Origin of the sequence: Micromonospora sp. NBC_00389, from assembly GCF_036059255.1 — a bacterium.
Lineage (GTDB): Bacteria > Actinomycetota > Actinomycetes > Mycobacteriales > Micromonosporaceae > Micromonospora.
Map to the genome: position 1 here is coordinate 7,695,677 of NZ_CP107947.1, position 57,671 is coordinate 7,753,347.

Sequence of the window (57,671 nt, forward strand, 5' to 3'; positions counted from 1 at the left end):
GGATGCCCGAAACGCCTGCTCGTGGGCCGGGGACTGGTCACAGGTCGTGCCCGCTCGTGCTCATTCGGGGTACCGGCTACTGGCACGTGGCTGGCACGTCACCCTGATCCGGAAGAACGGACGGCGTGATCCCGGTAGCTGTTCACCTCGCGCTGTGGACGAGTCGCTGTTTCTGGTAGGGATAGCCGCTGCGCGTGCTGCTGGCTCTGACTGGGGTCAGGTGACCCATGGATGCATGATGGGACGATGGAGAGCCAGAACCTCAGCCGCGAGGATTACCAATCTGCCTTACGCGTAGGGGAAGTGCTGCGCGAACGGGGTTGGCGAAGGGCCTTCAGCCTTCCGCAGATGGTGGAAGGGTGGTCCGGACTGATCGAGGAAATCCGTGAAGGCTATGACTGGTGTACCGACGAGTACAGGAACGACCTGGTCTGCCGCGAATGGCTTGATCAGGCGCTGCCCTTGCTCACCGAGCCCGTGCGGGCGAACTGGCAAGTCATTGTGGATCAACTGGACGAGAAGTTCCGCGAGGTAACCGTCGACGACGGTGCGGCCTTTTGGCCGTTCGGCGTGACTGACCCATGGTGGCTGCGGCGCCGGCCCAAGGTGCTGATCGGCGAACTTGCCCGCGACCTGGGCTGCAATGGAGGCGATGGGACCAGCGCCGCCGGTGGCTAGCCGCCGTTTGAAAGGGCAGCCTCGGTCAGTCGGTGACCACGTGGCGCCGCCGGTAAAAGGCGTTGGCGGGCGGCAGGGCGAGCAGGACGAGGGCGACCAGCAGCGAGGGCGACGCCACGAACCCCGTAACGGTGGCTACGGGCTCAACCCACGCGGGTATCAGCTGACCGGCGACCGCTTTGACGCTGTCCCACTCGGTCACCTCCGGGACCTCTCCTGAAGGGGCCGGGATGAGGGCCAGGGCCCGCCAGCACCCCGCCACCGCCAGCGTCACGCCGCCGATGATCCAGGTGACGATCCGGGTCCAGTTCCTGCCGACGAGGTTGACCAACGCCAGCAGCAGGATGGCGAGTGCGACCAGCGACACGACCAGGCCGACGCCGATGAGGAACATCATCGGCAGGGCGGCGAACGTACTCGGCGCGCCTACCCGCTCGTGCGCCGTCACGTACGCGTCCTGGTTGACCGCCTCCGCGGCCACCTGCCCCAGCCGTGCCAGGCCGCTCAGCGCTAGCAGCAGGCTGGACCCGACGACGACGAGGGTGGGCATTCGTCGCCGGGTCACCTCCGTCGTGGAATTCCCCGTAGTCATGAGAACGGATGCTAGTGCGTGGCCCGTCGATTCCATGAGAGCGGATCTCCTGGGCGAGCTGGCGGCGGCAGCAGAGCCGCATGGGCTGATCATCCGGGTGCTCGCCTACACGGGGCTTCGCTGCGGTGAGCTGGCGGCGCTGCGGGTGCGGCGCGTGGACCTGGTGAAGCGTCGGCCGCTGGTGGCGGAGTCGGTGACCGAGGTCAACGGTCGGGCGGTGTTCGATACGCCGAAGACGCATCAACGCCGGTCGGTGCCGCTCCCCCGGTGCCTGGTAGAGCCGATGTCCGCGCAGGTCGCCGGCCGCAATGGCGACGAGCTGGTGTTCACGTCCCCGGCTGGCGAGGTGTTGCGGAACAACAACTTCCGTCGCCGGGTCTTCGATCGGGCTGCGGAGTCGATCGGGCTCGCCAGCCTGACACCACACGAGCTGCGGCATACTGCGGCCAGTCTGGCGGTGGCTGAGGGCGCCAACGTGAAGGCGGTGCAGCGGATGCTCGGGCACGCCTCGGCGGCGATGACGCTGGACGTGTACGCGGACCTGTTCGAGGACGACCTGGACCAGGTGGCGGACCGCCTCGACCGGGCGGCGGGTCGTGCTACTGCGGACTCAGTGCGGACTGAGGGCCTCGGTCCGGATCTTGATGCGGTTCGTCCGGGTCGTCGGCAGGATGGCTGACCAGGGATTTTGCTTGGTGGACCAGATGTGGCAGAACCCGAACCGCATTCACCCTGTTCAGGGCCCGATCGTGACGCTAGCGGCCGTACGCCGACGCATGCCCTGACCGGTTTGGCTGGTCACCCGGCGCAGCGCCGTCAGACTGATCCGATCCGCGTACAGCATCGGCGCGGCGGCCCCGGTCACCTAACCACCACTCGTGGATCATGATGGCCTGGCGGTGACCGCCTGCCGTCGCTGCTCCGCCAACATCGGTGGTGCTGCCCTCGGTTCTCGCACCGCCACGGAGGGGTTTACGGCGCTTCGCTCCAGATATCCGATCATGGCCGGAATGCGTACCTGGCCTGTCGTTCGGCGAGGTCCGCATCGCAGGTGGCTCACGCATGTTCAGTGCTGAGCAGGTTCCCACCACACCAGGTTGGCGGCCACCTGAGCGACGGGCTCGATGATCTCCCACCCCTCGACGATCAGCCCGTCGCCGATCCGCCAGATGTCGACGACCGCGATCTCCGGTCCCGCGTCGGGAAGCCACCGCCGCGAGTACACCACGACGTGATCACCGTCGGCCAGCACCTGATGAATCTCGACCTGCATGCCGGCGAGCGGCACCAGCGCGGCGTCGACAGCGGCGAGCCACTCCGACTTGGTCGAGGTGGTCGTGCCCGGTCGGTGGTGGATGAAGTCGTCGCTGAGGAACGGTGCGAGCGCGTCGACGTCGCCGGTCTCGATCAGTCCTGCCAGCGCCCGTTGGACGATGCTCTTGTTCTCGGTGGTCATGAACGCAGTGTTTCCGCGGCCGCTTCGGTTGTCGATGACATCGGACTTCATGGCGTCCGGCTCGACGATGAGTACGCTCCATGATCGTGTACACGGTGGGGGAACTCCTGCGGCAGTGGCGTCAGCGCCGGGGGCTCAGCCAACTTGACCTCGCGATTGCCGCGGACGTCTCGGCTCGTCACGTCAGCCTGGTCGAGACCGGCAAGTCCAGGCCGAGCGCCGATATGATCCTCCGGCTCGCGGAGCAGCTCCACGTGCCGCTGCGTGATCGCAACCGGCTCCTGCTCGCCGCCGGCTTCGCACCTCGGCACGATGAGCGTCCACTCGACGACGACGCACTGTCGGCGGCCTTCGACGCGGTCCGGCGGGTGCTTCGCGCGCACGAGCCGTACCCGGCGCTGGTATTCGATCGCCGGTGGAACATCGTGATGACCAATCGCGCCGTCGACCCGTTCTTCGCGCGGGTTGCGCCCGACCTGTTACGGCCGCCGGTCAACCTGGTGCGGCTGGGACTGGATCCGCGCGGGTTCGCGCCCATGGTCGTCAACCTGGCCGACGTGCGAGCGGTGTTCCGCAACCGGATCACGCGCCAGCTCGCCATCGCACCCGACCCCGAACTCACGGCGCTCTACGAAGAACTGCTCGCGCCCGAACCCGCGGGTCCGTCGAGCGAGCGGATCGAGTCAGACGTCGTGATCCCGATGATCCTTCGCATCGGCGGACGGGAGCTGCGGCTGTTCTCGACCATCACCACGTTCGGCACCCCGATGGACATCACGCTGGACGAGGTCGCGATCGAGTCCTACTACCCGGCGGACGCGGAGAGCGCCGCCTACTTCACGGAATAGCGCACTGTCCTGCCGCAGATAAAAGCGCGGTGGTGACGGCCAGCCTGCTCACGAGGCACTTACCCCAGCGGTTCGGGCACCGCTACATCCGGTTTTACGTTCCCCAACTCAGCGCTATTGGTGGGCCGGAGGTACCACTATGCGAACCCCGCCGTCACCATCGCCGGTGACCCGATGCCGCTACGTTTGCCCAGCCTACGGATGTCGAGCGATACCGCATGAACCTGACCCGGCTTGATCTTCATGACCATGCGGACTCAGCACCCCGGGGCAAGATCGCGAAGCAGGTCACCGAGCAACCGTTCCTCCATGACGGAGCGCCCGGCCTCCCGCATCGCCGTGGCCAGGTGCGGATCCCACGGCGTGTCCGCCGGGCTGCCGATCAGCGTCTTCCCCGACGCACCCGCGGCGAGGTAGTCGGAGGCAGCCATCCGCCAGCCGACGGCGGTTGGATAACGCGCGAGAGCGGCAGCCGTGAGGCGTACGCCGGTCCAGTCGAAGTCGTTGCGCCAGTGGATCCGCGTGCCGGGCCGGGCAGCCCGGAGGAATGCGTGGAGGGCGGCGGACGGCACACCTTCGGCACACACCAGCGGGTGCGACGGTCGCGCGGTAGCGGCCCGCAGCACAGCGGGGTTCTCGCAGACGAAGATGTCGTCGCAGTCGAGGATCAAAGGGGTACGGCGAAGCTGGTGCAGAGTGACCCGGAACGGCACCCCGGCAGCCGCGGCGGACGTCAACCACTCACCCAGCACGCCCCCGGTCGCCGGGACACCGAGGACCAGCACCTGGCTGGCCAGGTCGTCGGGGACCACTCCGACGAGTTCCCAGAGCGCCCGTTCTTGTTCCGCGTCGGAGGGTATGCGGACCCCGTGCCATTCGGCGACAGCGCGCAGCACGAGACCCCGGACGAACCCTTCGCTCAGCGACTTGGTGTCGCCGAGGATCCGCTCGGCGAAGGCGGGCAGGGGCTCGTCGGCTGCGGGCAGCGCGTCGAGCACCGTCACCACCTCGCCGAACGGCAGACCGCCGCGGACGATCCGGGTCAACGAACCGTCCCGGCGCAGGCCGTCGAGCCATCCCTCGTGCCAGCCGGCGCCGGCGTACCGACCGTCGGCTGCGATCGACAGCACCGCGTCCCGCCCGACGGCTTCCCGGCTGCGTTCACCCGCCCGGTTGCGGATCGGGCCGAGCACCGCGGCGAGACCGTCGCCGTACGCGGCCCGCAGGTGCTCGTCGAGCTGCGCGAGCCGCACGGTGAGGCGACCCACGCCCACCGGGCGGTGTACGCCGGTGACGCCGATGACGACCAGGCGTTCGGCGTCGGTCGGCGCGCTCACCGACACCGCACCATCGATGCTCCCGCCGGTGCGTTCGAGGCTGCGCCGGGCCGCACTGAGCAGTCGCCGCCATCCCGGATCGGCGAGCAGGTCAACCATTGGCGAGCGCTGGTGCCCGCCGGGTCTCCGGCGACCCGAGGGCTCGGGCGAGGGTGCCGTCGAAGTCGGCGGTATTCATCCCCCCGTCCCAGACGAGCAGCACCGTTGAGACGGTGTGGTCGACGGCGGAGTGGGACAGGTCGTAGTGCGCGGCCCCGGTCACGGCCGGATGGGTGGCCCAGAGGTCGTAGCCGGTCATGAACAGGTCCAGGTCGAACTGCTTGGCGAGCGACATCAGCTCACCGCGCCCGGTGTCGTCGACCCCCGCGAACGCCTCGTCGAGACCGAGCAGCCGGGGCGCGTCGGGTCGGGCGGAGCCGAAGAGCGCGTTCGCGGCGGCGAACAGCGGCAGGTGCAGCGACACCGACTGCTCTCCGCCGGAGAGCTGGCTGTGCCGGGCTCGGGTGAGCGGCTCAGTCGTGCCGCCGGGCCGATGCAGGGTGAAAGCGAACACCCGCCACTGCCGGTAGTCGAGCACGTCGGCCAGCAGCTCCCGGTACGGCTTCTCCGGTGCGACGGACCGCGCCGCCTTGATCCGGTGCGCGAAGTGCCGCCGTAGCGTGGTGAGCTGTGTCGGACCGAGCCGGGCGGGGTCCTTCTCCAGCAGCTTGCAGACTTCGCGCTGTTCGGCGTCGAGGTCGTCGGCGAGCCGCCAGCCGACGCCGACGGTGAGCCCCGACGACATGCGCCGAGCTCGCATCTGGGTGTCCATGCCGTCGACGAGGTCACGGGCCTCGATGGTGCGGTGGTGGATCTGCCGGGCGAGCTGCCCCAGCAGTGCGTCCTCGAAGACCCGCTGTTCGGCGTCGGTGAGCAACTGTTCCTGGTCCCGGCGTTCCCGGGCGATCCGCTCCGCGAAATGGGCGACGGGGGTGAGACCCTGCTCGTCGGCGACGCGCACCACGATGACGCCGTCGTCGGTGTCCCACTCGGGACGATGATCCAGGCCAGCGGCGGGCAGTTGCGCCTGCAATTCGCCGAGCGCGGTGGTGAGCCGGGTGGCGCTCTGCTTGAGCGACGTCTCCGTCGGGTTCAGTTCGCGGGTGGCGGTGAGGATCGCCTCGTGCAGCTCGATCACTGCGGCGCCAAGCTCCTCGCTGTCCTCCGCGGGCCAGCGCAGGCCGGTCGGGCAGCGCATCAGCCCGAGCAGGTCGGCATGCGCGTACGGGCGCAACCGCTGCGCCTCGCGCCGGACCTCCCGCAGAGCGGCGGTGACCGCCTCGACCCCGAGGTCCACGCGGGTCGTGGCACCGGCGCGCTCCTGCAACGCGGTGCTGTGCGCGGCTCGGGCGGCGTGCAGCGTCGCCTCGGCTGCCGCGATCTCGTCGGTCGTGCGACTGACATCGGCCAGCACCTGCTGCGCCTCGGCGCCGATCGCCTCGGTGAGGGTGCGCAACTCCTCGGCCTTCTCCCGGTGCCGGCCGTGTGCGGCGCGCGCCTCGGCGCGGGCCGCGTCGAGCCGTTCCTGGGACTCGCCGTGTCGTTCCTCCGCTTGGGCGGTGGCGCTGTCGGCTGCGTCGACGGCCCGGTAAGCGGCCTCGAGGCGGACCCCGAGGCGGTCGAAACGATCCACGGCGGCGCCTACGGCGTCGAGCCGGTCGACGGGGAGGCTGCGGGCGGCGATCACCCGACGCAGGGCGGTCCCGGCGGCGGACTGTTCGGCCACGGCGGCGTCCAGTCGGATGGCCGCCTCGGTCGCCGCCTCCTGGCGGACCCGCAGGGTGGCTGCGGTGCGGTCGACGTCACGCAGGGCGGCATGCAGGCCGGTGACCGGCGGCAACGCGTTCGCCGCGGCGTTGACCTGCTCGATCACGGAGTGCAGTGCGGCCCGTTCAGCGGCGACGGCGGCGATGGCGGCGTCCAGGCCCGCGATGCGGCGGTCGCACTCGGCGATGCGGGCCGCCCGGCGAGCCGCCCGCGCCGTCGCACCGATGTACTCGCACCGGTCCTTGGCGAACCGGCCCACGCCGACGCCCTGCCCCCACCGACCCGACGGTGCGACACCGGCAAGCTCGTCGAGGGCGATGGAGGCCAGGACCGCCACGATCCGGTCCGCCGCGACCAGATCCTGTGCTTCCGGCGCCAGCACGTCGGCGAGGCTCGCGCCGGCGGCCGGCGGACCTGGCCGCAGGTAGGCGTCCTGCTCTCCGGCGGCCAGAGCGGCGAGCGTGTCGTCGCCGGACGGGTGCAGCCAGGCATCGAGCAGCCCGGCGGCGTGTAGGGCGGCCTCGATCCCGGCCGCGTCGGCGGCGGCGACACCGTCGGTGAACCGCACCAGCTGCCAGAGCGGGGCACCGGCCCGGCCCGTCCGAAGGGCCGGACGGGTCGGTGCCGACGGCGGCGCGTCATCGTGTTCCGCTGCGATGCTGTCGCGCTCGACGACCAGCGCGGAGCGGTCCGCCTCCAGCGCGGCGGATCGGGCGGTCAGGGTGGCGATCGTGTCACGCCGGGTGGCCACCGGGACGGCGACCGCGTCCGCGTACACCTCGCGTAGTGGCGGCCCGTCGACGGTCGCGGCCAGGGCATCGGGCAGCTCGGGCAGGTCCAGCTGGGTAAGCAGGTCGACGCGGTCGGCGGCCCATCGGCGTACCCCGTCGACGATCTGCTCGCGCGCGGCGTGCACCGCCTGCTCGGCGGCGACTTCGGCGGCGGTCGCGTCCTCGACCGCAGCCGCCGCCGAGCGGGCGGCCTCGGCGGCCCGGACGTGTTCGGCTTCGGCCTGGCCGAGCCGGTCGGCGTGCATCCGGACCGCCGTCACGTCGTCGCGTCGAGCGGCCGCCCGCGCGGACACCCGAGTGCCGAGGCCGTCGGCGGCGGCATCGCCGGTTGCCCAGTCGATACCTCCGGCCTCCGCGTCCCCGGCCAGCTCAGCGGCGAGACGGCCGACCTGCGCTCGCATGTCCCGGGCAACAACCAGGTCGCGTTCCCAGTCGGAACGCCGACGCGCCGCGGTGCCGTCCTCCTGGGTGACCACGCTCTCGGCCCGCCGGAGGGCCGCGGACAGATCCTCGGTGTGGCGCTCCAGATCGGCGAGCTGCTCGTGGGACCGGTAGGCGACCGAACTCTTCAACGCGTCCAGGTGGGCGCGCAGCCGGCCGGGCTCCCCCTCGGCGGCGCGCAACCGCTCCTCTGCCGCGTCGGCCGCCGCGTCGGCTGCCGTCACGGCTGCCCGCGCCGTCTGGAGTCCCCGCGCGCGGTCGTCGGCGTCCGCGCGGCGCGCGCTGAGCGCGTCGGCGGCAGCGCGCGCGTGGGTACGCAGGTACGTCGCGTAGACGCCGAGGAACGCGGCGGTGGCGCCGTCCGCCGCGACCAGACCTTCGAGGGTACGGGCGACCGCCTCCATGTCGTCGAAGGAGCGCGCGGCCTCCACCAGCAGGGTGTCCTCGATCGGCCGCAGCCCGCGTTGCAGCGTCCGGGACAACTCGACCGGGTTGAGGTCCTTCGCCAACTGCGGCTTGCGCAGCGTCAGTACGAGGTCGAGTAGCTGCTCGTAACGCGCCGGTCCCAAGCCGAACAGGGCCGCGTCGACGAGGTGCCGATACTCTTCCGCCGAGTCGCGCACCGCCTCGGCGCCGAGCGCCTCGACGAGATCCTTACGGGCCAGCGGCCGGTCGTCGGCGTCCAGCAGGGACAACTCGACGCCGACGCGGCCCTCCGCGACGAAGTGCCAGCGCGCGACGCGGTCGTTGTGCTTGTGCGCACGCAGCCCGATTCCGATGGTCACGTGTCGCGTCCCGTCACCGAATTCCATCCACACGTACGCGTGCGCGGATTCCTGGCCACGGTAGAGCAGGTTGGACTTCATGGTGCGGTCCTCGCCCGCGAACGGGTTCAGCCGTCGCGGTTCGATCCGTCCGTCGAGAACGTACGGAAAGAGCACTTCGAGGGCCTTGGTCTTGCCGGATCCGTTGGGACCGCGCAGCACGAGCCAGCCGTCGACGAAGAGGAACTCCTCGTCGCGGTAGTCCCAGAGGTTGATGATTCCAGCCCTAATGGGCGCGAAGCGTGACACGTGTCGTCCTTAGAACAGTGCTCGTTGACGGACTTGGGCGACGGTGTTGCGGTAGCGGCCCACCAGCGGGCGCACCAGCACCCCTCCGGGCACGCTGACGACCGCGCCGAAACGGACGAGCAACGCCACCGCCTCGCTGCGCAGCCGCTCCGGGTCGGCGTGCCAGGTCGCACCGAACGCGGTCCCGTACCGATCGAGGATGTCGGCGACGGCGTCCGACAGGAAGCTGTGGGTGATGAACGGAAGACGGCTGTCGTCGTCACCGGCCTCGTCGTCACCGGCCTCGTCGTCACCGGCCTCGTCGTCGTGGGCCTCGGCCCCTTCGTCGATCCCGACCCGGGTGGCGCGGGGCAGACCGGCGTCGACCTGACCGACGAGGGCAGCCCGCGCCGCACCCGGGTCGGGCGCGGCCATCCGCCGGACCCGGCGCCCGTCCGGGTCTGCGGCCCGGTCGGCCATCGCCGTCGCGAGCAGCACCGCCGCTTGGGCCACCGACCCAGTGCCGGGGAACTGCTCCGCCGACAGCCGCACCGTGTCGACCAACAGCACACCCTCGGCACGCCGCTCGACCCGTAACCCGGTCAGCCGGTACAGGTCGGCCGGCAGCGCGGAACCGCGCAGGTGGTTGGCCACTTCGGTGGTCACGTCGGCGTAGTAGACGACGGGCCGGTCCGCGACGGCGCGGCGGGCAGCCTGCGCGGCGGCGCGGCGGTCGGCGTTGCCGCTGCGGCTCATCGAGCGTTCCAGCAGCGCCGCCACCGAATCGACGTGCTGGAGCACCCGCGGCGGCCGGAACAGGGCGAAAACCACATCACGGGCGATGTCGTACAGCGCCTCTCCGGCACCCGGGTCGCCGGCCCAGGACGCGCTGGATCCGTCGGCGAGGCGCAGCACACCACGCTCCTCCAGCCAACCGGCCGCATCGACCAGCGCCCGTCGATCCGGCCCGGCGTCCGGGTCGAAGCCCAGGCCGGTGATGCGGTTCGCGTCGCTGGCAACCGCATCGGCCAACTCACCCAACGTCACCTGGATGCCGGCTCGACCCAGCGCCGCCAGGGCCAACGACAGGTACGCGTACCGCTGCCGGTCGAACGGGCGGCCGGTGCGGGTGACGGCCGGCCGATCGGGATCAAGGGCGTCGGCGGTACGGACGAGCCGTGCCGTTGCGCCGTGCAGCTCCAGCCGGTATCCGAATGCGTCGGCCAGGTCACGGCGCAGCTCGGCGGAGAACCGTCGGACCCGTGGCAACGCCCGCTCGTCCGGCCAGGATGACGTGATCAGCGGATGCCGCAGCAGCAGGCGGACCGCCCGCTGGTAGTCGGCCAACTCTAGGTCCGAGACCTTCGCGGCGAGCCTCATGCCGCCGCCCTGGTGTGTGCCGCAGCCGTGACCGTGAGGGCATACCCGTCGAGATGCAACCGACCCGCCTTGGTGGACACGGTGGTGAACCGGCCCGGCGTCGGTGTCAACGTCAGGCGCACACCGAAGGCGGCAGCCGCGAGCCGGACATCGGCGCGACCCGCGGTACGCGCCGCCAGGGCGACGTCGAGCAGCCTCCGCAACACCGCCGCCTGCTCGTCGTCGAGAGCAACGCCGTCACCGGCATCGACTGAGGCGAGTGCCGCAGCCGCCTCGACGTGCCGGCGTTCGTCGGCGAGTTGGCGCTCGCGCAGGTGTTGCCGCGCCAGGTCGGATCGCTCCATGCGGGCCGGTCGCCCGTTGCCCGCGCCGGGCGCCCGGCCGGACTGCACCAGGGTGCGCGACAGCTCGACAGCCGGGGCATCCCACCAGGACAGCCGGGTTGCGATCGCCTCCGGGTCGTCATGGGCGACCCCGACATGCCGCGGGCCGCCCAGCGAGAACACGGCATCGAACAGGGCATGCGCCGCCTCCTCCGACCCGACGTCGGTGAACCAGGCGGCCAGATGCCGCAACTGCGACTCCCGGCTCACGCCACCGCGGCGCGCCTCGGTGACCCGGCGCAGCAGGGCGAGGACGTCACCGATCGCCGCCATGGTGGCCCCGGCCAACCGGTCGGCTTCGCTCAGCGCGTCGATGCTCGGCGGAGCCAACCACGACCGCAACCCGACCCACCGGCGCCGCCAGTCCTCCAGCCGCTCGATCGGGGTGGCGAACAATCGCTCGTCGGCCGCGGCCGCCGCCTCGACGAGGCGATCGAGGCCGGTGGCCTCCACCTCGTGTACGGCCTCACGCAGCCGTGGCGTGTACCGCTGAAGCTCGTCGTGAAAATCCCGCAGATGGGCGAGCAGAGTGTCCTTGTGCGCCAGGAAAACTTCGGGGCGCACATCGTGCGTGCGACCGAGGTCGCTGAGCATGTGGTAGAACCGGGCGGCCCGCTCCGCCACATCAGCCAAGGCCCGATCGAGGCGGTTCAGCTTGCGGTACACCTCCTCGGCATCGCCGGCGGAGTTCGCGGCGGCGAGAGCCTTGAGGTCGGCTAGCAGGTCCGCGAACACCAACCTGGACAGCGTGCTGTCATCGAGACCGGCCGCGAGGACGCTCTCCACGGCGCGGTGCGCGCGGTAGCCGGCCTCGGTGAACTGGTACACGGAGTGGCGGTTGCGGTATTCGGCGAGGGTGGTGGCGCGGGCGCCGTCCTGACCGCGGTCGAGCACACCCCAGTCGACCAGGGCATCCAGCAGGCGGGGCAGCTCCAGGTGGGTCGGGTCGGGGCAGTCCGGGTGCGTGGCTGCGAGGTCGGCGAGGGCCGTCGTCACGTCGGAGGTGTGCAGGACCACGTGGTAACTGGCGCGGGCGGCGTCGAACGCGCGCAGCACCCACAGGTAGGCAAGGCGGTTCTCCGCGGTGACGTAGCCGAACAGCCTCATTCGGTCGTCGAGCCCGAAATCGTCGAGCCCGAACGATGGCGTGCCGGACTGCCCCATACGACCTCCCTGCCCCTCGGAGGTTCCACCGTAGCGACTACGTCCGCCACGCTGCGCCCAGGCACGCCCACCGTGACTACCATGTGGTCGAACGTCGATGCATTCATGGCCTGGATTCGACTCGAATATCTTCGTCACGAATCGCACCACATCTACGACGCTTGATCGCTAGCTCACTTGCCGGCGTTTCCGTGGACCCGCCCTGGCGAGGGGGCAGACCTGGTATGGAAGGCGATCCTGCCAGAGGCGGGCTGAGTTGGTCGCCTGAGCGAGCCGGTTTGCCGCGCGGCGCCCAACTCCAGCCGGTGTACGTCCGAGCGCGTCCGCGCCCCCGTCTGGCCGCGGTCGCCCCCGTTCAGACTGATCGAGGTAAGGCACAGGCAGCCGCCGACGAGTGGCCCAGCCCCAACCGCGCACACGGGCTGGTCGGCCGGTGCCATTCCAAACAACGCCGGTTGTTCGAGCTCCGACATACCGGCCGTGACCTGCAACTTCGCGGGTCTTGAACCCTCCGTTTGGGGTATCCGTTTCGGTGGGGCGGGCGGGACTCGAACCCGCGACCGAGGGATTATGAGTCCCCTGCTCTAACCGGCTGAGCTACCGCCCCGACACCGCGCCGGATCTTATCCCGCCCGGCGGTCAGCGGCCAGCACCGAGCCGGCCGGTGCCCACGCCTCAACCGCACGATGGGCAACAGGAATATAACAGCGCGCTGCCGCCCATCCGGGACCGCCGGGCAGCGGCCGGTCACCCGGCGCGCAGCTCCGCCAGCACCGCTCCGGCGGTACGCCAGCCGCTGGCGAGAGCGCCCTGGATGGACGGGCTGTCCCGGTGGTCACCGGCCACGAACAGGCCCTCGCCCAGCGCCACCGGCTTGCGCAGCCGCCCCTGCGGTGGGAGCGCGGCGGGTAGCGCGTCCGGAACGGCCACGGTGGTGAGGTGCGTCCAGTCGGCGGTGGACCGGCCGTACAGGCGGGTCAACTCGGCCCGTACGGTCGGCTCGGGCGGGGCACTCGGGCCGACCACGGAGGTGGCCACCAGGTGCCGTCCGGTCGGCGCGTACGTCGGGGCGGCGTTGCTGAGCACCACGGTGTTGGTGACGATCTCCCGCCGGTCGCCGTCGACGAGCAGGATCGGTTCGGTCAGCGGTGGCTCGGGCGTGCTGTGGTAGTAGGTGGTGTAGCTGTGCATCCGTACCGTCGCCAGGGTCGGCAGCAGCGCGGACGCGGCGGCCGGGTCGACGGCGACCACGACGGCCCGGCAGCGGATGTCGCCGGCCTGGGTGCGGACCCGGCGGGGTGCGACCTCGGTGACGGGGCTGTCCAGGTCGATCAGGTCGGCCGGCAGCGGATCGGCGACGGCACGGGGCAGTGCGGCCATCCCCTCGGCGGGCAGGCCGATCCGGCCGCGGGCGAAGGAGCGCAGCACCATCGCCAGCACGTGGCTGGAGGTGGCCAGCTCCCGGTCGATGAACACTCCCGACAGGAACGGCCGCAGCAGCTCCTCGATGATCGCGTCGGAGAGGCCGGCCCGGCGCAGCGCCGTCTCGGCGCTGGTCTCCGGCGCGGTGAGCAGCCGGGATGCGGGCAGGGTGGCGCAGCCGGCGGCGAGCGTGGCGAAGCGCACCCGGTCGAGCAGGGAGCCGATGCCGGCCAACGCGGTGCGCGGCACGCCGGTCGGTTCGCGCAGCGGGTTGACCAGCCGCAGCAGGTTGTCGCCCTTGCGCACCAGCACCCCGGAGGTGAAGTACCCGAGGTTGAGCCGGTCGGTGTCCAGCAGCGTGCCGAGCCGGGGGTAGGCGGTGTTGAGCACCTGGAAGCCGCGGTCGATCAGGTAGCCGTCGACGACGTCGGTGGCGACCCGGCCGCCGAGTCGGCCGCCGGCCTCCAGCAGCCGCCAGGGCACGCCGGCGCGGTGCAGGCGGCGGGCGGTGGCGAGGCCGGCCAGACCGCCGCCGACGATGACGACGTCGGTCTCAGCCAGCATCGCGCGCCTCCCGCTCACCGTTGGCCCGGGACAACCGGCCCGGCCACCAGACCTTCGGCCCGATGTCGTACGCGAGCGCGGGCACCAGCAGCGACCGGACGATGATGGTGTCGATCAGCACCCCGACGGCGACCGCGGTGCCCAGCTCGACCAGTACCACCAGCGGCAGGACGGCCAGCGCGGAGAAGGTGGCGGCGAGCACGATGCCGGCGGAGGTGATCACCCCGCCGGTGACCGCGAGGCCGGCCAGCACCCCGGCCCGGGTGCCGCGTCTGACCGATTCCTCCCGCACCCGGCTCATCAGGAAGATGTTGTAGTCGATGCCGAGGGCGACCAGGAAGACGAACGCGAAGAGCGGGAAGGACGTGTCCACCCCGGGGAAGTCGAAGGCGTAGCGGAACAGCAGCGCGCAGAGGCCGAGGGTGGCCGCGAAGCTGAGCAGCACGGTGGCGATCAGCAGCAGCGGGGCGAGGAGCGCGCGCAACAGCAGGGCCAGGATGACCGCGATGACCACCAGCACCACCGGGATGATGACGCTCTGGTCGCGCTTGGCGGCGTCGGAGGTGTCCACGTTGATCGCGGTGAAGCCGCCGACCACCGCGTCCGCCCCGGGCACCTGGTGTACGGCCGCCCGCAGCTCGCGGATGGTCCGCTCGGCGCCGTCGCTGTCGGGCGGATCGGCCAGGGTCGCCTCCAGTTGGACCCGCCCGTCGACGACCTTCGGTGCGGCGGTCGGGTCGGGCGGCCCGGTCTGCTCGCTGGCGCTGACCGGGCGGACCGCGGCGACGCCGGGCACGCCCTGCGCCACCTGGGCCACCTGCCGGGCGGTCTGCTCGGTGGCGAAGATGGTGGCCGGGCTGCCGGTGCCGGCCGGGTAGTGCCGGGAGATCACCTCCTGGCCGTCCACCGAGTCGGTGCGCTGGGTGAACAGGTCGGACTGGCCGAGGGTGGTGGCGCCGAGCTGGGTGAGGCCGAGCGTGAGGAGGGCCAGTACGGCGGCGGTGATCAGCCAGACCGGTCGGGCGTGCCGTGCGACGAAGCCGGCGATCCGGCTCCAGATGCCGTGCTCGGCCCGCGGGTCGGCCTGGTCGGCCCGGGGCCGCCGGGGCCAGAACGCCCATCGGCCGCCGAGCACCAGCAACGCGGGCAGGAAGGTGAGCATCACCAGCAGGGTGGCGGCGATGCCGATGGCGGCGACCGGGCCGAGCGCCCGGTTGGAGTTGAGGCTGGACAGCAGCAGGCAGAGCAGGCTGACGATGACCGTTCCGCCGGAGGCGATGATGGCCGGCGCGGCGCCCTTCCACGCCGTACGCATGGCCTCCCAAGGGTGGTCGTGCCGGTGCAACTCCTCCCGGTAGCGGGCGATCAGCAGCAGCGCGTAGTCGGTGCCGGCGCCGAAGACCAGCACGGTGAGGATGCCCTGGGCCTGCCCGTTGAGCTTGACCACGTCGGCGTCGGCGAGCAGGTAGACGAAGACCGAGGCCAGCGCGTACGACATGCCGGCGGCCAGCAGCGGGAAGATCCAGAGCACCGGGCTGCGATAGACGATCAGCAGGATGATCAGCACCACGACCAGGGTGACCAGCAGCAGTGGCCCGTCGATGGCGGAGAACACCTCGATCAGGTCGGCGAGCAGGCCGGCCGGTCCGGCGACGTCCACGGTGAGCCCGTCCCGGTCACCACCGGTGATGTCGCGCAGCCGCTCGACGACGGTTTCGATCTCCTCGCCCGCGGCGTCGTCCACCGGCACGACGACCTGGAGTGCCTGGCCGTCCTCGCTGGGGATCGGTGGGGACAGCGGGGTGACCACGCCGGGCACCTGGGCGAAGAGGGCGGCGTCGGCGCTCACCCGCTGCCGGTCCGCGTCGGTGATGCCGGAGGTCCGCTCGTACACGACCAGCGCCGGGACGGTCTGCCGGTCGACGAACTCGCCGCCGAGGTCCTGGGCGCGGGTCGCCTCGGCGTCGGTGGGCAGGAAGGCGGCGTTGTCGTTGGTGGCGACCTCGCTGAGGCGCCCGGAGTACGGCCCGGCCACGCCGCCGATCACCAGCCAGGCCAGCACGACCGCCACCGCGATCAGCGTGACCCGACCGAAGCCCCCTCGTCCGGACATCCGCACCCATCCAAGAATCGACGCATCAATCGACGCAGCGGGATTCTAGGTCGACATCGACCATCCTGCCGGGCGAAACCGTCACAGGAGGGCGAAACCGGACCGAACAGGGACCCGCCGTGCCGGCGGGAGCGCTGAGTACGAACACGAAGACGCCCGTCGGCGTACTGCCGACGGGCGCTGAGTGGAGAAGCTCCCCCGATTGGACTCGAACCAATAACCTGCCGGTTAACAGCCGGCTGCTCTGCCAATTGAGCTACAGGGGACCGAACACCGCCCGACCCCGGATCTCTCCGACGCCGTGCGACGGGACAAGAGTACAGGACATCCCCCGGTGGTGGGCCAGCGGGTTCCGCCCCCGCCCACCCCTGATCAAGGCGTCCAGGTCAGCGTCGCGAGCCATCGACAATTCGGGTAAATCGTCATCCCGGCACAAGCAGGCTTGAGCGGAGAGCAGGATGGGTAGTTAGCTGCGGACAGAGGACGCAGGCGCGAATTCGTCGCTCCCGACGGGGCAACTCGCTGGGGCGACAGCGCGTCAGGTACGGAAGGAGCCGCCATGCGCGGAAAGATCATGTTCCTTGGCGGGCTGGCTGCGGGATTCGTCCTGGGCGCTCGTGCCGGCCGGGAGAAGTACGAAGAGCTCGTGGTCCAGGGCCGCAAGGTGCTCGACCACCCGACCGTCCAGGAGGCGGCCGGGGTCGCGCAGGCCCAGGCCAACCGGCTCTACAGCGAGGGCAAGGACAAGCTCGGCCAGACGAAGCTGGGCGAGAAGCTGGGCACGGGCAACGGCAGCACCGGCAAGCAGGAGCTGACCGCCGCCGACGACGCGTTCGCCGGCACGCCCGCCACCGTGGGCGCCAAGGCGGGCTCCGGCTCGTCGGGCACCAGCAGCACGGTCGGCACGACCTCCGGGTCGCCGTCGGCCACCACCCCCCGCACGAAGCCGTCCGGCTCGGGCACCAACGCCAGCACGCTCTGACCACCGCACGTCAACGGGCCGGTCGCCGCAGGGCGACCGGCCCGTGGTCTGTCCGGGTGCGGGTGACCGCCTACCCGGGGAGCGGTCAGTCCTTGCTGCTGAACGCCGCGTCGAAGGCGGCCGTCGGGGCGTCGAAGGCGAGCCGACGGACGAACTGCAACGCCTCCGGGGCACCGACCAGTCGGTCCATCCCGGCGTCTTCCCACTCGATGGAGATCGGGCCGGTGTAGCCGATCGCGTTCAACGCCCGGAAGCAGTCCTCCCAGGGCACGTCGCCGTGCCCGGTGGAGACGAAGTCCCAGCCGCGGCGCAGGTCCGCCCAGGGCAGGTGGGAGGCGAGTCGGCCACGCCGGCCGTCCCCCGTGCGCACCTTGGCGTCCTTGCAGTCGACGTGGTAGATCCGGTCGGCGAAGTCGAAGATGAAGTTCACCGGGTCCAGCTCCTGCCAGACGAAGTGCGACGGGTCCCAGTTCAGCCCGAACGCGGGCCGGTTGCCGATCGCCTCCAGGGCCCGCTTGGTCGTCCAGTAGTCGTACGCGATCTCGCTGGGGTGCACCTCGTGCGCGAACCGCACCCCCACCTCGTCGAACACGTCGAGGATCGGGTTCCACCGGTCGGCGAAGTCCTGGTAGCCGCGCTCGATCATCGACGGCGGCACCGGCGGGAACATCGCCAGGGTGTGCCAGATCGACGAGCCGGTGAAGCCGACGACCGTCTTCACCCCGAGCTTCGCCGCCGCTCGCGCGGTGTCCTTGATTTCCTCGGCGGCCCGCTGGCGGACCCCCTCGGGCTCCCCGTCGCCCCAGATCCGGCCGGGCAGGATGTCCTGGTGCCGCTCGTCGATCGGGTGGTCGCAGACCGCCTGACCGACCAGGTGGTTGGAGATCGCGAAGACCTCAAGGTTGTGCTTGGCAAGGGTCTCCCGCTTGCGCTCGACGTACGAGTCGTCGGCGAGCGCCTTGTCGACCTCGAAGTGGTCGCCCCAGCAGGCGATCTCCAGACCGTTGTAGCCCCACTCGGAGGCGAGCCGGCAGACCTCCTCGAACGGCAGGTCGGCCCACTGGCCGGTGAAGAGCGTGATGGGTCGCGCCATTGTCCTTCTCCCCTGTTGTGATGGGGATTCCATGTGCGGACCGGGGCGAGGATGACCGGTCAGACCGGTACGCGGCAGCGGGACGGAACACCGGTGGATGCGGAACGCACCTGGGCCCGGCGGGTTGCGCCTCCCACCGGGTCACCGGCCACCGTCACGGTCGCCGCCCCCACCCTATTTCCGCCGCCCCCATCGCGAAAGCCCACCGCCCGGGGTAGTTCGGGCGGGTTCCGGCGGACGCGCCGCGTCGCGGTGATGCTCGTCGATCCGGGTCAGGACCAGCGCGGGCCGCGCCGGACCGGCGGGCGGCTGCGGCGCCACCGGTTCATCACTCCGCTACCTCTTCGGGCGCGGGCAGGACCGCACGGACGGTGAAGCCGCCGCCGGGGCGCGGGCCGGCGGAGAAGGTGCCGCCGATCCGCTCGGCGCGCCTGCGAATACCGAGCAGGCCGCGGCCGGGTTCGGAGGTGTCACCGCCCACCGGTCCGGGTCCGGCGCCGTCGTCGCGTACCTCGATGGTGATGCCCTTGGCGTCGTAGCGCAGCCGGACCGCTACCGGCCCGCCCGGGGCGTGCCGGCGCGCGTTGGTCAGCGCCTCCTCGATGATCCGGTACGCCGCCACGTCGACCGCGTCGGGGAGCGGCCGGGGCGGCCCGGCCAGAGTCCAGCGCACCGGCTGACCTGCAGCGAAACCCTCCACCAGCGCGTCGAGGCGGTTCAGGCTGGGTGCCGGCCCGCCTGACTCGTCGGGCTCCTCAGCCCGGCGCAGCGCTCCGCGCAGCCGGTGCCCCTGCACCCGCGCCATCCGGCGCCACCGCGCGAAACGCCCCATGCCGGTCAAGGTACGGCAGCCGGTTGTGAGCCGGCCCGCGGAGTCCGTGGCCGCGCCCGGCGCGGAGTCCGTGGCCGCGCCCGGCGCGGAGTCCGTGGCCGCGCCCGGCGCGGAGTCCGTGGCCGCGCCCGGCGCGGAGTCCGTGGCCGCGCCCGGCGCGGAGTCCGTGGCCGCGCCCGGCGCGGAGTCCGTGGCCGCGCCCGGCGCGGAGTCCGTGGCCGCGCCCGGCGCGGAGTCCGCCGGCCCGACCCTCGGGGATCGCCGGTCAGGTTCGCCGGTCGCGGCTCGCCGGTCGGGTGACCACCCCCGCAGCGGCACGAGCGCGATACCTCAGGGGCATATTGATGCCTCAGAGGTATCGCGCTCACGGCCGAGACCGACCGGCCGGGCGGGACACGCCCGGCGGTATCGCGCTCGCGGCGGTGACCGGCCCGCCGGGCGGGGCACGCCCGGCGGGCCGGATCAGCGGGGTCGGATCAGCGAGGGATCAGGGCAGGGTCCACTTCTGGTTGGCCGCGCCGTTGCAGGTCCAGAGGTGCACGATCGTGCTGTCCGCGGAGTTGTTTCCGGAGACGTCGAGGCACTTGGCCGACGACGCGTTGCGCAGGCTGCCATCGGCCTGGGCGGCCCAGTTCTGCGCGCCGGTGCCGTTGCAGGTCCAGAGCTGGATCTTGGTGCCGTCGGCGGTGCCGCTGCCGGACACGTCGAGGCACTTGCCCAACGCCTTGATCGTCGAGTTCGGCGTCACCGTCCAGGTCTGCGCCGTACTGCCGTTGCAGGTGTAGATCTGGATCTGGGTGCCGTCGGCGGTGCCGCCGGAACGCACGTCCAGACACTTGCCGCCCAGGCCCTTGATCGGGCCGACCCCGGGGGTGCCGCCACCGCCGCCCCTGACCAGGGTGAAGTCGTCCACGTCGAAGAGCCCCGTGCCACTACCGGTGAAGGTGAGGTAGAGGCTCTGGGCGCCGGACGGGACGCCGGACAGTGCGGTGGTGACGTTCGCGAAGGTGGTCCAGCTGCCGGTGTTCGGCACCGCGACCGAGCCGAGCACCGGACCGGTGGCCGAGCCGGTACGCACCTGGATGGTGCCGCCCGCGCCGCCGGAGACGACCCGGGACGTGAACGAGGTGACGCCGGTCAGGTTCACACCGTTGTACGCGGACCAGTCGCCCGGGTCGATGTAGCCGATGGTCTGGCCGCCGTTGGCGCCCGCCTTGGTGAACGGGGTGACCCCGTTGGCCGAGCTGAACGCCTCGGCCTGGATGGTGGTGTTCCCGGTCGGCGGTGGCGTGGTGCCCAACTCCTTGATCCGGATGTTGCGGAACGAGGCGTCGTCGCCGGTGCCGTGGTTCTGGATGCCGATGTGGCCGGCCAGCGAACGGACCGGGTTGGTGTTGGTGAAATCGTTGATCTTCACGCCGTTGAGGAAGATCTGCAGCCGCTCGCCCTCGACCAGCAGCTCGTAGGTGTTCCACTCCCCCGCCGCGTTGAGCGCCGCGTCACGGGCCGCGATGTCCGCGGACTTGAAGGTGTAGACCGACCCGGTGGTGCGGTCGGCCGCGTCGGTGGCGTCGATCTGGATCTCGTAGCCGTTGTCCACTGCCGACCACGGGTCACTGGACGGTGGGAAGCCGATGAACACGCCCGAGTTGTCGTCGCCGGCCAGCTTCCAGTCCAGCTTCAGCGAGTAGTTGGTGAACTGCTTGGCGTTGTACCAGAGCATCCCCATGCCACCCACCGAGGTGAGGGTGGCGTCGGAGTTGGTGAAGTTGCCCGGGCCGGCCTGCGACCAGCCGCTGGTCGAGCCGTTGTAGAGCGGGGTGTAGCCGGTCTCGGGCCGGCAGTCGGCCTTGCTCCGACCGGCCGCGTACCGGATGCCGCCGAGCAGGTGTGCCCGGAACGCGGGCTCCGCGTACGACGACTGGGTGTGCCCGCCGCCGGTGTAGAAGGACCGGCCACCGTTGTAGCTCTTGCACCAGGAGTGCGGGTGGTCGGCGCCCATCCCGCCACCGGAGTACGACGACTCGTCCAGGGTGGCCAGCACGTGGGCGGTGGACCGGGCGTTGGTCCGGTAGTTGTACCACTCGTCGGTGCGGGTCCAGGTCTGCGGCAGGTGCGCGGTGGCCGCGTGCCCCCGGTCCTCCACCTTGACGTTGGCCTGCTGGATGGCCGGGTGCGAGGCGAACCACGCGCCGACCAGGTTGCCGTAGAACGGCCAGTCGTACTCGGTGTCGGCGGCGGCGTGCACACCCACGTACCCGCGACCCGATCCGATGTACGACTCGAAGACGGTCTGCTGGCTGGCGTTGAGCACGTCGCCGGTGGTGTTGAGGAAGACCACCGCCTCGTACTGGTTGAGGTTGGCGGTGGTGAACGCCGCGGCGTCCTCAGTGGCGGTGACGGTGAAGTTGTTCGCCGCGCCCAGGTCCCGGATGGTCTGGATGCCGACCGGGATCGCGTCGTGGCGGAAGCCGGCGGTCTTGGAGAAGACCAGCACGTCGTAGGGGGCGTCGGCGGCGCTGGCCGGGGCGGCCGGGGTGGTACAGGCGATGACGGCGAGGACGACGGTGGCCGCGCCGAGGACGGGTCGCAGGAGTCTGCGCATGTCGCTCTCCTAAGAACGGTTAGGAGGGGTCCCTTGCACCACACTAGGCGTTGACAAGGGGCCCCTCCTGTCAACTCAGGGCAGGGTCCACTTCTGGTTCGCGGCGGCGGTGCAGGTCCAGAGGTGCACGGCGGTGCTGTCCGCCGAGTTGTTTCCGGAGACGTCGAGGCACTTGCCGGACTGCGTGTTGCGCACCGTGCCGTCGGCCTGCGCGGCCCAGTTCTGCGCACCGGTCCCGTTGCAGGTCCAGAGCTGGATCTTGGTGCCGTCGGCCGAACCGCCGCCCGAGACGTCGAGGCACTTGCCCAATGCCTTGATCGTCGAGTTCGGCGTGACCGTCCAGGTCTGCGCCGTACTGCCGTTGCAGGTGTAGATCTGGATCTGGGTGCCGTCGGCGGTGGCGCCGGAGCGCACGTCCAGGCACTTGCCGGCCAGGCCCTTGATCGGACCGGCCCCGCCGGCGGGCGGTGCCCCGGTGGTGAAGGTGAACGCGTCCACGTCATAGAGCGCGCCGGTGCCCGACCCGGCGAACGTCAGGTAGAGCGTGGTGGTGCCGGTCGGCGGGTTGGTGATCGCCCCCGTCACCGTGGTGAAGGTTTCCCAGCCCCCGGTGACCGGGACGGTGGCCGAGCCGAGCACCGTGCCGGTGGCCGAGCCGGCCCGGACCTGGAGTGTGCCGCCGGCACCCGCCGAGGAGACCCGGGCGCTGAACGAGGTCACGTTGCCAAGCCGGTACGGCTGGAACGCGATCCAGTCGCCGTTGTTGATGTCGCCGACGGTCTTGCCGCCCTCGGCCGGGGTCTTGCTGAACACGTTGATGCCGGACGAGGTGCCGAAGAACTCGGCCTGCCGGTGCCGCGGCGGCAGCGTGTGCTGGGTGTGCGTGGTCAGCCCGCCGGCGTCGGTGTACTCGGCGTCGAAGATGGCGAAGATGTTCGCCGCGTCGTCGTGCTCACCGTCGACCGGGATGGTGATCGTGCCGGAGCAGCCGGTCTTGGAGGTGATCTGGTGCCCGTGCTGGTCGTGCCCGAGCACGTAGGTCATCTTGACCTTCGTGCAGTCGATCGTGCCGTCCTCCGGGTCGGTGACCGTGATGCTGAACGGCACCGTGTCGCCGAAGCTGAACAGTTGCCCGTTGCCGGGGCTGTTGATGGTCACCGTGGGCGCGGTGTTGCCGACGTTGATCACCACGCTGGCGCTGCCGGTGGCGCCCTGCGGGTCCCGCACGGTCAGCGTCGCGGTGTAGGTGCCGTTGGTGGTGTACGTCTTCGACGGGTTGGCCGCCGTGGAGGTGGTGCCGTCACCGAAGTTCCACGAGTACGTCAGCGCGCCGCCCTCGGGGTCGGACGAGCCGGCCGAGGAGAACGTCACCGCCAGCGGTGCGGCACCGGAGGTCCTGTTCGCGCTGGCCGTGGCGTTGGGCGCCCGGTTGCCGCCCCCGACGTAATCGAAGCGGTAGAGCGCGGAGTTGGCGTCACCGTTGAAGTAGCCGGTGCCGTAGTCGAGCACGTAGTACGCCCCGTCCGGGCCGAACGCCGAGTCCATCACCTGCTTGCCGACCCAGGGGAAGGCGTCGATGGTGCCGCGGGAGCCGTCGGCGTTGACGTGGATCGGCTTGATCCAGCCGCGGCCGAACTCGCTGGCGAAGAACTGCCCGTCGAACGACTGCGGGAACTTCGTCGTCGAGGTCGACGAGGCGTTGTACCGGTAGACCGGGCCGCCCATCGGCGACTCGGAGCCGCCGCCGAACTCTGGCGGGGTGCCGGCGTCGCCGGCGTACCGGATCCAGGCCGGCTTGGCCGCCGGCAGGGTGCCCAGCCCGGTGTTGCGGAACGAGTTGTTGGTCGGCCCGCCGGTGCAGTTGTACTTCGCCCCGCCGGTGTTGGCCGCGAAGTCCCACTCGTTGTACGTCTCGGTGCTGGTGTTGGTGCCGGTGCAGTACGGCCAGCCGTAGTTGCCCGCCGCGTCGACCCGGTTGAACTCCACCTGGCCGGACGGCCCGCGGGTGGCGCTGGTGGTGCCGGCGTCCGGCCCGTAGTCACCGACGTAGACGACGCCGGTGGCCTTGTCCACGCTGATCCGGAACGGGTTGCGGAAGCCCATCGCGTAGATCTCCGACCGGGTCCTGGCCGTGCCGGGCGCGAACAGGTTGCCCGCCGGGATGGAGTACGTGCCGTTGGCGTTCACCTTGATCCGCAGGATCTTGCCGCGCAGGTCGTTGGTGTTGCCGGCGCTGCGCTGCGCGTCGTACGCCGGGTTGCGGTTGGTCCGCTCGTCGATCGGGGAGTAGCCGGCCGAGTCGAACGGGTTGCTGTCGTCGCCGGTGGAGAGGTAGAGGTTGCCGGCGGCGTCGAAGTCGATGTCCCCGCCGACGTGGCAGCACATCCCGCGATCGGCCGGCACGTCGAGCACGTCGACCTTGCTGGCCTGGTTGATCGTGAAGTCGGCGTTGAGGGTGAACCGGGAGAGCCGGTTGACGCCCTGCCAGGCCGAGAAGTCGGTGCCGGTGGCCGGCGCGTCGCCGGCGGGCGTGGCGAGCGGCGGGGCGTAGTAGAGGAAGATCTGCCGGTTGCTGGCGAAGTTCGGGTCGACCCCGACGCCCTGCAGCCCCTCCTCGTCGTGGTTGTAGACCGGCAGGGTGCCGATCACGGCGGTGGTGCCGTTGGCGTCGGTGCGGCGCAGTGTGCCGTTGCGGGCGGTGTGCAGGACCGAGCGGTCCGGCAGCACGGCCAGCGACATCGGTTCGCCCATCTCGGCCACGCCGCGGGCGAGCTCGACCTGCTGGAAGTCGGTGGCGTTGATCGGGTGCGCCTGGGTGGGGGTGGGGCCGCCGAGCGCGGCCGGGCCGGCGCCGAGTGCGACCGTGCCGGCCGCGGCCACCAGCAGCAGGGCCGATCCGGCGGAGAACCATCGTCGGGATCGGTGGGTGGGAGCATCCTTCATGGACATCGTTGTGCTGTCCCTTCCTGACGAATGACTGCCAGGCCGGGCGCGCGCCGTCGCGCCGGATGCCGTAGCGGTGGTGGGGTGGGGTCGATGGGTTACCGCGCCGCCGGTTCACCTCGACGAAACATTGTCGTGTTGGCCACGACACTAAGTTACGAGTGTCGATGTGTCTATACCTTCCGGCGAACCGGCGTGAACTTTCGTCGATTCGGCTGAAAGTCACCAGGCAGCGCCGTTCCCCAAAGACGGCGGACGATGTCCGGGGGGCGAGGCCGACGAACGCCGGCGAATCAGGCGCGGCGGTCGATCGCCTGTGCGGCCAGCGCGACCAGCGCGGCGCGGGCCTCGTCGGCCACCGTCGCGGTCTCCAGCGCGACCAGCGCGGCCTCGGTACGGACCCGGATCATCTGCTCGATCCGTTCCCGGGCGCCGGTCGCCTCGATGATCCCGCGCAGCTCCGCCGCGCCGTCAGCGTCCAGCGCTGGATTGCCGAACAGCTCCCGCAGCCTGGCGGTCTGCGGCCGGTCGGCGGCGCTACGGGCCAGTGCCATCATCACCGTCGGCTTGCCCTCGCGCAGGTCGTCCAGGACGGACTTGCCGGTGACCGCCGGGTCACCGAAGACGCCCAGCACGTCGTCGCGGAGTTGAAACGCGTCACCCAGCGGGTCACCGAACTCGCCCAGCGCGGCGATCAGCTCCGGCCCCGCGCCGGCCAGGGCCGCGCCGATCTGCAACGGCCGGGTCACCGTGTACCGGGCCGCCTTCATCCGGATCACGGTCAGCGCGCTGGCCACCGAGCCGTCGCCCACCCCGGAGACCAGGTCCAGGTACTCCCCCGCGATCACCTCGGTACGCATCAGCGCGAACATCCCGTACCCCCGGTGCACCTGCTCGGTGCTCAGGCCGCACTCGTGGAACATCTGGTCCGACCAGGCCGCGCAGAGATCCCCGCAGAGCAGCGCGGTGTTGCGTCCGTACGCCTCGGGGTCGCCACGCCACGACGAGCGGGCGTGCAGGTCGGCGAAGAGCCGGTGCACGGACGGCTCACCCCGGCGGCGGTCGCTGCCGTCCAGGATGTCGTCGTGGATCAGCGCGAACGCGTGGAACAGCTCCAGTGCCGCCGCGGCCACGACGATCGGGGTGCCGTCGGCCGCCCCGGCACCGCGCCAGCCCCAGTAGCAGAAGAGCGGTCGCAGCCGCTTGCCGCCGGCCAGCACGAACCGGTACAGCGCGGTGAACACGCCGCGCGGCGCGCCGTCCGGCCAGTCCGGGCCCTGCCGGTCGAGGAAACCGGCCAACTCCGCGTCGAAGCGAGCCCGCAGCCCGCTGGCGTCGGTGGGCGCGACGGTGACCGTCATGACCCCTCCCCCGGCCGGCCCGCCTCCGCGCCGCCCCCGGAGGTCAGCCCGGCCAGCTCCAGCAGCAGTGCCTTGACCTCGGTGGCGGCGATCCGCTCCCGGGCGGCGGTCGGGTCGGAGCAGAGCAGCACCGGAGCGTCCGCCGGGTCGGTCGGCAGTCGCCCGTGCGAGCCGCGTACCGCCCGCGCCCCGGCGTCCAGGCCGACCGCGCTCATCAGGTAGCGCATGCCCAGCTTCTTGCGGGCCAGCGCCACCCCGGCGCGACGCTTGGCCGCACCTGGCGCGGCCGGATCGAAGAACAGCTCGGCCGGGTCGTAACCCGGCTTCCGATGGATCTCCACCAGCCGGGCGAAGTCCGGTGCGCGGGCGTCGTCCAGCCAGTAGTAGTAGGTGAACCACGCGTCCGGCTCGGCCACCAGCACCAGCTCCCCGGCGCGTGGATGATCCAGCCCGTGCGCGGCCTTGCCCTCGGCGTCGAGCACCTCGGCCACGCCGGGCAGCCCGGCGCAGAGCTTCGCCACCGCCGGCACGTCGGCCGGGTCCCGGACGTAGACGTGCGCGACCTGGTGGTCGGCGACCGCGAACGCCCGGGACGTCCACGGGTCGAGGTACTCCATGCCGGCCTGGGTGTGCACCCGCAGCAGCCCCTCGGCGCGCAGCAGCCGGTTGACGTCCACCGGCCGGGACACGTCGGTGATGCCGTACTCCGAGAGCACCACCACCGTGGCGTCGCGGGCCCGGGCGGCGTCCAGCAGCGGCCCGAGCACCGTGTCCAACTCGGCCGCCGCGGCCGCGGCCTGGGCCGAGGACGGGCCGTACCGTTGCAGGTCGTAGTCCAGGTGCGGGACGTAGACCAGGGTCAGGTCGGGCGACACGTCGGCCAGGATCTGTTCAGCCGCCTGGCAGATCCACCGTGACGAGGGCAGCCCGGCCGTCGGCCCCCAGTAGGTGAACAGCGGGAAGGTGCCCAGCCGCCCGGTGAGCGCGTCGTGCAGCTCCGGCGGGTCGGTGTAGCAGTCCGGCTCCTTGCGGCCGTCGGCGTAGTAGACCGGTCGCGGGGTGACCGTCCAGTCGACGTCCGCGCCCATGGCGTACCACCAGCAGACGTTGGCGACGGTGTAGCCGGGCTCGGCCCGACGGGCCGCCTGCCAGAGCTTCTCCCCGCCGACCAGCGCGTTGTGCTGCCGCCACAGCAGCACCTCACCCAGCTCCCGGAAATACCACCCGTTGCCGACGATCCCGTGCCCGCTCGGCGGCTCGCCGGTGAGGAAGGTGGACTGCACCGAGCAGGTCACCGCGGGCAGCACGGTGCCCAGCTCGGCCCGGAAGCCGCCGTCGGCGACCCCCCGCAGCCGAGGCATGTGCGCCAGCAGTCGCGGGGTCAGCCCGACCACATCGAGCACCACCAGTCGCCGGCTCATCGCGGCACCGCCGCGCAGGGCGTCGTGGTCAGCTCCGGGGTCAGGCCCAGGCCGACCAGCTCGGCGCGAGCGAAGGCCAGCTCGGCGGCGATGCCGGCGGCCAGCTCCGCGTCGGTGCCCGGCCGCCGTGCGGCCGGCAGCACCCCCCAGGTGTACGTCTCCACGTCGAGGTGGTCACAGCCGGCCGCCGGCCCGGCGTAGAGCGCGGCCAGCGCGGCGCGCAGCACCGGCAGGGTGGAGCCGACCGGCTCCTCGGGTGGGGCGTGCAGGGGCACGTGGTAGTGCACCCGCCACGGGCCGGGCAGCGCCGCGTCGAGCGCCGCGTCCAGGTCGTCGGCCGCGTACGCCGGGTCGGCCGGGTCGACCCCGCCCGCGCAGCCGGCGCTCCGGGTCTGGTGCAGGAAGCGCGGCTCCACCCAGCGGCGCAGCGCGTCGGCGCCGCCGGCCGGGTCGGCCGCCTCGACGGCGGCGGAGACCTGGACCTTGACCACCGGCAGGCCGGCCGTCCGCAGCCGGTCCAGCGCCGCGCCGGGCTCCTCCCACGCACAGGCCAGGTGGGCGAGGTCGAGGCAGATGCCCAACCGCTCAGTGTCCATACCGGACAGTAGCGTGGCGGCCTGGCCGGTGCTCTCCACCACACAGCCAGGCTCCGGCTCGAAGCCGACCCGCACCTGCCGGCCGGTGTCCCGCTGCACCGCGGCCAGGCCGGCGGCGAGCTGGTCCAGCCGACGTCGGGCGGCATCGGCCTGGTCGGCGCCCCAGGGCTGCCGCCAGGCCAGCGGCAGGGTGGAGATCGAGCCCCGGGCGGCGTCGTCGGGTAGCAGGTCGGCGAGCACCCGGGCCAGATCCAGGGTGTACGTCAACCGCTGCTCGGTGGTCCAGTCGGGGCGGTAGACGTCGTGCTTGACCACCGGCGCCTGGAAGGCCGCGTACGGGAAGCCGTTGAGGGTCACCACCTCCAGCCCGCGCGCATCCAGCTCGGCGCGCAGCCGGCGGCGCAGCGCCGGGTCGGCGGCCAGCTCGGCGGCGACCGGTGCGGCCAGCCACAGGCCGAGGCCGAGCAGGTCGGAGCCGAGCGCCGCGCGTACCGGCACGGCGTAGGTGTCCAGTTGAGCGAGGATGCCGGCGAACTCCTCGGCGGGGTGCACGTTGGTGCAGTAGCCGAGGTGGACGGTCTCGCCGCCGGCATGCCGCAGCCGCATCAGCTACCACCGCGCAGGATCGAGTTGCCGGTCTGCGGGTCCACGGCGGCGGCGGAGTCCAGGTCGCTCAGGTCGAGCCGGCCGGACTGCCCGTAGAACTCCACCGGGTTGCGCCACAGCACCCGGTCGACGTCGTCGTCGGTGAACCCGGCCAGCAGCATCGCCTCGCCGGTGGCCCGGGTCAGCAGCGGGTCGGAGCGCCCCCAGTCGGCGGCCGAGTTGACCAGCATCCGCTCGGTCCCGTACTCCCGCAGCAACTCCACCATGCGGGGCGGGGACATCTTGGTGTCCGGATAGATGGAGAAGCCCAGCCAGCAGCCGGTGTCCCGGACCAGCTTGACGGTCACCTCGTTGAGGTGGTCGACCACCACCCGGCCCGGCTCGATGCCGGACTCGTTGACCACGGCGAGGGTGCGCTCGACGCCCCGCGCCTTGTCCCGGTGCGGGGTGTGCACCAGCGCCGGCAGGTCGTGCGCCACGGCCAGCGCGAGCTGCGCGGCGAACGCCTCGTCCTCCTCCGGGGTCATCGAGTCGTACCCGATCTCGCCGACCGCGACCACCGCGTCCTTGTCCAGGTAGCGGGGCAGCAGGTCGAGCACCGGCCGGCAGCGCGGGTCGTTGGCCTCCTTGGGGTTCAGCGCCACCGTGGCGTGGTGCCGTACCCCGAACTGCCCGGCCCGGAACGGCTCCCAACCGATCAGCGAGTCGAAGTAGTCGGCGAACGAGGCGGCGCTGGTGCGCGGCTGGCCCAGCCAGAACGACGGCTCCACCACGGCCCGGACCCCGGCGGCGGCCATCCGTTCGTAGTCGTCCGTGGTGCGTGAGGTCATGTGGATGTGCGGGTCGAAGATGCGCATCACGCCTCCGTGGGGGTGGGCCGGTCGACGGTGCCGGTCCCGCCGCTGTGCGCGGTGAGCCGGTCGAGCAGGGCGGTGGCGTCGGCGGGCAGCTCCCGGCCGGCGGCGTGCCGCTCGGCGGCCAGCGCGGCCAGCATCGCGGCCAACTCCCCGTCGGCGCGGGTGTCGAGATCGGCCACCACGGCCAGCGGCACGCCGGAGAACACGCACTTGAGCACCGCCTGCCGCCAGGCCGCCGGATCGAGGTGCCGCGCGTACGGGCCGAGCGCGGCGGCGACCAGCCGGGTGTCGTTGGTCCGGATCGCGTCGTGCAGCAGCGGCACCCCGGCGGCGCCGATCGGCAGCAGCGGCAGGGCGCGCAGCACGGCCCGCCGTTCGGCGGCGTCGCCGTTCCGGTAGAGGGTGTCGGCGTACTCGCCGTGCTCGGCGGGCAGGGCGGTGAGCAGCAGCACCCGGGCCGCGTCGTCGGCGGTCCAGCCGGGGACGTCGGGCAGCGCGGCCCGGCCGCAGCGCCGGCCGGCGGCCGGGAACAACCGGGTGATCGCGGTGGGCTCGGCCCCGACCCGGCGCAGCGCCGTGTCCAGCCAGTCAGGGTCGGGTACGCCCCGCAGCGCGGCCCGTAGTGAATCCGGTGTCATCCCGTCTCCTCCCTCGTGCTGCTCCGCAGGTGCCCCACGCACACCCTCCGTGCTGCTTCAACCCATACGACGGCCACTGCCCGGATAGGCGACCATGGCTGCCGCGTCCGCTGACGCAGAGCGGAGGGTGCCGGCGGGCACCTCGTCCTCGGTGCGGCCGCCCGTCGCGGCGGCGCGCAGGAACTCGATCGACCGGGCGGCCACGGCGGGCGCGGCGTGCGAGTCCCGGGGCAGCTCGACGGCGACCAGCCCGCGGTAACCGGCCTGGGCCAGGGCCGCCAGCACCGGCGGGAAGTCGATCTCGCCGGTGCCGAACTCCAGGTGCTCGTGCACCCCCCGGCGCATGTCGTCGATCTGCACGTTGACCAGGTGCCCGGCCACCTCGGCGACGCACTGCGGCACAGGCCACGGCTCCAGGCAGCGGCAGTGCCCGATGTCGAGGGTGATGCCGAAGCGGGCCGGGGCGCCCAGCGCCGCGCGCAGCCGACGCCAGCCGGCGATGTCCTCGACCAGCATCCCCGGCTCCGGTTCGAAACCGAGGGTGACGTCGGCGGCGTCGGCGGCGTCGACGACGGCGGCGCAGCCGGACACCAGCCGGTCCCAGGCGGTCTGTGCCGGCACCGGATCGGGGCGGACGCCAGCCCAGAAGGAGACCGCCTCCGCGCCGAGGTCGGCGCCGATCCGGACGGCTCGGCGCAGGAACTCGATCCGCCGGGTCGGGTCGTCGTGCAGCAGCGTCGGGGCGTGCTTGTGCCACGGGTCGAGCAGGTAGCGGGCTCCGGTCTCGATCACCACCGCGAGGCCCAGCGCGCTCAGCCGCCGGCTGACGGCGGCCGTCCGGCGGGTGAGGCCGGGCGCGAACGGGTCGAGGTGGTCGTGGTCCAGGGTCAGCGCCACCCCGACGTACCCGAGGTCGGCGATGACGGCCAGCGCGTCGTCGAGCCGGTGGTTGGCGAAGCCGTTGGTCCCGTAGCCGAGGCGCAGCGTCGAGGCGTCGGCCGGTGGCCCGGGGCGGGGCTGCGGGGCGGTCATGTCGGGGAGACCTTCCGGGCCAGCCGCCGGCCCAGCGGCGCCGCGGCCGCGACGGCCAGCCCGAGCAGGCCAGCGCCTCCGCGCGCGGTGAGCGCTCCCTGCAGGGCGGGCAGTCCGGTGATCCCGGCGCCGACCGCGGCGCGTACCCGGCCGGCCGACGGGTCGCGGACCACCTGGGCCTGGGCCGCGCCATAGCGGGCGGCGTACCAGCCGGCGAGCACCGCGGGGAGCGCGGCGGCGAACCGGACCGGCAAGGCAGGGCGGTCATCAGCAGCGGACGGGCCGTCGGTCGGGGTCGGCTCGGCGCGCCGGGCCGCGGCGCCGGGTGCCGCGACCGCGGCGCTGGCGGCGACCAGGGCCGTGCCGGCCAGCGTGCGCAGCGGCAGGGCGGCGTCGGCGCCGGTGACCTCCCGGCGGGACAGTGCGGTGACCGTCCAGGTGTGCGCGGCGACGGTCACCGCCGCTGGCAGCGCCCGGGTCAGCCGACCGCCGGACGCGCCGAGCAGCACGTCCAACCCGCGACAGGCGGCCATCACAGCCGGCCCGGCGGCGGTGTTCTTGGCCAGCAGGTCGTACCCCCAGATGGTGGCCGCCAGCGGCACGGCGAGCGCGGCGGCGCGGCGACCGCCCACGGCGGCGGCCAGGCCCACCCCGGCGGCCGTGAGGCCGGCGGCGAGCCCGACCGCGGCGACCGGGGCGACCCGACCGCTGGGGATGGGCCGCTCGGGCCGCTCGACGGCGTCCAGCCGCCGGTCGGCCCAGTCGTTGGCGGCCATGCCGGCCCAGTAGAGCAACACCGAGGCACCGGCCAGGGCGGGGGTACGCCGGCTCAGCGCGCCGGCCGCCGCGGCGCCGGCGACCACGTCCCCGGGCACCGAGAGCGCGGCCGGCGCCCGGACCAGCTCGGCGAGGTCAGCCAACGTGGTCATGGGCACCGTCCCGGCCGGCGTGCAGCCGCTCGGTGAAGTCGACCAGCCGGGCCCACTGCTCGGCCAGCGAGTGGGTGGGCATGCCGAGCGGGTCCTTGAAGAAGAAGCCCAGCTCGGCCAGCGGCCCGACGTGACCGGCGGCGTGCGCGGCGGCGGTGAGCCGGGCCAGGTCGAGCACCAGGGGCGCGGCCAGCGCGGAGTCGCAGCCGTGCCAGGTGAACTCCATCCGCATCCCGGTGCCGAGGAAACCGGCGAAGGTGATCAGATCCCAGGCGGTCTTGAAGTCGCCCAGCTCCTCGACGTACTCGATCCGGGTGCCGCCCTGCGGCACGTAGCCCAGCGTCTCGCCGAGCACCCGCTGCTTGCTCTGCACCTTGGCCGCGTTGGCGGCCGGGTCGGCGAGGGTGGCGCCGTCACCGCCGCCAAGCAGGTTGACCCCGGACCAGGACCGCACGGCCAGGTTGCGCATCGCGAACATCGGCGCGAGCACCGACTTGACCAGGGTCTCGCCGGTCTTGCCATCGTGCCCGGCGTACGGCAGTCGGGCCTGTTCGGCCAGCGCGGTCAGCGCCGGCAGCCGCAGCCCGGTGGACGGGGTGAAGTCGACGTACGGGCAGCCGGCCAGCAGCGCCGCGTACCCGTACAGGGAGCTGGGAGGCAGCACCTCGTCCGGGCCGGTGAGAGCGGCGCGCAGCGCGTCCGGGTCGGCGTGCCCGGGGTGCGGTCGGGGGGCCGGTTCGGTGGCGGAGACGTTGACCACCACCACCCGGTCCAGCCCGTGCCGCTCGCGGAAGGCGGTGAGATCGCGGACCACGGCGGCGGCCCGGTCGGCCTGGGTGGCGCCGGCCGGTGCCGGACGCAGCTCCTGCTCGACGGCTGCCAACTCGTCGGGGAGCGCGGCGACCAGCCGCCCGGGGATGACACCGGTGTCGGCCAACGCCTCGGCCCGCTTGCACAGCGGAGTGGTGGCCAGGTCGTGACCGCCGAAGACCAGATCGGCGAAGGACGGCAGGGCGGGGCCGCGCAGCTCCGGCAGCTCGGTGACGCAGCCGGTCGGCCCGGCCAGGCCGGCCCGCAACGCGAGCCCTCCGACGATGCTGGTGGTCGCGACGGAACCGCGCGCTCCTACCAGCCAGACACCCGTTCGCATGGTGCTCCTTCCCGTTCAGGAGGAACCGTCGGTGCAGTTAAATATAGGAATATCAGAATATTCTTCGGAAAGATACGGCCTGGGTGGATGGGCCCCGTCCGCCCGCGCCCCGCACCGGGACGGCACCGGGTTCCGACGTCGGCGTCGGCGGCGACGACACCGGACCGGTTCCCGGTACGGAGGCGGGCAGACGGGGTTGGTAGGCAGGGTCGGTCGGCGTCTCGACCCTGCCTCCCCCGCATCCGGCCGACCGGGGCGTTGGCCCGCCCCGGCCGGACGTCTCAGGCCGCCGTGCCCAACGGACCACCAACCGGAGTGCGGCACGCCGAACGTCGGCGGACGGAAGCGGTACGGGTGGAGGCAGCGGCGGGCGGTTCCATGGGGTCCTCCGGATCGCTGGGGGTGGTGGCGGTCCTCCGGTGCGGCCGGGGAATCCCGGTCCGGTCGCACCGGACGACCGTCCTGCTCGTGCGCCACCGGGCCGTACGGCCCGGCTGCACGCCCTCCGGTGCCGACCTCGTCCCGACCGCGGGGCGCAAACCGCGGCCGGTCCCTCGCCGGTCGGCTCCGGAAAGCCGGTCGGGCGATGGCGGCGCGAGCACCGCCATCGCGGATGAACATGGGTCAGACGGCCGCCACGGCCAGCGCCGGTTCCACCTCGGTCCAGGAGGAGCCGATCTCCGCCGAACGGGTCACCGCGTCCAGCACGAGCTGGACCTGCAACCCGTCGGCGAACGACGGAGCCGGGTCGACCCCGGTGGCGATCGCCTCGATGAAGTCGCGCATCTGGTGGGTGAAGGAGTGCTCGTAGCCGATGATGTGGCCGGGTGGCCACCACGCCGACATGTACGGGTGCTCGCCCTCGGTCACCAGGATGCGGCTGAAACCCTGTTCCACGCTGGGCCGGGAGGCGTCGTAGAACTCCAGCTCGTTGAGGCGTTCCAGGTCGAAGACCACGCTGCCGAGCGAGCCGTTGATCTCGACTCGCAGGCCGTTCTTGCGGCCGGTGGCGAACCGGGTCGCCTCGTACGTGGCCAGGGCGCCACCGTCCAGCCGGGCCACGAAGACCGCGGCGTCGTCGACGGTGACCGGCCCGGTGGCCGCGCCGGTGCCGTCGACCGGACCGCCGCCGTCCACCGTGGCCGCCAAGCCGCTCGACCCGGCCGGCAACGGTCGTTCCTTGACGAAGGTCTCGGTGACCGCGCTGACGCCGGTGATCCGCTGGCCGGTGACGAACTGGGTCAGGTCGATGATGTGCGCACCGATGTCACCCAGCGCGCCGGAGCCCGCCCTGTCCTTCTGCAACCGCCAGACCAGCGGGAACTGCGGGTCCACGATCCAGTCCTGCAGGTACGTCGCCCGGACGTGCCGGATCACCCCGAGTCGTCCGTCGGCGACCAACTGGCGCATCATCGTGACCGCGGGAACCCGGCGGTAGTTGAACCCGCACATCGACCGCACCCCGGCGGCCCGGGCGGTCTCCGCCGCAGCGGTCATCGCCCGCGCCTCGGCCACCGTGTTGGCCAACGGCTTCTCGCACAGCACGTGCTTGCCGGCGGCCAACGCGGCGAGGGCGATCTCGGCGTGGCTGTCGCCCGGTGTGCAGATGTCGACCACGTCGATGTCGTCCCGGTTGATCAGGTCACGCCAGTCCGTCGTGTACGCGTCCCAGCCGAGCCGGTCGGCGGCGTCGGCCACCTTCGCGGTGTCCCGGCCGCAGATCAGCGCCATTCGGGCCCGCGCCGGCAGGTCGTACACGCGGTTCACGGTGCGCCACGCCTGTGAGTGCGCGGCGCCCATGAACGCGTAGCCGACCATGCCGACCCGCAGTTCTTTGTCTGTCGTGGACAAGGTGGGTCTCCCCCCGTGTGTCAGAACCCGAGCTTCTCGTAGCTGCCCGCGTTCTCCTTGGTGATCGTCTCGGAGGCGAGGGTCACTTCCTTGGGCACCTGCAGCTCCGTGAGGTCCCCGAGGCCCCGGCCCTGGGCGACGAGCCGGGCGAGCGAGATCGCCGAGGAGGCCATCGACGGGTTGTAGGTGACCGTGGCCTTGAGCACGCTGTTGTCGGCCTTGATCGCGTCGATCGCGAGCTTCGAGCCGGCGCCGCCGACCATGAAGAACTCCTTGCGGCCAGCCTGGTTGATGGCGGCGAGCACGCCGATGCCCTGGTCGTCGTCGTGGTTCCAGATGGCATCGATCTTGGGCAGCGCCTGGAGCAGCTGGGCCGCCTCGCGCTGGCCGCTGTCGGAGGTGAACTCGGCCGAACGGCGGTTGGACACCTTGAACCCGTACGTCGCCAGGGCCGCCGTGAAGCCGGCGCTGCGCTCGACGGTCAGCGGGATCTCCAGACCGGCGATCTCGCCGATGACCGGGTTGGTGACGCCCTTGTCCTTGAGCTGCCTGCCGATGAAGTGGCCGGCCGAGACGCCCATTCCGTAGTTGTCACCCTTGATGACCAGCCGCGAGGCCAGCGCGTCGGGGAAGACCCGGTCGAGGTTGACGATCGGGATGCCCGCCTGCATCGCCTGGAGGGCAACGGCGTTGACCTCCTTGCCGTCGTGCGGCAGCACGACGATGATGTCCGGCTTCTGGGCGATCAGCGTGCCGAGCGTGGAGCGCTGGGCCTCGGAGGTCGTCCCACCGTCGACCTCCTTCAGCTCCACATCGGAGTACGCGGCAGCCTGGGCCTTGGCGTTGGCGTGGATCGCGCCCATCCAGCCGTGGTCGGCCGCGGGGGCGGAGAACCCGATGACGACCTTCTTGCCCGGGGCGTTGTTGCCGGCGCCGTCTCCGGCGGCCTTGGTCTGGGTGCTGGCGGCCGGGGTGTCGTTGCTTGTGCATGCTGTGAGCAGGGTGGCGGCGCCGACGGCGGCCCCGCCGAACAGCAACCGACGGCGCGACAGGTCGCGACTGTGCTGGGTCATGACGACCTCCTGGGAGCGGGTTTGAGTGGTGAGGGTGTGCGAGGTCCGGCCACTGTCGAATATCTCGACGTCGCCAGGGACAACGGTGCGGTGCGTCAGGTTGCGGTGGTGACCCTGTTCCGCGCGAGGAGCCGAGTGAAGGACTTGAACTGGAACTGCTGGACCAAGACGGCGGCGACGATAATGCCGCCCTTGACCATGTTCTGCGCCTCGATGGAGAGGCCGTTGATGGCGAAGAGGTTGGTGATCGTGGCGAAGATGATGACGCCGAGCAGCGAGCCGACGATCGTGCCCCGGCCACCGCTGAGCAGTGTTCCGCCGATGATCGCGGCGGCGATCGCGTCCAGCTCGTAGAGGTTGGCCATCGCCGCCTGGGCCGAGGTGGCCTGGGAGGTGAGCATGATGGCGGCGATGCCGCAGCAGAGGCCGGACAGCGCGTAGAGCAGCATGGTGTGCCGGCGGACGTTGATGCCGGCCAGCCGCGCGGCCTCCGGGTTGCCACCGACGGCGATGGTCCGCCGACCGAAGGTCGTCCGGTTGAGCAGGATCCACCCGGCCAGGACGACCGCGCCGAGGATGTAGACGAGGATCGGGATCCCGAGCACCTTGCGGGCCGCGATGTCGTTGATGAAGGTGCTGCTCGACACCTGGGTCTGCTTGTTGGAGATCGACGCGGCGAGCCCGCGGGCGGCCACCAGCATCGCCAGCGTCGCGATGAACGGCACCAGCCGCCCGTACGAGATGAGCACGCCGTTGACCAGACCCACGCAGATGCCGACCACGATCGCGGCGAAGATCATGCCGCCGGCGCCGTAGCTCTGGGTGGCCACCGTGGTGCACCAGACCCCGGCCAACGCGACGATCGCACCGACCGAGAGGTCGATCCCCCCACCGATGATCACGAACGTCATGCCCACAGTGACCACGCCGACGACGGAGGCCAGTTGCAGGATGGCCAGGATGTTGTTCCAGACCCAGGTGGGGTCGTCGTAGAGATCAGGCTTGGTGATCGCCCCCACCACGATGAGCGCGGCCAGCACCCCGATCAGACCGAGGTTGCGCTTGGCGCCGTCGCCGCCGTCGCCCCGCCACCAGGAGAGCCGGTTTCCGGTCGAGGCCGCCCGGTCGCCGGCCGCCGCCGTCTCGGCTGGGGACTGCGCCGGCACGTGCGGGCGCTCCGGTGTCGCGGTGGGAGTGGGAGTCGCGTCGCTCATGCCGGTGCGCCTTCCATCAGGGACCCCGCCATCACGAGGTCGAGCACGGTGTTCTCGTCGAGTTCGCCGGCGGGGGCCTCGCGGATGACCCGCCCCTCCCGCATCACCAGCACCCGGTCGGCCAGGCCGAGCACCTCGGGCACCTCACTGGAGACCAGCAGCACCCCGACACCGCGAGCGGCCAGCCCGCGGATGACCTGGTACAGCTCGGCCCGGGCGCCGATGTCCACGCCCCGGGTCGGCTCGTCCAGCAGCAGCAGTTTGGTGTCGCCGAGCAGCCAGCGCCCGACCACCACCTTCTGCTGGTTGCCGCCGGAGAGGGTGCGTACCGGCCGGCGGACGTCACGCGGTCGCAGCTCCAGGCTCTCGGCGATCCGGTCCGCCTCGGCCTGCTCCGCGCCGGCGTTGGTGAAGCCGAGCCGGGCGTACCGGCCGAAGGTGGCCAGCGTGACGTTGCGGTAGATCGGCTCGCCGAGCAGCAGCGCCTGGCTCTTCCGCTCCTCCGGCGCCATGCCCATCCCAGCCCGGACCGCCGCGCCCACGCTGCCGGCCCGCAACGCCTTGCCGGCCATCCGGACCGTGCCGGCCTCGGCCCGCCGCGCGCCGTAGATGGTCTCCAGCAGCTCGGAGCGGCCGGAGCCGACCAGCCCGGCGATGCCCACGATCTCGCCGGCCCGGACGCTGAGTGACACGTCGGCGAACTCGCCCGGCCGGGTCAGCCCGTCGACCTGGAGCAACTCCACCCCGGCCGGGTCGTCCGCCGGGCGCTCGGGGAAGACGTACTCGATACTCCGGCCGGTCATCCGGCTGACCAGGTCGCGGGTGGGGGTGTCCCGAGCCGGCAGGTTCGCCGCGGTGGTCCGGCCGTCCTTGAGGACGGTGACCCGGTCGCCGATCTCGCGGATCTCCTCCAGCCGGTGGGAGATGTAGATGACGGCGATTCCCTGGGCGGTCAGCTCCCGGATGATCCGGAACAGGTTGCCCACCTCGTCGTGGGCCAGCACGGCGCTCGGCTCGTCCATGATGATCAGTCGTGCCTCGTGCGACAGCGCGCGGGCCATGCTGACGATCTGCTTGCCGGCCGCCGGCAGCGCCCGGACCATCCGGCCCGGTGGGATCTCGGCGTGGCCGAGCCGGCCGAGGATCTGCCGGGTCCGCCGGGCCATGTGCCCACGGCGGACGAAGCCCAGCCGGCGCGGCTCGTGGCCGAGGAAGGCGTTCTCCCCCACCGACAGGTCGTCGACCAGGTCCAGTTCCTGATAGATGGTGGCGATGCCGGCGCGCATGGCGGCCTGCGGGTTGGCGAAATTGACCGGCTCGCCCCGCCACTCGACCTGGCCGGAATCCGGGTGGTGCACCCCGGCCAGCACCTTGATCAGGGTGGACTTGCCGGCGCCGTTCTGCCCGAGCAGGCAGTGCACCTCGCCGGCGCGCACCTCCAGCTGCACGCCGTCGAGGGCGCGTACCCCGGGGAAGGTCTTGACCAGGTCGGTGAGGCGCAGGACCACCTCGCCAGCGACGGTGTCGGCGGGGGCTTCGACCAGCGGCGCCTCGGCGGCGGCGTCCGCCGGACCGGTGGCGACGTTCTCTTCGGGCTGGGCCACGGTCTCCTCCTCGCTCACGACGGTTGTTCGGTTGGCGATTGCGGGCTCGCGGGCGTCGTCCCGGTCTGCGACTGCGGGTTCACGACGCCTCGCCGAAGGCGACGTCACTGGCGAGCACGGCCGCGCCGGCGACGCCGGCACGGCCACCAAGCTCGGACAGCACGACGGGCAGGTTGCCGGTGGCCAGCGGCAGCGACCGGCGGTAGACGACGCTGCGGATCTCGGCGAGCAGGATGTGCCCGAGCTGGGCGAGCCCGCCGCCGATCACGATCATCGACGGGTTGGTGAAGCTGACCAGGCCGGCGAGCACCCCGCCGACCCGCCGTCCGCCGTCGCGGATCAGCTGGATGCAGGTCACGTCCCCCTCGACGGCGCCCTCGGCGACGTCCAGCGCGGTGACCACACCGCGCAGGGCCATCCGCTCGGCCAGCGCCGGCGACACCCCGCTGCGGGCGGCGGCGATGGCGTCCTTGGCCAGTGCGGCACCGCTGAACAGTGCCTCCAGGCAGCCGACGTTGCCGCAGGAACACATCGGACCGTGCGAGTCGACCTGGATGTGGCCGATGTCCCCGGCGCAGCCGTCGGTGCCCCGGTAGACCTCGCCGGTGAGGTAGATGCCGCACCCTATTCCGGTGCCGATCTTCACGAAGAGGAAGTCGTCCACCGAGTGGGCGACCCCGCCGTGGCGCTCGCCGATCGCCATGATGTTGACGTCGTTGTCGACGACCGCGGGGCAGCCGTGCTCCCGGCTGAGCAGCTCGCGCACCGGGAACCGGTCCCAGCCGGGCATGATCGGCGGCGAGACCGGGACGCCGTCGCGGAAGCTGACCGGGCCGGGCACCCCGATGCCCACCGCGTCCAGCCGCTCGTACGCGCCGTCGACCCGGGCCTTGTGCAGCAGCTCGTTGACCCGTTGCAGGGTCACCTTCGGTCCGTTGCGGATGTCGGCCGGTTCGGCGTAGTGGGCCACCGGTTCGAGTCGGCCGTTGACCACCTCGACGTCCATCGAGCTGGCGCCCAGGTCGACGGCCGCGAACCGCAGCTTCGGGTTCAGCTCGACCAGAGTGGAGCGGCGCCCGCCCCGGGACGCGGCGAGCCCGGCCTCGGCGACGTAACCCAGAGCGACCAGTCGGTCCAGCTCGGCCAACAGGCGCGGGCGTGGCATCTGGAGCCGGTCACCCAGCTCTGCCCGGGACACGGCCCCCTCGTCGCGGAGTAACCGCAACAGCCGGACGTGCAGGGGGTCGACGGTCCGCACCGGGACTCACCTCTTCATCGGACTCGTTCACATCGGCGCAATGCCGATGTGTTGTGTCCGACACAGTAGGAGCGTTCCGTACCGCGTGTCCAGAGCTTCAACCATTCTGATCCCAACTTTTGTCCGAAAGAACAAAAGCTACTAGTTGATCAAGAAAAGGATCACCTGCCGCCCGCATCCGCTCTCCGGCTGTACCGCCGCAGGACACGAGACCGCCCCGCCAGCCGTTCTCCGGTGGCGGGGCGGTCGGACCGTCGGTCAGCGGCGGCCGGCGGCGTTCCGCTTCTTCCTGAGCTTGCGGTCGTCGCGCAACTCGACGTACGGCTCGTCGTCGACCGGGTGGCCGGCCGAGATGGCCCGGCCGCGCTCCAGCTCTGCGTCGAACTCGGCGCCCAACAGGATCGCGATGTTGCTCAGCCAGAGCCAGACCAAGAAGATGATCACCCCGGCCAGCGCCCCGTACGTCTTGTTGTACGAGCCGAAGTTGCTCACATAGAAGGCGAACAGGCCGGAGATCACCAGCCAGATCACCACGGCCAGCACGCCACCCGGGCTGACCCAGCGGAACCCGCCGTGCCGCGCGTTCGGCGAAGCCCAGTAGAGGATCGCGAACATCAGGCTGACCAGGATCAGCAGCACCGGCCACTTCGCGATGTTCCAGACCGTGACCGCCGTCTCGCCCAACCCGACCGCGTTCCCGACCAGTTCTGCGAGGCGGCCGGTGAAGACCACGATCACCGCACAGGCCAGCAGCAGCACGCCGATCACCGCCGTGACGCCGACCCGGATCGGCAGCGTCTTCCAGATCGGTCGCCCCTCCGGCACGTCATAGATGGTGTTGGAGGCGCGCATGAACGCGGCGATGTACCCGGAGGCGGACCAGAACGCGGCCAGCAGACCGATGATCGCCGCGATGCTGGCCAGCCCGCCGTTCTGCTGGGCCTGGTTGATCGCGTCCGTGATGATCTGCTGGATGTTCCCCTCCGGCACCGCCTGGTTGACGGTGTCCTTGACGCCCTCGGTGGCGCCGTCGCCGAGCAGGCCGAGCAGGGAGATCAGCACCAGCACCCCGGGGAAGATGGACAACACCCCGTAGTAGGTCAGCGCCGCGGCCCAGTCGGTCAGGCTGTCGTCCTGGAACTCTGTGACCGTCCGGCGCAGAGCCGCCTTCCAGCCGCTGCCGGGCAGGTCGGTGGGGCTGTCCGGCCCGGCGTCGGGACCGACCGGCGCGCTGGCGGAGTCACGCTCACGCCCGCGGTCGGCGGATGACTCGTCGGAGGCCATTGCCCCTCCTCACTGTCGGCGATGTTGCCTCCGACATGCCCCGCAGGAGGCGCCGGGTAACCCCTACTTGTAGAGCAACCTGCCCATCCGGCGCGAGGCGACCAGCAGGCCGAGCGCCATCATCGCCAGCAGGTAGAGCACGTCGAGCAGCCAGGACCAACCGCTGCCACCCAACGCGAGACCACGGATCAGGTGCACCGACCGGTAGAGCGGGGTGACCTCGATCAGCCAGTGCAGCAGGGTCGGATAGGCCTGCGCCGGCACGAACGTGCCGGAGAAGAGGAAGAGGGTGAACTGGGCGGACCCCATCAGGTCGAAATCCTGCCAGCTACGCATGAAGGTGGAGAGCGCCATGCCGAGCGCGCCGAACGCGAACCCGACCAGCACGGCGGCCGGGAGAGCGGTCAGCGCCCGGGGGACGGTGGTCAGGCCCAGCGCGATCATCACCCCGAGGAACGCTGCCGAGTAGGCGCTGCCGCGCAGCATCGCCCAGCCCAACTCGCCGACGGCGATCTCGAACGGCCGTACCGGGGTGGCGATCATCCCGTCGTACAGCTTCATGTACTTCATCTTGCCGAAGAAATTGAAAGTCGTCTCCGCGAGCGCCCCGGTCATCGCCGAGGAGGCGAGCATCGCCGGGGCCACGAACTCGGCGTACGAGACCAGCCGCCCATCGGGCAGCGGCAGGTCGCCGACCAGCGTCCCGACGCCCACCCCGATCGAGAACAGATAGAGCAGTGGCTCCACGAAGCCGGAGAGCAGCAGCAACCAGTAGACGGACTTCAGGGCCGCGACGTTGCGCTCGACCACCGACGCCGAACGCCGGGACGCGGCGGAGACGTCGACCAGCCGAGGCAGGATCAGCGTGACCACGACATTCTCCCTAGACGACGAGCTTGCGACGGAACGCGCGCAGCGCCAGCAACCAGCCGCCGAGGGCCCAGGCCGCCAGGTAGAGCAGGTGCCCGGCGATCGACCACTGTGGTGCGACGCCGAGCGTGGCCGCGCGGCAGAGGTCGACGGCGTGCCAGAGCGGTGTCAGGTACGCCAGCCAGCGCAGCGCCTCGGGCAGCGACTCGACCGGGAAGAACACCCCGGCGAAGAGCGTCATCGGGATGACCGCGAACCGGAACAGCATCGCCAGCCAACTGTCGCTGGACACCGACGCGGTGTACGCGAATGTCGGCGCGGCCATGGCCAGCCCGAGCAGTGCCACCACCGGCAGGGTGGCCACCGCCCAGGGCGACCGCAGCGCCCCGAACAGCCCGGTGACCAGCAGGAACGCCGCGATCGTGGTGAGCACCCGGAACAGCACGAAGGCCAGGTGCCCGGCCACGATGTCGCCCACCCGCAGCGGCGACGCGCTCTGCGCGAAGTATGTCTTGACCCACTGGAAGTTGCTGAACACCGGCCACGTCGAGTCGCCGACGGTCACCTGGAGGGCGGTCGAGGCGATCAGCCCGGGGACCAGCCAGTCGAGGTAACGCACGCCGCCGACGCCCTGGTCGATGTAGGCGCCGACGCCCACCCCGAAGCCGAGCACCGTCAACACCGGCAGCAGGAACGAGGAGAACACCCCGGCCCGCCAGGTGCGTCGTAACCCCACCAGGTAGTGCTCGAACACGGCGTACGCCGGGACCCAGGGGAAACCCGGCCGAGCCCGCTCGCGCGCCGATCCCGCCACGCTCACCACGACCACCCCCGCCCCACCGTGCCTGCCACCACGACCTTCCTACCCCCGGGGTACGACAGGCCGCCGGTCACCCTACGGCGACCTCCCCTGACCTGTCCCCCCGTTTCCGCCGGCGCCGCCAAGCACGATGGGGCGCGTCTCGCACCCACCGTCGGACAGGTGCGAGCCGGCGGCGGGGCGGGTGCACGCCGAGGCGGGTGCGGCGGCGGGATCAGCCGCGCCGGGGGGCGCGGACCAGCGCCTGTACGGCGTAGCCGAGCAGCAGCACCCCCGCGCCGGTGCCGACCACCACACCGGCCGACACCGCCGAGGCGAGCGCGACGACGAGCCCCGCCGCCGCCAGCACGCACATCGCGATGCCGAGTGGCCGGAGCAGCGGGTCTCGCAACAGCGGGGCGAGCGGGAAGAAGTGCAGCCCGACCACCGCACAGACCAGCACCGGGATGTACTCGGACCAGCCGGCGGCGGCCAGCAGGACGGCGCCCACCCCGGCGGCGGCGAACTCTACGACGACGATGAGCACGTACCGCCGGTTGGTCGCCCGGTCCCCCGCTCCGCCGGCGGCGCCCCGGGGGCGGCCCGACACCACGCCGCCCACCACGGCCGTGATCATGGAGGCCACGCTGCCCACCACCAGCAGTGCGCGCCACGGCTGCTCCGCCGCCGGCACGCTGAACCAGACTGTGGCGAAGAAGCCCAGGTAGAGGGCGGTCAACCCGGCCTGATGCCGGCTGTTGGTCGGCAGGTTGGACATGAAACCCCCATGGTCTGCTGCCGGTCGGGCGGACGCGCTCACCGGGCTGCCGATGCTACGCAAGATCACAACGCGCCACTGACCCGACCGGCGGGCTCGGGCGCGGGCGCGGGTCAGTCGACCAGGGTGCGGCCGGTCAGGTGCAGGAAGACGTCCTCCAGGCCGCTGCGCCGCACCAGCACGTTGGCCGGACTGAGCCCCAGCGCGGAGACCTCGGCGACCGCTGCGTCACCGTTGGCCACGTACAGCAGGATGCGGTCGGGTAGCACCTCGACCCGCTCCCCCAGCCCGTCGAGCTTGCCGGCGAACGGCTCCTGCGACTCGGCGGCGAAGCGCAGCTCGACCACCTCGCGCGTGGAGTGCTGCTCGATCAGCGCCCGGGGCGAACCCTCGGCGACGATCCGCCCGCCGTCCATCACGACCAGCCGGTCGCAGAGCTGCTCGGCCTCGTCCATGTAGTGCGTGGTGAGCACCAGCGTGACGCCCTGCTGCTTGAGCCGGAACAGCCGCTCCCAGACCAGGTGCCGAGCCTGTGGGTCGAGCCCGGTGGTCGGCTCGTCGAGCAGCACGATCTCCGGATCGTTGACCAGCGCGCGGGCGATGGTCAACCGGCGCTTCATCCCGCCGGAGAGTGGCTCGACCTTGCTGTCGGCCCGCTCGGTGAGCTGGACGAAGTCGAGCAGCTCGGCGGCCCGCTCCCGGGCCGCCCGGCGCGAGATGCCGAAGTAGCGGGCGTAGACGGTCAGGTTTTCCCGGACCGTCAGCTCCGGGTCGAGATTGTCCAGCTGCGGACAGACGCCGAGCCGGGCCCGGATGGCCGGCCCGTCGCGGACCGGGTCCAGGTCGAGGATGCGCAGCTCACCCCCGCTCGGCGGGGAGGTGCAGCCGACCATCCGCATGGTGGAGGACTTGCCGGCGCCGTTGGGCCCGAGGAAGCCGAACGCCTCGCCCGAGCGCACCTCGACGTCGATGCCGTCGACGGCGGTGAAGTCGCCGAACCGCTTCACCAGCCCGCGAGCCTGAATCAGTGGTCGCCCCGAAGTCACCGCCCGACCCTAGCGGCCAGGTCCGACAGCTCTCCAGGCAAATTCGACGCCGGTCGAGGCGGCGGCGCCGACACCCGACCTGCCCGCGGCGAAACGCCCGTCGATGCCCCACCTGATAGTCGATCGACGTGTATCGTCCCCTCGTGTCGCCCACCCGTTCGCCCGACGGTTCGCCACCACCCGCACAACCAGCCGACTCCCCCACCAGCGAGCCCGATCCAGGCACCGGCGGTGCACCACCCCGGCAGGCTGCGCCAGCCGAGACCAAGGCCATGGCTGCGCCAGCCGGGGCCGAGACCGTCGCTGCGCCAGCCGGGCCCGAGGCCGCCGTGGCCGACCCGCCCGGCAACACCGACCAGGCCGGGCGCATCGACGGCGACGATGCGCGCACCGACCCCGAGCGGACGACGCGCGACCTGGCCGCCCAGTTCGAGGACGAGAAGCCGGGCCGGGTGTTGTCCGGGCCGGCCGGCCTGCTCCTCACCGCGGCGGCGCTGGCGGCCAGCGGGTTGGCCCTCTGGCAGGTGTTCCGCCCGCTGGCGCAGGGCAGCAAGTACTACTTGATCATCTTCCTGGCGCTCGTACTGCCGCTGGTCTTTCTGGCCTACCCGGCCGACCTGCGGCTGCGGACCCGGCTGCTGGCCTGGCGGCGTCGCACCAGCCGGCCGGTCGACCCGGGCCTGCCGCGTCCGGCCCCGACGCGACCCACCGCGGTGGACTGGGCCCTGGTCGCGCTGGCAGTGGCCGGCTGCCTCTACCCCGTGCTGCCGATCTGGATCGGTACGGGTGGCGGCGGCTACAACGCCTTCCTCGACCGGCAGGGCCTGCTCGTGCCGCTGGACCTGGTGATGGGCACCCTCCTGCTGCTCCTGCTGCTGGAGGCGTGCCGGCGGACCACCGGGTGGATCCTGCCCGCGGTCTGCCTGCTGTTCCTCGGCTACGGCTACTACGGCGGGCTGTTGCCGCAGTCCTGGCCGGTCGCCCACTCCGGGCTCGACTTCAGCCAACTGGTCGACGCGTTCTACAACTCCGACAGCGGCTTCTACGGCACCCCGCTGGACGTGGCCGCCTCGTACATCGTGCTGTTCACCATCTACGGCGCGGTGCTGGAGCTGTCCGGTGCCGGGCGGTTCTTCGTCGAGCTGTCGGCGGCCGCGTTCCGCCGCTCGCGCACCGCCGCCGGGCGGACCGCGGTGGCCTCCGGATTCCTGCTCGGCACCGTCTCCGGCTCCGGTGCCGCGACGACGGTGAGCATCGGCGCGGTCACCTGGCCACTGCTGCGTCGCGCCGGCTATCCCCCGGAGCGGGCCGGCGGCATGCTGGCGGCGGCCGGGGTGGGCGCGATCCTCTCCCCACCAACCCTGGGAGCGGCGGCGTTCATCATCGCCGAGTACCTGGGCGTCTCGTACCTGCAGGTGCTCGGCTGGGCCACCGTGCCGACGGTGCTCTACTACCTCGGCATCCTGCTCGCCGTGGAGATCGACGCACGGCGCTCCGGCGTACGCCCGGTGGTGATCGACGTCGCCTCGCCGTGGCGCCTACTGGGCCGGTTCGGCTACCACTTCGCCTCGCTGATCGCCATCATCGTGCTCCTCGCCGTCGGCGTGTCCGCGACGAGAGCGGTCGTCTTCGCCACCCTCCTGGCGGCTGCGCTCTCCTTCCTGGACCGTACGCACCGGCTCACCCCGGGCCGGCTGATGGCCGCGCTCGTCACCGGCGTACGCGGCGTGCTCGCGGTGACCGCCGTCTGCGCCGCCGCCGGCATCATCACGGCGACCACGACGAAGACCGGCCTCGGGCCGCAGGCGGCGGCGCTGCTGGTCGGCGGGGCGAAGGCGGTCACCTCGGACCCGACCCTCGTGCTGGTGCTCACCGCGCTGCTCGCGGCCGTCGCCCTCACTCTGCTGGGCCTGGCCGTGCCGGTCACCGCCTCGTTCGTGATCGGTTGGGTGATCGTCGGCCCGGCACTGCTCGACCTGGGCGTGACGGCACCGGCCGCCGCGATGTTCGTCTTCTACTTCGCGGTCCTGTCCGAGGTGTCCCCACCGACCGCGCTCGCGGCGGTGGCCGCCGCCGCGGTCACCGGCGGTCGGCTGGTGCCGACCATGTGGCAGACCCTGCGCTACGCGCTGCCGGCCTACCTGACCCCGATCGCCTTCGTGATCACGCCGGCCGGGCTCGGCCTGCTCGGCATCGGCGGCGTGCAGCGGATCGTCTTCGCCGGCCTGGTCACCGCGCTCAGCGTGGCCGTGCTCGCCGTCGCCGCCGGTGGATGGCTGCCCGGCGTTGGTCCCGCCGGCGCCCCGGAGCGTGTGCTCGGTGCACTCGCCGGCGTGACGCTGCTCTGGCTCGAACCCGTACCGGTCACGGTCGGCGCCGCGCTGGCCGCCGTCGCGGTGGCGGGAGTGTTCGTACGACGCGGATCCGCCGGCCGGGCCGGCGGGCGGCCAGCCGGTTCACCAGCGAACCTCCGGGAGGAGAAACTGTGAGACGAATCGATGTACGGCTCGTGGCGGGTCTGAGCGTGGTCGCCCTCGTCGCGGTCGGAGCCACGGGTTGCGGGGGCCAGCAGGGCGGTGCCGCCAAGGACGACGCGGCCAGCGAGGTCACCTGTGAGGTGACCCGGGAGACCCGCGTCGGCATCGCCACCGGCAATGCGACCGGCGTCTACTACGTGGTCGGCAACGCCCTCGCCGGGCAACTGTCCGGAGCGACCGGTGGCAAGCTCACCGGCACGGCCGCGGAGACCGGCGCCTCGGTGCAGAACGTCGAGCAGTTGGTCAGCGGCCAGTACGACGTGGCGTTCTCCCTCTTCGACACGGCGGTCAACGCGGTTCAGGGCAAGGGCAGCTTCACCGCGCCGCAGCCGGTCGAGGCGCTCGCACGCATCTACGACAACTACACCCAGGTCGTGGTCCGCAATGACGCCGGGATCAACTCGGTGGCCGACATGCGGGGCAAACGGATCTCCACCGGTTCGCCGAAGTCGGGCACCGAGGTGATCGCCAACCGGCTGCTGGAGGCCGCCGGCCTCGACCCGGCCAAGGACATTCGGGCGCAGCGGCTCGACCTGACCAAGACAGTCGAGGGGATCAAGGACGGCAGCATCGACGGCTTCTTCTGGTCCGGCGGCCTGCCCACCGGAGGCCTGACCGACCTGTTCACCACCGCCGGCGACCGGGTGAAGTTCATCGACATCGCGCCCCTGCTGCCAAAGATGACCGAGTTGAGCCCCGCCTACCAGGCCGGGACGATCGGCCGGGACGCGTACCGGACGGCGGCGGACACCCCGACGATCGTCGTGCCGAACGTGCTGCTGGTCCGCAAGGACCTGGACGCCAACGTCGCCTGTGCGATCACCCGGACGGTCTTCGACAAGCGGGACACCCTGGCCCAGGCGAACCCTGCGGCCAAGGGCATCTCCCTGGAGACCGCCCGGAAGACCGAGCCGGTTCCGCTGCACCGTGGTGCCGCGAAGGCGCTGGAGGATCTCGGCGCCAACTGACCCGGCCAGCGGGCCGGGTCGTCGCCGGGCCGGGCGGCCGGCTACCCGTCGACCGGTGCGGTGGCGGCCCGGGCCGCGGTGACCAGGCGGTCGGTCTCGGCGAGCAGGTCCTCCTCGTCCGGCGGGGTGCCGGGGTCGAGGCGGACCGTCCAGGTCAGACCGTCCACCCCGGCCGCGCGCCGGGCCGCGACCCGGGCCCCGCCACCGGGCACCGGGTGGTGTTCGGTGTACGCGACCGAGCGGGTCACCCGGGCCCGCACCTGGTGCGGCAGCTCGCCCGGGTCGAGCAGCAGGTACGACTCGGCCGGGCAGTCGGTGACCACCGTGTAACCGTCGCGTTCGACGAGGGTCTCGGCGGGCGTGACGGTCAGCTCGCGGCCGGACCAGACGGCCTTGAGGATGTCGTGCCAGCCGAGCCGGTGCCCCCGACCGGGCAGCCACAGACCGAGGTTGGTGGCCACCACCACCCCGTCGCCCTCGCCGTTGCCCGCCGCCGCCCAGGCCAGCACCCGTTCGTCGGCGGCGAGCGGCGGCCGGTCGGCCGGCGGGAGCTTCGGCTTGCGGCTGAACAGTCCCATCTAGAGCCCTCCTGCGGCCTGCTCGCGCAGCGCCCTGGCGTGCTGCTCTAGTGACAGCAGCTCGCCGAAGGCGGCGAAGTACTCGTCCTTGTTGTTGACCGGGTTGATCCGCTGGATCCGCGACTTGAGGTCCCGGATCCGGGCCGTCACCGACCCGAACTGCACCCGGGCCATCGTGATCGACACGTAGCGCGGGTCCGGTTCACCGTCGATCCGTAGCGGCTCCACCGCCAGCTCGCCGACCAGCGCCGCTGACGCCAGGTCGTCGCAGGCGTCGCGGACCAACTCGATCCAGACGGCGCCCCCGGTCGCCGACACGGCCCCGCCGGCCGCCGCGATGGCCGCGCGTACCGCGACGTGCACCGGGTGCCGGTACTCCGTGGCCTCGACGGCGTCGAACATCGGCCCGGCCAGCACGGGCTGCTGCAGGGCGAGCTTCAACGCTTCCCGCTCGACCATCGACTGCGGGCTGTCCAGCGCCGGCTCGGGGCGGGTCGGCGCGGGCCGGCCGGCGGGGGCGGCGTCCCGGGCACCGGGCGGCGGGGCGTTGGCGGCGGCGAGCACCGCCCGCTGCACCGGCTCGATCTCCATCCCGAGGTCCATGGCGAGCTTGCGGACGTACTCCGGGCGCTTCTCCCGGTCCTTGAGTTGCGCGACCAGCGGCGCGGCCCGGCGCATCGCCTCGACCCGGCCGTCGACGGTGTCCAGGTCGTACCGGCTGATCACGTGCCGCAGCGCGAAGTCGACCAATGGCTCGCGCCGGGCCACCAGGTCGCGCACCGCCAGGTCACCCTTGGCCAGCCGCAGCTCGCACGGGTCCATGTTGTCGGGGCTGACGGCGATGAACGTCCGGCCCACGAAGCGCTGGTCGTCGGAGAAGGCGCGCAGCGCCGCCTTCTGCCCGGCGGCGTCCCCGTCGAAGGTGAAGATGATCTCCCCGGCCACCGAGTCGGTGTCCAACAACAACCGGCGCAGCACCCCGATGTGGTCGGCGCCGAACGCCGTGCCGCAGGTCGCCACCGCCGTGGTCACCCCGGCCAGGTGGCAGGCCATCACGTCGGTGTAGCCCTCGACGATCACCGCCCGGCCCTGCTTGGCGATCTCCCGCTTGGCCTGGTCGATGCCGTAGAGCACGTGCGACTTCTTGTAGATCGGCGTCTCGGGGGTGTTCAGGTACTTCGGGCCGTCATCGTCCTCGAAGAGCTTGCGGGCGCCGAAACCGATCACGTCGCCGGCGAGGTCGCGGATCGGCCAGAGCAGCCGCCGGCGGAACCGGTCGATCAGCGTGCCAGAGCGGGACTCCCGAGACAGCCCGGCGGTGACCAGCTCCTGATGGGTGAAACCCTGCTGGCGCAGGTGCTTGGTGAGCAGGTCCCAGCCCTCCGGCGCGAAGCCGCAGCCGTAGCGCTCGGCGGCGGCCCGGTCGAAGCCACGTTGGGCCAGGAACTCCCGTGCCCGGCGGGCACCGGCGGTGCTGAGCTGAGCCTGGTAGAACTCGACGGCGGCGGCGTGCGCGGCAACCAGGCGCTGGCGCTGGCCCTGCTGGGGTCGGGGGCGCGGGGCGCCCTTGTCGTCCTCCAGGTAGCGCAGCTGGATGCCGGCGCGGCCGGCCAGCCGCTCGACGGACTCGATGAAGCTGAGGTGCTCGGCGTCCATCAGGAACTTGATCGCGTCGCCACCGGCCCCGCAGCCGAAGCAGTACCAGACGTTGCGGGCCGGGGAGACGTTGAAGGACGGGCTCTTCTCGTCGTGGAACGGGCACAGGCCCTTGAGGTTGCCGCCGCCGGCGGACTTCAGGGTGACCGTCTCGGAGATCACGTCCCCGATCGAGGTGCGTTCCCGGACCAGTGCGATGTCCTCGTCCCGGATTCGCCCAGCCATGCGCCACCCCCTCGGCGTACATCCTGCCCTGCCGGACCGGCGGCACGCCGGCCGGGGCACGCCGGATGTGGCGGCCACCGCTGCCGGCTCGACGGTTCCCGCCCGGGAGCCGGACCCGCGCGGGGGCCATGACCAGATGCGGAGGGTACGGACCGTCGGCGCCCGCTTGCCGGGATGGTTGTCCGGTCGGCTGGGCGTACGCGGGCCGGCACCGCTGGAGGACGAGGCCGGGCACCGCCACGCCACCTGGCTGGAGCTCTTCCTCGACATCATCTTCGTGTACGCGCTGGCGGCGGTGGTGGCCCGGCTGGGCACCGACTCGACCCCGTCGGTGGGTGGCATACTTGCCGTGAGCGGGCTCTTCGTGGTGGTCCAGTGGGCCTGGATGGGTCAGGTCTACTACGACACCCGGTTCGACCCGGACGATCTGCCGCACCGGCTGCTGGTGCTGGTCGCGCTGGTCGGCGCCGGCACGATGACACTCGGCGTGGACGAGGTGCCGGAGAGCGCGCTGCTGCCGGTCGGGTACCTGATCGTCCGGGGCGTGCTGCTCCTGCTCTACCTGCGGGCCCGGCCGGCCAGCCCGATCGCCCGCACGGTGATCTCGGTCTACCTGGTCGGCTTCGGGCTGGGCTGGCTGATCTGGCTGGTCTCGCTGGCCGTGCCGATCGCGCTGCGCCCGGCGCTGTGGGTCGTCGCGATGGCCATCGAGCTGGCCACGCCCTGGGTCGGCCGACGCCGGCTCGAGCAGTGGCCGGTGGACAACCGGCACCTGCCGGAACGGATCGGCCAGTTCACCATCATCGTGCTGGGCAGCGCGCTGGCCAACCTGCTCTTCGCGGTGCCGGACCACCCCCGGCCGCACATGATCCTCACCGCCGGGTTGGCCTTCGTGGTGCCGGCCGCCGTCTGGTGGGTCTACACCACCTTCGTCACCACCAACCTGTCGACGACCCGCCTGCGTGCCGGGCAGGCGTACACCTATCTGCACATCCCGCTCAGCGGTGCGCTGCTGCTGCTCGGCTGGTCGCTCGGGCAGGCGGTACGGCTGGTCGACAGCGGCGCGAGCCGGCTGCCGCTGGAGCTGCGGCTGCTGTTGGCTGCCTCGGTGGTGGTCTGGGTGCTGTGTGGGCTGGGCCTGTTCACGCTCGCTACCCGGCCGAGCGCCTCCCGGCTGGCGATCACCGCCTACGCGGTGATTTCGGTCAGCCTGATCGGCGCGACGGTACGCGAGGCCCGGCTGCTGTTGCTGCTGCTCGCCCCGGCGATCGTCGGGTACGCCGTGCTGCTCAACCGGCGACTCACCGCGGTCCGTGAGGAATGGGACCGGCAGACCGAGGGCTGAACCGCGCTCAGGCAGCGGTGGGCTCCTCGGCCGCCACCTCCCGGTTCCAGTCGGCCTTGGCCGAGCGCCAGCCCTCGTCGTCCATGCCGCGCCGCCAGTAGCCGGAGATGGAGAGCCGATCGGCGGGTACGCCCCGCTCGGCGCGCAGCAGCCGGCGCAGTTCCCGGACGAAGGTCGCCTCGCCGTGGACGAAGGCGTGCACCTGGCCCGGCGGGAACTCCAGATCCCGCACCGCCGCCACCAGCGCGGCACCCACCGGGCGCTCGCCGCGGTGCAGCCAGGTGAGCTGGACCGCGCCCGGGCTGAGCAGCTTCTGCTCCTCCGCCGGGTCGGCGATCTCCACGAAGACATGGGCCGGGGCGCCCAGCGGCAGCCGTTCCAGGGCGGCGCCGATCGCCGGCAGGGCGCTCTCGTCGCCGACCAGCAGGTGCCAGTCCGCGTCCGGGCTCGGGGCGTACGCCCCGCCGGGTCCGACGAAGTGCACCGGGTCGCCCGGGCGCAGCGCGGCGGCCCACGGGCCGGCCAGCCCCTCGTCGCCGTGGTGCACCACGTCGACGGTCAGCTCCTCGGCCAGCGGGTCCCACTGCCGCACGGTGTACGCGCGCAGCCGGGGCCACTGCTCGCGGGGCAGGTCACGGCGGATCTCGGCGAGGTCCAGCGGCTGCGGGTACGCGACGCCGGGCTGCGGGAAGACCAGCTTGATGTAGTGGTCGCTGAACTCGCCCACCGGCAGGCCGGCCAGCTCGTCCCCGCCGAGGACGAGCCGGATCAGATGCGGGGTGGGTCGCTCGGTGCGCAGCACTCGGACCGAGGTGACGTTCCTGGGGCGTTCCGTCATACCACTTAGGCTAGCCTAAGCTGCGCCGCCCCCGGACGGCGGTGCTCCATCTCCCACCAGGCGGGTGTGCCAGGTCACCGCCGCCGGGTCGGTGAGTGAGGCGACCTGATCGATCACCACCCGCAGCCGGGCAGCGTCGTTCGGGGCGGCCCGCCACAGCGGGGCGAAGATCGGGTCGAGCCCGTCCGGCGCCCGCCGGACCAGCGCGCCCACCAGCTCGGCCAGCATCGCCCGCTGCCGTTCGTAGCGGCCCCGGAAGCCGGAGCGACGCATCACGTAGCGCAGCGCGATGCCCTTGAGCAGGGCGCACTGGGCCCGGACCAGCCGCGGCACCACCAGGTCGGCGGCGTAGCGGCGATGCGGGCCGGCGCCGAACCGCTCCTCCGTGGCGGCCACCGCCGCGGAGACGAACCGGCCGGTCAACCCGCTGGTGGTGGCCTTCAGCGCGGCCTGGGCGCGGTGGCTGCCGTCGTACCCGACGAGGGGGGCCAGCAGGGGGTCGGCCAGCAACTCGACCAGCACCTCGGCCAGGTCACCCGGGGACTCCCCGGAGTAGGTGGCGGCCACGTCGGTGCAGAGCGCCGCCCGCTCGTCGGCATCGTCGAGCAGCGGGCGCAGCGTGACGTACCCGCCGTGGATGCCGTCCTCCACGTCGTGCACGGAGTACGCGACGTCGTCTGCCCAGTCCATCACCTGCGCCTCCAGGCAGCGCCGGTCGCCGGGCGCGCCGGCCCGGATCCAGCCGAAGACGGCCGCGTCGTCGGCGTACACCCCGAACTTGCGCTGCCCGGGGCGGCGCAGCCAGGGGTACTTGCCGATCGCGTCGAGCGAGGCACGGGTCAGGTTCAGCCCGGCGGACGAGCCGTCCGGGAGGAGCACCTTCGCCTCCAGCCGGGTCAGCACCCGCAGCGTCTGGGCGTTGCCCTCGAAGCCGCCGCAGGCCGTGGCGAGCAGGTCCAGCGCCTCCTCGCCGTTGTGCCCGAACGGCGGGTGCCCGAGGTCGTGCGCGAGCCCGGCGACGTCCACCACGTCCGGGTCGCAGCCCAGCCGGGCACCCATCTCGCGGGCGATCTGGGCGACCTCCAGCGAGTGGGTCAGCCGGGTGCGCAGGAAGTCGTCGGTGCCGGCGGTGTGCACCTGGGTCTTGGTGGCCAGCCGGCGGAACGCCGCTGAGTGCAGCACCCGGGCACGGTCCCGCTCGTACGGCGACCGGCGGTGGCCGGTGTCCTTGGGCGGCTCCTCGACCAGCCGGGCGTCCGCCGCGACGGACGGCGGTGCGGTCAACCGGTCACCGGCTCACTCCTCGCGCTCGCGAAGCCACATCTTGCTCGCGACTGCGGGGCTCGCAAACCCGGCTCACTCCTCGCGCTCGCGACGCCACATCTTGCTCGCGACTGCGGGGCTCGCAAACCCGGCTCACTCCTCGCGCTCGCGAAGCACGCAGAACTCGTTGCCCTCCGGGTCGGCCAACACCGTCCAGTCCACCTGGCCCTGGCCGATGTCGACGTGCCGGGCGCCCATGTCGACGAGCCGTTCGACCTCGGCCTCCTGGTCGGCCGGGCGAAGGTCGAGGTGCAGCCGGTTCTTGCGTTCCTTGCCGTCGGCCACCGGCAGGAAGACCAGGCCGGGGAGCTTGTCGACGGACTGGCGGATCTCCACCTCGTCCGGCTTCTCAGTGATGATCTGGTAGCCGAGGGCTTCGGCCCACCAGCGGGCCAGTCGGGCCGGATCGCGGGCGTCGACGGTGAGGCTCTCCCAGACGCTGGTCATGCAGTCACCCTTCCCCCTCGACGGCGTGCGCAATCGGCGGTGTGCGAAGGAGCCAAGATTACGCCGGTCGGGGCCGCCCGGCCCGCCCGCGACGCCTCGTCCGCAGGCCCACAACCGCCGATTGGCCGGGAGTTGTCAACCGATTGCCGAGGGTTACGGGCTCGCGAGCGGAGGTCGCTACCGGTAGCGTTCCCAGCGCGGAACGTGACCAACCGATCGACACGCAGAGCCTGACCGGTAAGGGGACGCTCGTGGACGCAGACACCGTGGTGGGAACGGAGCTACGCGGGTTGCGTCGGCGCCGTCCCGAGGTCGCCGGGGCCGTCCTGGCCGGCACCGACGGGCTGCTCATCTCCAGTGACCTGCCCAGCACCGACGCCACCCACCTCGCCGCGCTCGCCGCGGCCAGCTTCGGGCTCGGCCACCGGATGGCCGACACGGCCCAGCAGGGCGAGTTCCGGGAGTCGGTGGTGCGGACCACCGCCGGCTGCGTGGTGACCTACCCGGCCGGGCGCAACGCCCTGCTGACCCTGGTCACCGTCGCGGCCGCGGAGGACCTGGAGGCGCTGCACGAGGAGGCACGGGCGGTGGCCCATCGGGCCGGCTCAGTGCTGGACATCCGCGGCGGCGGGATCGGCAACACCGCCATGCCCGACGCGCACGCCCCGCTGGCCGTGCGTACCCCGATGGCCACCCTGCCGGCGCAGTTGCACCGCTCGGCCCGACCCACCTGGCGGCGCCCGCCGATCTGATCGCTGGTGCCGGCGGTGGCCCGGGAGCCCGGTCCACCGCCGGCCCTGCGTCAGCGGCTGTCCGACCCGCCGGTCTCCACCGCCGCCCGACCGGCCTCCAGCCGGGCCACCGGCACCCGGAACGGCGAGCAGGAGACGTAGTCCAGACCGACCTCGTGGAAGAAGTGCACCGAGTCGGGGTCGCCGCCGTGCTCGCCGCAGACACCGAGCTTCAGCCCGGGCCGGGCGGCCCGGCCCTCCTCGGCGGCGATCCGCACCAGCCGGCCCACGCCGTCGCGGTCGATCGACTCGAACGGCGAGATGCCGAAGATGCCCAACTCCAGATAGCGCCAGAAGAACGCGCCCTCGACGTCGTCGCGGGAGAAGCCCCAGCCCATCTGGGTCAGGTCGTTGGTGCCGAAGGAGAAGAACTCCGCCGCCTCGGCGATCTGACCGGCGGTCAGCGCCGCCCGGGGCACCTCGATCATGGTGCCGATCAGCACCTCGACCCCGCTGTCCCCGACCACCTCGGCGATGATCTTCTCGGCCTCGGCGCGGACCGTCTCCAGCTCCTGCACGGCGCCGACCAGCGGCACCATGATCTCCGGCTTGGCTGTCCCGCCGCCACGGGCGCAGGTGACAGCCGCCTCGGCGATGGCCCGGACCTGCATCGCGAACAGGCCGGGGATGACCAGGCCGAGGCGGACGCCCCGCAGCCCGAGCATCGGGTTCTCCTCGTGCATCCGCCGGACGGCGGCGAGCAGCGCCTCCTCCTTGGCCACGTCCTCGCCGCGCTCCTGGGCGACCGCGACGTTGACCGCGAGCTGCTCCAGCGGCGGCAGGAACTCGTGCAGTGGCGGGTCGATCAGCCGGACGGTGACCGGCAGCCCGTCCATCTCGCGGAAGATCTCCTCGAAGTCGGCCCGCTGCAACGGCAGCAGCGCCGCCAGCGCCGCCTCGCGCTCACCCTCGGCTCGGGCCAGGATCAGTCGCTCGACCAGCTCGCGCCGGTCGCCGAGAAACATGTGTTCGGTGCGGCAGAGCCCGATGCCCTCGGCGCCGAAGCGCCGGGCCCGGGCGGCGTCCGCGCCGGTGTCGGCGTTCGTGCGGACCGCGAGCCGCCGCTTGTCGTCGGCGTGCGTCATGATCCGGTGTACGGCCCGAACCAGCGCGTTGTCGATGTGCGCGGGGTCGAGACTGCCCTCGAAGTACTGCACCACCTCCGACGGCATGACCGGCACCTCGCCCAGGTAGACCTTGCCGGTGGTGCCGTCGATGGAGACGACGTCTCCCTCGCCGACGGTCTGCCCGGCCACGGTGAACCGCTTCGCGGGCACGTTCACGTCGATCTCGTCGGCGCCGGAGACGCAGGTCTTGCCCATCCCCCGGGCCACCACGGCGGCGTGGCTGGTCTTACCGCCGCGCGACGTGAGAATGCCCTTGGCGGCGATCATGCCGTTCAGGTCGTCCGGGTTGGTCTCCCGGCGGACCAGGATCACCGACTCGCCCTCGGCGGCCAGCTCGACGGCCCGGGCGGAGGTGAAGACCACCTTGCCCGATGCCGCGCCGGGCGAGGCGCCGATGCCCTTGGCGACCGGCTGGAAGTCGTGGTCGAGCTGGAAGCGCGGGAACATCAGCTGGGCCAACTGCGCGCCGTTGACCCGGTGCAGCGCCTCGTCCAGGTCGATCAGGCCCTCGTCGATCAACTGCCCGGCGATGACGAACGCGGCGGCTGCGGTGCGCTTGCCGACCCGCGTCTGCAGCATCCAGAGCTTGCCGCGTTCGATGGTGAACTCGATGTCACAGAGGTCCTTGTAGTGCTCCTCCAGCCGGGCCATGATGCCGAGCAGTTCGTCGTAGGAGGACTTGTCGAGCTGCTCCAACTCCTGCAACGGCACCGTGTTGCGGATGCCGGCGACGACGTCCTCGCCCTGGGCGTTGGCCAGGTAGTCGCCGTAGATGCCCTGCGCGCCGCTGGCCGGGTCCCGGGTGAATGCGACGCCGGTGCCGGAGTCCGGGCCGAGGTTGCCGAAGACCATGGACACCACGTTGACCGCGGTGCCGAGGTCGGCCGGGATCCGCTCCTGGCGGCGGTAGAGCACCGCGCGCTCGGCGTTCCACGACTCGAAGACCGCCCGGATGGCCAGGTCGAGCTGTTCGCGCGGCTGCTGCGG

The 57,671-nt window shown here is 72.0% G+C and carries 43 protein-coding genes, 2 tRNA genes and 1 pseudogene (1 of these 46 cut by a window edge); 8 read left to right on the forward strand and 38 right to left on the reverse strand.

The window, feature by feature from the left end; genetic code table 11:
* Positions 1 to 246 precede the first annotated feature (246 nt).
* Positions 247 to 678 (forward strand): hypothetical protein, encoded by a 432-nt coding sequence (locus OG470_RS36290; RefSeq protein ID WP_328419190.1) that lies wholly within the window; start codon positions 247 to 249, stop codon positions 676 to 678.
* 25 nt (positions 679 to 703) lie between these two features.
* On the opposite strand, the gene OG470_RS36295 is transcribed toward OG470_RS36290, so the two are convergent.
* Positions 704 to 1,270 (reverse strand): hypothetical protein, encoded by a 567-nt coding sequence (locus OG470_RS36295; RefSeq protein WP_328419192.1) that lies wholly within the window; start codon positions 1,268 to 1,270, stop codon positions 704 to 706.
* Positions 1,271 to 1,304: 34 nt separating this feature from the next.
* Here OG470_RS36295 and OG470_RS36300 point away from each other — a divergent pair, with 34 nt between their 5' ends.
* Positions 1,305 to 1,949: a site-specific integrase gene (locus tag OG470_RS36300; protein WP_328419194.1), complete on the forward strand. Its 645-nt coding sequence runs from the start codon at positions 1,305 to 1,307 to the stop codon at positions 1,947 to 1,949.
* Positions 1,950 to 2,336: 387 nt separating this feature from the next.
* Here OG470_RS36300 and OG470_RS36305 read toward each other — a convergent pair whose 3' ends face one another.
* Positions 2,337 to 2,726, reverse strand: coding sequence for a nuclear transport factor 2 family protein (locus tag OG470_RS36305; protein ID WP_328419196.1), 390 nt, complete (start codon positions 2,724 to 2,726; stop codon positions 2,337 to 2,339).
* A gap of 80 nt (positions 2,727 to 2,806) precedes the next feature.
* Here OG470_RS36305 and OG470_RS36310 point away from each other — a divergent pair, with 80 nt between their 5' ends.
* Entirely contained in the window at positions 2,807 to 3,574 is a 768-nt protein-coding gene (locus OG470_RS36310) for a helix-turn-helix domain-containing protein (protein ID WP_328419198.1), read from the forward strand.
* A 257-nt stretch (positions 3,575 to 3,831) separates the two neighbouring features.
* Here the strand turns inward: OG470_RS36310 and OG470_RS36315 are convergent, their stop codons facing one another.
* The 8 genes from OG470_RS36315 to OG470_RS36350 form a co-directional block, all read right to left on the reverse strand.
* On the reverse strand, positions 3,832 to 5,010 hold the full coding sequence (locus OG470_RS36315) for a TIGR02679 domain-containing protein (RefSeq protein ID WP_328419200.1): 1,179 nt from the start codon (positions 5,008 to 5,010) through the stop codon (positions 3,832 to 3,834).
* Positions 5,003 to 9,022: a TIGR02680 family protein gene (locus OG470_RS36320; RefSeq protein WP_328419202.1), complete on the reverse strand. Its 4,020-nt coding sequence runs from the start codon at positions 9,020 to 9,022 to the stop codon at positions 5,003 to 5,005. Before OG470_RS36320 ends, OG470_RS36315 begins: the two co-directional genes overlap by 8 nt.
* A 9-nt stretch (positions 9,023 to 9,031) precedes the next feature.
* Positions 9,032 to 10,381 (reverse strand): TIGR02678 family protein, encoded by a 1,350-nt coding sequence (locus OG470_RS36325; RefSeq protein ID WP_328419204.1) that lies wholly within the window; start codon positions 10,379 to 10,381, stop codon positions 9,032 to 9,034.
* A complete protein-coding gene (locus OG470_RS36330; RefSeq protein ID WP_328419206.1) occupies positions 10,378 to 11,928 on the reverse strand; it encodes a TIGR02677 family protein in 1,551 nt (516 codons plus the stop codon). The genes OG470_RS36325 and OG470_RS36330 overlap by 4 nt, the downstream gene beginning before the upstream one ends.
* Positions 11,929 to 12,461: 533 nt before the next feature.
* Positions 12,462 to 12,535 (reverse strand) — tRNA-Ile (locus OG470_RS36335).
* A 140-nt stretch (positions 12,536 to 12,675) separates the two neighbouring features.
* Positions 12,676 to 13,914: an NAD(P)/FAD-dependent oxidoreductase gene (locus OG470_RS36340; protein ID WP_328419208.1), complete on the reverse strand. Its 1,239-nt coding sequence runs from the start codon at positions 13,912 to 13,914 to the stop codon at positions 12,676 to 12,678.
* A complete protein-coding gene (locus tag OG470_RS36345; protein ID WP_328419210.1) occupies positions 13,904 to 16,027 on the reverse strand; it encodes an MMPL family transporter in 2,124 nt (707 codons plus the stop codon). The genes OG470_RS36340 and OG470_RS36345 overlap by 11 nt, the downstream gene beginning before the upstream one ends.
* A 193-nt stretch (positions 16,028 to 16,220) precedes the next feature.
* A tRNA-Asn gene (locus OG470_RS36350) sits at positions 16,221 to 16,293 on the reverse strand.
* A 293-nt stretch (positions 16,294 to 16,586) separates the two neighbouring features.
* Between OG470_RS36350 and OG470_RS36355 the strand changes: the two genes are divergently transcribed.
* Positions 16,587 to 17,009: a hypothetical protein gene (locus OG470_RS36355; protein WP_328419212.1), complete on the forward strand. Its 423-nt coding sequence runs from the start codon at positions 16,587 to 16,589 to the stop codon at positions 17,007 to 17,009.
* 85 nt (positions 17,010 to 17,094) lie between these two features.
* Here OG470_RS36355 and OG470_RS36360 read toward each other — a convergent pair whose 3' ends face one another.
* The 22 genes from OG470_RS36360 to OG470_RS36465 form a co-directional block, all read right to left on the reverse strand.
* Positions 17,095 to 18,102, reverse strand: a complete 1,008-nt coding sequence (locus OG470_RS36360; RefSeq protein ID WP_328419214.1) for a sugar phosphate isomerase/epimerase family protein — start codon at positions 18,100 to 18,102, stop codon at positions 17,095 to 17,097.
* Positions 18,103 to 18,430: 328 nt separating this feature from the next.
* Entirely contained in the window at positions 18,431 to 18,934 is a 504-nt protein-coding gene (locus OG470_RS36365; RefSeq protein WP_328419216.1) for a sensor histidine kinase, read from the reverse strand.
* Positions 18,935 to 19,421: 487 nt separating this feature from the next.
* Positions 19,422 to 21,539 (reverse strand): ThuA domain-containing protein, encoded by a 2,118-nt coding sequence (locus OG470_RS36370; RefSeq protein WP_328419218.1) that lies wholly within the window; start codon positions 21,537 to 21,539, stop codon positions 19,422 to 19,424.
* A gap of 75 nt (positions 21,540 to 21,614) precedes the next feature.
* Positions 21,615 to 24,488 (reverse strand): PQQ-dependent sugar dehydrogenase, encoded by a 2,874-nt coding sequence (locus tag OG470_RS36375; RefSeq protein ID WP_328419220.1) that lies wholly within the window; start codon positions 24,486 to 24,488, stop codon positions 21,615 to 21,617.
* 287 nt (positions 24,489 to 24,775) lie between these two features.
* Complete coding sequence (locus tag OG470_RS36380; RefSeq protein ID WP_328419222.1) at positions 24,776 to 25,843, reverse strand: polyprenyl synthetase family protein; 1,068 nt, start codon at positions 25,841 to 25,843, stop codon at positions 24,776 to 24,778.
* Positions 25,840 to 27,264, reverse strand: coding sequence for an alkaline phosphatase family protein (locus OG470_RS36385; protein ID WP_328419224.1), 1,425 nt, complete (start codon positions 27,262 to 27,264; stop codon positions 25,840 to 25,842). Before OG470_RS36385 ends, OG470_RS36380 begins: the two co-directional genes overlap by 4 nt.
* Positions 27,261 to 28,466 carry a metabolite traffic protein EboE gene (gene eboE / locus OG470_RS36390; RefSeq protein ID WP_328419226.1) on the reverse strand — a complete coding sequence of 402 codons (1,206 nt, stop codon included), beginning with the start codon at positions 28,464 to 28,466 and terminating at the stop codon, positions 27,261 to 27,263. Before eboE ends, OG470_RS36385 begins: the two co-directional genes overlap by 4 nt.
* The gene (locus OG470_RS36395; protein WP_328419228.1) at positions 28,466 to 29,323 is read right to left on the reverse strand and encodes a TatD family hydrolase; all 858 of its coding nucleotides are present in this window, start codon (positions 29,321 to 29,323) and stop codon (positions 28,466 to 28,468) included. The genes eboE and OG470_RS36395 overlap by 1 nt, the downstream gene beginning before the upstream one ends.
* On the reverse strand, positions 29,323 to 29,961 hold the full coding sequence (locus OG470_RS36400) for an EboA domain-containing protein (protein ID WP_328419229.1): 639 nt from the start codon (positions 29,959 to 29,961) through the stop codon (positions 29,323 to 29,325). Before OG470_RS36400 ends, OG470_RS36395 begins: the two co-directional genes overlap by 1 nt.
* Before the next feature lie 57 nt (positions 29,962 to 30,018).
* Positions 30,019 to 30,993, reverse strand: coding sequence for a sugar phosphate isomerase/epimerase family protein (locus OG470_RS36405; protein WP_328419231.1), 975 nt, complete (start codon positions 30,991 to 30,993; stop codon positions 30,019 to 30,021).
* Positions 30,990 to 31,922 (reverse strand): SCO3242 family prenyltransferase, encoded by a 933-nt coding sequence (locus OG470_RS36410; RefSeq protein WP_328419233.1) that lies wholly within the window; start codon positions 31,920 to 31,922, stop codon positions 30,990 to 30,992. The genes OG470_RS36405 and OG470_RS36410 overlap by 4 nt, the downstream gene beginning before the upstream one ends.
* Positions 31,906 to 33,072, reverse strand: a complete 1,167-nt coding sequence (locus OG470_RS36415) for an inositol-3-phosphate synthase (RefSeq protein WP_328419235.1) — start codon at positions 33,070 to 33,072, stop codon at positions 31,906 to 31,908. Before OG470_RS36415 ends, OG470_RS36410 begins: the two co-directional genes overlap by 17 nt.
* A gap of 624 nt (positions 33,073 to 33,696) precedes the next feature.
* The gene (locus OG470_RS36420) at positions 33,697 to 34,890 is read right to left on the reverse strand and encodes a Gfo/Idh/MocA family protein (protein WP_442931237.1); all 1,194 of its coding nucleotides are present in this window, start codon (positions 34,888 to 34,890) and stop codon (positions 33,697 to 33,699) included.
* 53 nt (positions 34,891 to 34,943) lie between these two features.
* Positions 34,944 to 35,996 carry a substrate-binding domain-containing protein gene (locus OG470_RS36425; RefSeq protein WP_328419239.1) on the reverse strand — a complete coding sequence of 351 codons (1,053 nt, stop codon included), beginning with the start codon at positions 35,994 to 35,996 and terminating at the stop codon, positions 34,944 to 34,946.
* A gap of 95 nt (positions 35,997 to 36,091) precedes the next feature.
* Entirely contained in the window at positions 36,092 to 37,210 is a 1,119-nt protein-coding gene (locus OG470_RS36430) for an ABC transporter permease (protein ID WP_328419241.1), read from the reverse strand.
* Positions 37,207 to 38,718: a sugar ABC transporter ATP-binding protein gene (locus OG470_RS36435; RefSeq protein ID WP_328426834.1), complete on the reverse strand. Its 1,512-nt coding sequence runs from the start codon at positions 38,716 to 38,718 to the stop codon at positions 37,207 to 37,209. Before OG470_RS36435 ends, OG470_RS36430 begins: the two co-directional genes overlap by 4 nt.
* A 175-nt stretch (positions 38,719 to 38,893) precedes the next feature.
* Positions 38,894 to 40,072: an ROK family protein gene (locus OG470_RS36440; RefSeq protein ID WP_328419243.1), complete on the reverse strand. Its 1,179-nt coding sequence runs from the start codon at positions 40,070 to 40,072 to the stop codon at positions 38,894 to 38,896.
* A 258-nt stretch (positions 40,073 to 40,330) separates the two neighbouring features.
* Positions 40,331 to 41,356, reverse strand: a complete 1,026-nt coding sequence (locus tag OG470_RS36445) for a YihY/virulence factor BrkB family protein (RefSeq protein ID WP_328419245.1) — start codon at positions 41,354 to 41,356, stop codon at positions 40,331 to 40,333.
* Between the two features lie 63 nt (positions 41,357 to 41,419).
* The gene (locus OG470_RS36450; RefSeq protein ID WP_328419247.1) at positions 41,420 to 42,229 is read right to left on the reverse strand and encodes an ABC transporter permease; all 810 of its coding nucleotides are present in this window, start codon (positions 42,227 to 42,229) and stop codon (positions 41,420 to 41,422) included.
* 10 nt (positions 42,230 to 42,239) lie between these two features.
* Entirely contained in the window at positions 42,240 to 43,040 is an 801-nt protein-coding gene (locus tag OG470_RS36455) for an ABC transporter permease (protein WP_328426836.1), read from the reverse strand.
* A 220-nt stretch (positions 43,041 to 43,260) separates the two neighbouring features.
* On the reverse strand, positions 43,261 to 43,803 hold the full coding sequence (locus OG470_RS36460; RefSeq protein WP_328419249.1) for a hypothetical protein: 543 nt from the start codon (positions 43,801 to 43,803) through the stop codon (positions 43,261 to 43,263).
* A 113-nt stretch (positions 43,804 to 43,916) separates the two neighbouring features.
* Complete coding sequence (locus OG470_RS36465) at positions 43,917 to 44,849, reverse strand: ABC transporter ATP-binding protein (protein WP_328419250.1); 933 nt, start codon at positions 44,847 to 44,849, stop codon at positions 43,917 to 43,919.
* A 143-nt stretch (positions 44,850 to 44,992) separates the two neighbouring features.
* Between OG470_RS36465 and OG470_RS36470 the strand changes: the two genes are divergently transcribed.
* A complete protein-coding gene (locus OG470_RS36470) occupies positions 44,993 to 47,338 on the forward strand; it encodes a TRAP transporter permease (RefSeq protein ID WP_328419251.1) in 2,346 nt (781 codons plus the stop codon).
* Positions 47,335 to 48,354, forward strand: a complete 1,020-nt coding sequence (locus OG470_RS36475) for a TAXI family TRAP transporter solute-binding subunit (RefSeq protein ID WP_328419252.1) — start codon at positions 47,335 to 47,337, stop codon at positions 48,352 to 48,354. Before OG470_RS36470 ends, OG470_RS36475 begins: the two co-directional genes overlap by 4 nt.
* Before the next feature lie 41 nt (positions 48,355 to 48,395).
* On the opposite strand, the gene OG470_RS36480 is transcribed toward OG470_RS36475, so the two are convergent.
* Both OG470_RS36480 and dnaG read right to left on the reverse strand, forming a co-directional pair.
* Positions 48,396 to 48,932: a hypothetical protein gene (locus OG470_RS36480; protein WP_328419254.1), complete on the reverse strand. Its 537-nt coding sequence runs from the start codon at positions 48,930 to 48,932 to the stop codon at positions 48,396 to 48,398.
* Positions 48,933 to 50,835: pseudogene (gene dnaG / locus OG470_RS36485) on the reverse strand (DNA primase). It lies immediately after the preceding gene.
* A 114-nt stretch (positions 50,836 to 50,949) separates the two neighbouring features.
* Here dnaG and OG470_RS36490 point away from each other — a divergent pair.
* Positions 50,950 to 52,158 carry a low temperature requirement protein A gene (locus tag OG470_RS36490; RefSeq protein ID WP_328419256.1) on the forward strand — a complete coding sequence of 403 codons (1,209 nt, stop codon included), beginning with the start codon at positions 50,950 to 50,952 and terminating at the stop codon, positions 52,156 to 52,158.
* A 7-nt stretch (positions 52,159 to 52,165) separates the two neighbouring features.
* Here the strand turns inward: OG470_RS36490 and OG470_RS36495 are convergent, their stop codons facing one another.
* The 3 genes from OG470_RS36495 to OG470_RS36505 form a co-directional block, all read right to left on the reverse strand.
* A complete protein-coding gene (locus tag OG470_RS36495) occupies positions 52,166 to 52,996 on the reverse strand; it encodes a siderophore-interacting protein (protein WP_328419258.1) in 831 nt (276 codons plus the stop codon).
* A gap of 15 nt (positions 52,997 to 53,011) precedes the next feature.
* Positions 53,012 to 54,280, reverse strand: coding sequence for a deoxyguanosinetriphosphate triphosphohydrolase (locus OG470_RS36500; RefSeq protein WP_328419260.1), 1,269 nt, complete (start codon positions 54,278 to 54,280; stop codon positions 53,012 to 53,014).
* A gap of 132 nt (positions 54,281 to 54,412) precedes the next feature.
* Entirely contained in the window at positions 54,413 to 54,766 is a 354-nt protein-coding gene (locus OG470_RS36505) for a VOC family protein (RefSeq protein WP_328419262.1), read from the reverse strand.
* Between the two features lie 251 nt (positions 54,767 to 55,017).
* Here OG470_RS36505 and OG470_RS36510 point away from each other — a divergent pair, with 251 nt between their 5' ends.
* A complete protein-coding gene (locus tag OG470_RS36510) occupies positions 55,018 to 55,518 on the forward strand; it encodes a roadblock/LC7 domain-containing protein (protein WP_328419264.1) in 501 nt (166 codons plus the stop codon).
* 50 nt (positions 55,519 to 55,568) lie between these two features.
* Here the strand turns inward: OG470_RS36510 and ppdK are convergent, their stop codons facing one another.
* On the reverse strand, positions 55,569 to 57,671 hold the 3' portion of the coding sequence (gene ppdK, locus OG470_RS36515; protein ID WP_328419265.1) for a pyruvate, phosphate dikinase. 633 nt of this gene lie beyond the right edge of the window; the window shows 2,103 of its 2,736 coding nt (coding positions 634–2,736); its start codon lies beyond the right edge, outside the window — the gene reads right to left on this strand; its stop codon occupies positions 55,569 to 55,571.

Excerpts from the sequence above, each read along its gene's own strand:
- OG470_RS36410 (WP_328419233.1), bottom strand. The coding sequence starts at position 31,922 with ATGACCACGTTGGCTGACCTCGCCGAGCTGGTCCGGGCGCCGGCCGCG.
- OG470_RS36345 (WP_328419210.1), bottom strand. The coding sequence starts at position 16,027 with ATGTCCGGACGAGGGGGCTTCGGTCGGGTCACGCTGATCGCGGTGGCG.
- OG470_RS36380 (WP_328419222.1), bottom strand. The coding sequence starts at position 25,843 with ATGACGGTCACCGTCGCGCCCACCGACGCCAGCGGGCTGCGGGCTCGC.
- OG470_RS36375 (WP_328419220.1), bottom strand. The coding sequence starts at position 24,488 with ATGTCCATGAAGGATGCTCCCACCCACCGATCCCGACGATGGTTCTCC.
- OG470_RS36430 (WP_328419241.1), bottom strand. The coding sequence starts at position 37,210 with ATGAGCGACGCGACTCCCACTCCCACCGCGACACCGGAGCGCCCGCAC.
- OG470_RS36385 (WP_328419224.1), bottom strand. The coding sequence starts at position 27,264 with ATGAGCCGGCGACTGGTGGTGCTCGATGTGGTCGGGCTGACCCCGCGA.
- OG470_RS36310 (WP_328419198.1), top strand. The coding sequence starts at position 2,807 with ATGATCGTGTACACGGTGGGGGAACTCCTGCGGCAGTGGCGTCAGCGC.
- OG470_RS36495 (WP_328419258.1), bottom strand. The coding sequence starts at position 52,996 with ATGACGGAACGCCCCAGGAACGTCACCTCGGTCCGAGTGCTGCGCACC.
- OG470_RS36305 (WP_328419196.1), bottom strand. The coding sequence starts at position 2,726 with ATGACCACCGAGAACAAGAGCATCGTCCAACGGGCGCTGGCAGGACTG.
- OG470_RS36420 (WP_442931237.1), bottom strand. The coding sequence starts at position 34,890 with ATGGTCGGCTACGCGTTCATGGGCGCCGCGCACTCACAGGCGTGGCGC.
- OG470_RS36355 (WP_328419212.1), top strand. The coding sequence starts at position 16,587 with ATGCGCGGAAAGATCATGTTCCTTGGCGGGCTGGCTGCGGGATTCGTC.
- OG470_RS36405 (WP_328419231.1), bottom strand. The coding sequence starts at position 30,993 with ATGACCGCCCCGCAGCCCCGCCCCGGGCCACCGGCCGACGCCTCGACG.
- OG470_RS36290 (WP_328419190.1), top strand. The coding sequence starts at position 247 with ATGGAGAGCCAGAACCTCAGCCGCGAGGATTACCAATCTGCCTTACGC.
- OG470_RS36340 (WP_328419208.1), bottom strand. The coding sequence starts at position 13,914 with ATGCTGGCTGAGACCGACGTCGTCATCGTCGGCGGCGGTCTGGCCGGC.
- OG470_RS36325 (WP_328419204.1), bottom strand. The coding sequence starts at position 10,381 with ATGAGGCTCGCCGCGAAGGTCTCGGACCTAGAGTTGGCCGACTACCAG.
- eboE (WP_328419226.1), bottom strand. The coding sequence starts at position 28,466 with ATGCGGCTGCGGCATGCCGGCGGCGAGACCGTCCACCTCGGCTACTGC.
- OG470_RS36505 (WP_328419262.1), bottom strand. The coding sequence starts at position 54,766 with ATGACCAGCGTCTGGGAGAGCCTCACCGTCGACGCCCGCGATCCGGCC.
- OG470_RS36330 (WP_328419206.1), bottom strand. The coding sequence starts at position 11,928 with ATGGGGCAGTCCGGCACGCCATCGTTCGGGCTCGACGATTTCGGGCTC.
- OG470_RS36445 (WP_328419245.1), bottom strand. The coding sequence starts at position 41,356 with ATGGCCTCCGACGAGTCATCCGCCGACCGCGGGCGTGAGCGTGACTCC.
- OG470_RS36400 (WP_328419229.1), bottom strand. The coding sequence starts at position 29,961 with ATGACACCGGATTCACTACGGGCCGCGCTGCGGGGCGTACCCGACCCT.
- OG470_RS36360 (WP_328419214.1), bottom strand. The coding sequence starts at position 18,102 with ATGGCGCGACCCATCACGCTCTTCACCGGCCAGTGGGCCGACCTGCCG.
- OG470_RS36480 (WP_328419254.1), bottom strand. The coding sequence starts at position 48,932 with ATGGGACTGTTCAGCCGCAAGCCGAAGCTCCCGCCGGCCGACCGGCCG.
- OG470_RS36300 (WP_328419194.1), top strand. The coding sequence starts at position 1,305 with ATGAGAGCGGATCTCCTGGGCGAGCTGGCGGCGGCAGCAGAGCCGCAT.
- OG470_RS36395 (WP_328419228.1), bottom strand. The coding sequence starts at position 29,323 with ATGCGCATCTTCGACCCGCACATCCACATGACCTCACGCACCACGGAC.
- OG470_RS36370 (WP_328419218.1), bottom strand. The coding sequence starts at position 21,539 with ATGCGCAGACTCCTGCGACCCGTCCTCGGCGCGGCCACCGTCGTCCTC.
- OG470_RS36315 (WP_328419200.1), bottom strand. The coding sequence starts at position 5,010 with ATGGTTGACCTGCTCGCCGATCCGGGATGGCGGCGACTGCTCAGTGCG.
- OG470_RS36365 (WP_328419216.1), bottom strand. The coding sequence starts at position 18,934 with ATGGGGCGTTTCGCGCGGTGGCGCCGGATGGCGCGGGTGCAGGGGCAC.
- OG470_RS36415 (WP_328419235.1), bottom strand. The coding sequence starts at position 33,072 with ATGCGAACGGGTGTCTGGCTGGTAGGAGCGCGCGGTTCCGTCGCGACC.
- OG470_RS36490 (WP_328419256.1), top strand. The coding sequence starts at position 50,950 with ATGCGGAGGGTACGGACCGTCGGCGCCCGCTTGCCGGGATGGTTGTCC.
- OG470_RS36460 (WP_328419249.1), bottom strand. The coding sequence starts at position 43,803 with ATGTCCAACCTGCCGACCAACAGCCGGCATCAGGCCGGGTTGACCGCC.
- OG470_RS36295 (WP_328419192.1), bottom strand. The coding sequence starts at position 1,270 with ATGACTACGGGGAATTCCACGACGGAGGTGACCCGGCGACGAATGCCC.
- OG470_RS36425 (WP_328419239.1), bottom strand. The coding sequence starts at position 35,996 with ATGACCCAGCACAGTCGCGACCTGTCGCGCCGTCGGTTGCTGTTCGGC.